This window comes from uncultured Actinomyces sp., from assembly GCF_963542285.1.
Taxonomy (GTDB): Bacteria; Actinomycetota; Actinomycetes; order Actinomycetales; family Actinomycetaceae; genus Pauljensenia.
The window spans coordinates 1-57524 of the sequence record NZ_CAUTWQ010000001.1 but is presented as its reverse complement, the minus strand read 5'-3'; the positions used below and the strand labels follow the sequence as shown (position 1 = coordinate 57524).

The 57524-nt window shown below is 55.7% G+C and carries 52 protein-coding genes, 6 tRNA genes and 1 pseudogene; 12 read left to right on the top strand and 47 right to left on the bottom strand.

Annotated features, from left to right (window positions below):
* Positions 1-162: 162 nt before the first annotated feature.
* The 6 genes from RW023_RS00295 to glyA all read right to left on the bottom strand — a co-directional run bounded on the left by RW023_RS00295 (position 163) and on the right by glyA (position 7243).
* Entirely contained in the window at positions 163-1290 is a 1128-nt protein-coding gene (locus RW023_RS00295; protein WP_315579343.1) for a serine/threonine protein kinase, read from the bottom strand.
* Between the two features lie 245 nt (positions 1291-1535).
* Positions 1536-2459, bottom strand: coding sequence for a carbamate kinase (gene arcC / locus RW023_RS00290; protein ID WP_034502712.1), 924 nt, complete (start codon positions 2457-2459; stop codon positions 1536-1538).
* Position 2460: 1 nt separating this feature from the next.
* Positions 2461-3471, bottom strand: coding sequence for an ornithine carbamoyltransferase (gene argF / locus RW023_RS00285; protein ID WP_315579342.1), 1011 nt, complete (start codon positions 3469-3471; stop codon positions 2461-2463).
* Positions 3472-3525: 54 nt separating this feature from the next.
* A complete protein-coding gene (locus tag RW023_RS00280) occupies positions 3526-4749 on the bottom strand; it encodes an arginine deiminase (protein ID WP_315579341.1) in 1224 nt (407 codons plus the stop codon).
* 305 nt (positions 4750-5054) lie between these two features.
* Entirely contained in the window at positions 5055-5957 is a 903-nt protein-coding gene (locus tag RW023_RS00275; RefSeq protein WP_315579340.1) for a bifunctional methylenetetrahydrofolate dehydrogenase/methenyltetrahydrofolate cyclohydrolase, read from the bottom strand.
* Positions 5954-7243, bottom strand: coding sequence for a serine hydroxymethyltransferase (glyA, locus tag RW023_RS00270; protein ID WP_315579339.1), 1290 nt, complete (start codon positions 7241-7243; stop codon positions 5954-5956). The genes RW023_RS00275 and glyA overlap by 4 nt, the downstream gene beginning before the upstream one ends.
* A 224-nt stretch (positions 7244-7467) precedes the next feature.
* Between glyA and RW023_RS00265 the strand changes: the two genes are divergently transcribed.
* The 4 genes from RW023_RS00265 to RW023_RS00250 are packed head-to-tail and all read left to right on the top strand — an operon-like array spanning position 7468 to position 11079.
* Positions 7468-8637, top strand: coding sequence for a metal ABC transporter substrate-binding protein (locus RW023_RS00265; protein WP_315579338.1), 1170 nt, complete (start codon positions 7468-7470; stop codon positions 8635-8637).
* Between the two features lie 9 nt (positions 8638-8646).
* Positions 8647-9396, top strand: coding sequence for a metal ABC transporter ATP-binding protein (locus RW023_RS00260; RefSeq protein WP_315579337.1), 750 nt, complete (start codon positions 8647-8649; stop codon positions 9394-9396).
* A complete protein-coding gene (locus tag RW023_RS00255; RefSeq protein WP_315579336.1) occupies positions 9389-10237 on the top strand; it encodes a metal ABC transporter permease in 849 nt (282 codons plus the stop codon). Before RW023_RS00260 ends, RW023_RS00255 begins: the two co-directional genes overlap by 8 nt.
* Positions 10231-11079: a metal ABC transporter permease gene (locus tag RW023_RS00250; RefSeq protein WP_315579335.1), complete on the top strand. Its 849-nt coding sequence runs from the start codon at positions 10231-10233 to the stop codon at positions 11077-11079. Before RW023_RS00255 ends, RW023_RS00250 begins: the two co-directional genes overlap by 7 nt.
* Positions 11080-11234: 155 nt before the next feature.
* Here RW023_RS00250 and RW023_RS00245 read toward each other — a convergent pair whose 3' ends face one another.
* Complete coding sequence (locus RW023_RS00245) at positions 11235-12224, bottom strand: malate dehydrogenase (protein WP_315579334.1); 990 nt, start codon at positions 12222-12224, stop codon at positions 11235-11237.
* Positions 12225-12453: 229 nt separating this feature from the next.
* Here RW023_RS00245 and RW023_RS00240 point away from each other — a divergent pair, with 229 nt between their 5' ends.
* Together RW023_RS00240 and RW023_RS00235 are read left to right on the top strand one after the other, a co-directional pair.
* Positions 12454-14328: a chloride channel protein gene (locus RW023_RS00240; protein ID WP_315579333.1), complete on the top strand. Its 1875-nt coding sequence runs from the start codon at positions 12454-12456 to the stop codon at positions 14326-14328.
* A 4-nt stretch (positions 14329-14332) separates the two neighbouring features.
* Positions 14333-16258, top strand: a complete 1926-nt coding sequence (locus tag RW023_RS00235) for an AMP-dependent synthetase/ligase (protein ID WP_315579332.1) — start codon at positions 14333-14335, stop codon at positions 16256-16258.
* A 106-nt stretch (positions 16259-16364) separates the two neighbouring features.
* On the opposite strand, the gene RW023_RS00230 is transcribed toward RW023_RS00235, so the two are convergent.
* The 10 genes from RW023_RS00230 to RW023_RS00185 form a co-directional block, all read right to left on the bottom strand.
* Entirely contained in the window at positions 16365-17480 is a 1116-nt protein-coding gene (locus RW023_RS00230; RefSeq protein ID WP_315579500.1) for an ABC transporter permease, read from the bottom strand.
* An 89-nt stretch (positions 17481-17569) separates the two neighbouring features.
* A complete protein-coding gene (locus RW023_RS00225; protein ID WP_291457851.1) occupies positions 17570-18259 on the bottom strand; it encodes an ABC transporter ATP-binding protein in 690 nt (229 codons plus the stop codon).
* Positions 18256-19269 (bottom strand): peptidoglycan-binding protein, encoded by a 1014-nt coding sequence (locus RW023_RS00220; RefSeq protein WP_315579499.1) that lies wholly within the window; start codon positions 19267-19269, stop codon positions 18256-18258. The genes RW023_RS00225 and RW023_RS00220 overlap by 4 nt, the downstream gene beginning before the upstream one ends.
* A gap of 71 nt (positions 19270-19340) precedes the next feature.
* Positions 19341-19832 carry a hypothetical protein gene (locus RW023_RS00215; RefSeq protein ID WP_315579331.1) on the bottom strand — a complete coding sequence of 164 codons (492 nt, stop codon included), beginning with the start codon at positions 19830-19832 and terminating at the stop codon, positions 19341-19343.
* A gap of 103 nt (positions 19833-19935) precedes the next feature.
* Positions 19936-20247 carry a chorismate mutase gene (locus RW023_RS00210; protein WP_315579330.1) on the bottom strand — a complete coding sequence of 104 codons (312 nt, stop codon included), beginning with the start codon at positions 20245-20247 and terminating at the stop codon, positions 19936-19938.
* 16 nt (positions 20248-20263) lie between these two features.
* Positions 20264-21517: an ATP-dependent Clp protease ATP-binding subunit ClpX gene (clpX, locus tag RW023_RS00205; RefSeq protein ID WP_315579329.1), complete on the bottom strand. Its 1254-nt coding sequence runs from the start codon at positions 21515-21517 to the stop codon at positions 20264-20266.
* 195 nt (positions 21518-21712) lie between these two features.
* Entirely contained in the window at positions 21713-22360 is a 648-nt protein-coding gene (locus RW023_RS00200) for an ATP-dependent Clp protease proteolytic subunit (protein ID WP_009409081.1), read from the bottom strand.
* Positions 22360-22968: an ATP-dependent Clp protease proteolytic subunit gene (locus tag RW023_RS00195; RefSeq protein ID WP_315579328.1), complete on the bottom strand. Its 609-nt coding sequence runs from the start codon at positions 22966-22968 to the stop codon at positions 22360-22362. Before RW023_RS00195 ends, RW023_RS00200 begins: the two co-directional genes overlap by 1 nt.
* A 249-nt stretch (positions 22969-23217) precedes the next feature.
* Positions 23218-24564, bottom strand: a complete 1347-nt coding sequence (gene tig / locus RW023_RS00190) for a trigger factor (RefSeq protein ID WP_315579327.1) — start codon at positions 24562-24564, stop codon at positions 23218-23220.
* Between the two features lie 248 nt (positions 24565-24812).
* Positions 24813-24886: transfer RNA gene (locus tag RW023_RS00185), tRNA-Pro, on the bottom strand.
* Positions 24887-24973: 87 nt separating this feature from the next.
* Here RW023_RS00185 and RW023_RS00180 point away from each other — a divergent pair.
* Positions 24974-25044 (top strand) — tRNA-Gly (locus RW023_RS00180).
* Between the two features lie 83 nt (positions 25045-25127).
* On the opposite strand, the gene RW023_RS00175 is transcribed toward RW023_RS00180, so the two are convergent.
* The 5 genes from RW023_RS00175 to RW023_RS00155 all read right to left on the bottom strand — a co-directional run bounded on the left by RW023_RS00175 (position 25128) and on the right by RW023_RS00155 (position 29741).
* On the bottom strand, positions 25128-26081 hold the full coding sequence (locus RW023_RS00175; RefSeq protein WP_315579326.1) for an Abi family protein: 954 nt from the start codon (positions 26079-26081) through the stop codon (positions 25128-25130).
* A gap of 176 nt (positions 26082-26257) precedes the next feature.
* Entirely contained in the window at positions 26258-27301 is a 1044-nt protein-coding gene (locus RW023_RS00170) for an NAD(P)-dependent alcohol dehydrogenase (protein WP_315579325.1), read from the bottom strand.
* 151 nt (positions 27302-27452) lie between these two features.
* Positions 27453-27525 (bottom strand) — tRNA-His (locus tag RW023_RS00165).
* Between the two features lie 152 nt (positions 27526-27677).
* Positions 27678-28595, bottom strand: a complete 918-nt coding sequence (locus tag RW023_RS00160; RefSeq protein WP_315579324.1) for a glutathione synthetase — start codon at positions 28593-28595, stop codon at positions 27678-27680.
* Between the two features lie 9 nt (positions 28596-28604).
* Positions 28605-29741: a D-alanine--D-alanine ligase family protein gene (locus tag RW023_RS00155; protein ID WP_315579323.1), complete on the bottom strand. Its 1137-nt coding sequence runs from the start codon at positions 29739-29741 to the stop codon at positions 28605-28607.
* 189 nt (positions 29742-29930) lie between these two features.
* On the opposite strand from RW023_RS00155, the gene RW023_RS00150 reads away from it, so the two are divergent.
* Entirely contained in the window at positions 29931-30551 is a 621-nt protein-coding gene (locus RW023_RS00150; RefSeq protein ID WP_315579322.1) for a hypothetical protein, read from the top strand.
* 12 nt (positions 30552-30563) lie between these two features.
* On the opposite strand, the gene RW023_RS00145 is transcribed toward RW023_RS00150, so the two are convergent.
* From RW023_RS00145 to leuC, 5 genes are all read right to left on the bottom strand, one after another.
* The gene (locus tag RW023_RS00145; RefSeq protein WP_315579321.1) at positions 30564-31286 is read right to left on the bottom strand and encodes a lysophospholipid acyltransferase family protein; all 723 of its coding nucleotides are present in this window, start codon (positions 31284-31286) and stop codon (positions 30564-30566) included.
* 88 nt (positions 31287-31374) lie between these two features.
* Entirely contained in the window at positions 31375-32379 is a 1005-nt protein-coding gene (locus RW023_RS00140; protein ID WP_315579320.1) for a diacylglycerol kinase family protein, read from the bottom strand.
* Positions 32380-32402: 23 nt separating this feature from the next.
* Positions 32403-33725 carry a UDP-N-acetylglucosamine 1-carboxyvinyltransferase gene (gene murA / locus RW023_RS00135; RefSeq protein ID WP_315579319.1) on the bottom strand — a complete coding sequence of 441 codons (1323 nt, stop codon included), beginning with the start codon at positions 33723-33725 and terminating at the stop codon, positions 32403-32405.
* Positions 33726-33818: 93 nt separating this feature from the next.
* On the bottom strand, positions 33819-34463 hold the full coding sequence (gene leuD, locus RW023_RS00130; protein ID WP_315579318.1) for a 3-isopropylmalate dehydratase small subunit: 645 nt from the start codon (positions 34461-34463) through the stop codon (positions 33819-33821).
* A gap of 32 nt (positions 34464-34495) precedes the next feature.
* Positions 34496-35902: a 3-isopropylmalate dehydratase large subunit gene (leuC, locus tag RW023_RS00125; RefSeq protein ID WP_315579317.1), complete on the bottom strand. Its 1407-nt coding sequence runs from the start codon at positions 35900-35902 to the stop codon at positions 34496-34498.
* A 95-nt stretch (positions 35903-35997) separates the two neighbouring features.
* Here leuC and RW023_RS00120 point away from each other — a divergent pair, with 95 nt between their 5' ends.
* Positions 35998-36738, top strand: coding sequence for an IclR family transcriptional regulator (locus RW023_RS00120; RefSeq protein WP_009409067.1), 741 nt, complete (start codon positions 35998-36000; stop codon positions 36736-36738).
* Here the strand turns inward: RW023_RS00120 and RW023_RS00115 are convergent.
* From RW023_RS00115 to gltX, 5 genes are all read right to left on the bottom strand, one after another.
* Positions 36735-37874: a glycosyltransferase family 4 protein gene (locus RW023_RS00115; RefSeq protein ID WP_315579316.1), complete on the bottom strand. Its 1140-nt coding sequence runs from the start codon at positions 37872-37874 to the stop codon at positions 36735-36737. The genes RW023_RS00120 and RW023_RS00115 overlap by 4 nt on opposite strands.
* An 87-nt stretch (positions 37875-37961) precedes the next feature.
* A tRNA-Glu gene (locus RW023_RS00110) sits at positions 37962-38034 on the bottom strand.
* A gap of 53 nt (positions 38035-38087) precedes the next feature.
* A tRNA-Glu gene (locus tag RW023_RS00105) sits at positions 38088-38160 on the bottom strand.
* Between the two features lie 26 nt (positions 38161-38186).
* Positions 38187-38261: transfer RNA gene (locus RW023_RS00100), tRNA-Gln, on the bottom strand.
* Between the two features lie 142 nt (positions 38262-38403).
* Positions 38404-39912 (bottom strand): glutamate--tRNA ligase, encoded by a 1509-nt coding sequence (gltX, locus tag RW023_RS00095; RefSeq protein WP_315579315.1) that lies wholly within the window; start codon positions 39910-39912, stop codon positions 38404-38406.
* Between the two features lie 212 nt (positions 39913-40124).
* Here gltX and RW023_RS00090 point away from each other — a divergent pair, with 212 nt between their 5' ends.
* Entirely contained in the window at positions 40125-41288 is a 1164-nt protein-coding gene (locus tag RW023_RS00090) for an aminotransferase class I/II-fold pyridoxal phosphate-dependent enzyme (protein ID WP_315579314.1), read from the top strand.
* A gap of 4 nt (positions 41289-41292) precedes the next feature.
* On the opposite strand, the gene RW023_RS00085 is transcribed toward RW023_RS00090, so the two are convergent.
* The 10 genes from RW023_RS00085 to RW023_RS00040 form a co-directional block, all read right to left on the bottom strand.
* Entirely contained in the window at positions 41293-42096 is an 804-nt protein-coding gene (locus RW023_RS00085; protein WP_315579313.1) for a purine-nucleoside phosphorylase, read from the bottom strand.
* Positions 42097-42115: 19 nt separating this feature from the next.
* Positions 42116-43579 (bottom strand): cytosine permease, encoded by a 1464-nt coding sequence (locus tag RW023_RS00080; RefSeq protein WP_315579312.1) that lies wholly within the window; start codon positions 43577-43579, stop codon positions 42116-42118.
* Positions 43580-45521: 1942 nt separating this feature from the next.
* Positions 45522-47090, bottom strand: coding sequence for a TNT domain-containing protein (locus RW023_RS00075; RefSeq protein WP_315579311.1), 1569 nt, complete (start codon positions 47088-47090; stop codon positions 45522-45524).
* A gap of 17 nt (positions 47091-47107) precedes the next feature.
* The gene (locus tag RW023_RS00070) at positions 47108-47569 is read right to left on the bottom strand and encodes a YbaB/EbfC family nucleoid-associated protein (RefSeq protein WP_315579310.1); all 462 of its coding nucleotides are present in this window, start codon (positions 47567-47569) and stop codon (positions 47108-47110) included.
* A gap of 133 nt (positions 47570-47702) precedes the next feature.
* Complete coding sequence (locus RW023_RS00065) at positions 47703-48227, bottom strand: hypothetical protein (protein ID WP_315579309.1); 525 nt, start codon at positions 48225-48227, stop codon at positions 47703-47705.
* Positions 48224-48664, bottom strand: coding sequence for a glycohydrolase toxin TNT-related protein (locus RW023_RS00060; protein ID WP_315579308.1), 441 nt, complete (start codon positions 48662-48664; stop codon positions 48224-48226). Before RW023_RS00060 ends, RW023_RS00065 begins: the two co-directional genes overlap by 4 nt.
* 242 nt (positions 48665-48906) lie before the next feature.
* Positions 48907-49236 (bottom strand): hypothetical protein, encoded by a 330-nt coding sequence (locus RW023_RS00055; protein ID WP_315579307.1) that lies wholly within the window; start codon positions 49234-49236, stop codon positions 48907-48909.
* A gap of 20 nt (positions 49237-49256) precedes the next feature.
* Complete coding sequence (locus RW023_RS00050; protein WP_315579306.1) at positions 49257-49739, bottom strand: hypothetical protein; 483 nt, start codon at positions 49737-49739, stop codon at positions 49257-49259.
* 78 nt (positions 49740-49817) lie between these two features.
* The gene (locus RW023_RS00045; protein WP_315579305.1) at positions 49818-50585 is read right to left on the bottom strand and encodes a fumarylacetoacetate hydrolase family protein; all 768 of its coding nucleotides are present in this window, start codon (positions 50583-50585) and stop codon (positions 49818-49820) included.
* 27 nt (positions 50586-50612) lie between these two features.
* Positions 50613-52091 carry an alanine/glycine:cation symporter family protein gene (locus tag RW023_RS00040; protein WP_315579304.1) on the bottom strand — a complete coding sequence of 493 codons (1479 nt, stop codon included), beginning with the start codon at positions 52089-52091 and terminating at the stop codon, positions 50613-50615.
* 137 nt (positions 52092-52228) lie between these two features.
* Between RW023_RS00040 and RW023_RS00035 the strand changes: the two genes are divergently transcribed.
* The gene (locus RW023_RS00035) at positions 52229-54991 is read left to right on the top strand and encodes a DUF3516 domain-containing protein (protein ID WP_315579303.1); all 2763 of its coding nucleotides are present in this window, start codon (positions 52229-52231) and stop codon (positions 54989-54991) included.
* A gap of 76 nt (positions 54992-55067) precedes the next feature.
* Here the strand turns inward: RW023_RS00035 and RW023_RS00030 are convergent, their stop codons facing one another.
* From RW023_RS00030 to RW023_RS00010, 5 genes are all read right to left on the bottom strand, one after another.
* Positions 55068-55499: a VOC family protein gene (locus RW023_RS00030; protein WP_315579302.1), complete on the bottom strand. Its 432-nt coding sequence runs from the start codon at positions 55497-55499 to the stop codon at positions 55068-55070.
* Positions 55500-55587: 88 nt separating this feature from the next.
* Entirely contained in the window at positions 55588-55887 is a 300-nt protein-coding gene (locus tag RW023_RS00025) for a type II toxin-antitoxin system YafQ family toxin (protein WP_315579301.1), read from the bottom strand.
* Complete coding sequence (locus tag RW023_RS00020; protein ID WP_315579300.1) at positions 55808-56155, bottom strand: type II toxin-antitoxin system RelB/DinJ family antitoxin; 348 nt, start codon at positions 56153-56155, stop codon at positions 55808-55810. The genes RW023_RS00025 and RW023_RS00020 overlap by 80 nt, the downstream gene beginning before the upstream one ends.
* 152 nt (positions 56156-56307) lie before the next feature.
* Complete coding sequence (gene ybaK, locus RW023_RS00015; protein WP_315579299.1) at positions 56308-56817, bottom strand: Cys-tRNA(Pro) deacylase; 510 nt, start codon at positions 56815-56817, stop codon at positions 56308-56310.
* Positions 56818-56840: 23 nt separating this feature from the next.
* Positions 56841-57227: a YccF domain-containing protein gene (locus RW023_RS00010; RefSeq protein ID WP_315579298.1), complete on the bottom strand. Its 387-nt coding sequence runs from the start codon at positions 57225-57227 to the stop codon at positions 56841-56843.
* Between the two features lie 131 nt (positions 57228-57358).
* Here RW023_RS00010 and RW023_RS00005 point away from each other — a divergent pair.
* Positions 57359-57524 (top strand): annotated as a pseudogene (locus RW023_RS00005) (YggS family pyridoxal phosphate-dependent enzyme); the annotation flags it as partial.

The following is a 57524-nucleotide window of genomic DNA, read 5'->3' as shown; positions in this document are numbered from 1 at the left end:
GGGAACAACAAGCTCGATTAGCGTTCCCGATTGGGCAACCACGTCCCCGTTACTCCCCCGGATAGTCACGACATTTCACCACCGGGGAATTCTTGTGCAGATAGGGGTTAGGCCCCCCCGATACAGAAATGGAGGAATCGGGGGGGCCTAGCCGTTAGATCGTCAGACCAGCGTGGGATCGTCGACCTGGTTGGGGAAGTAATCCTCGCAGCCGCCTTCACGGTAAACGTCAGCGGTCGCGCAGTGCAGGCCGCCGCCGAATGCGTAAGCATCGCGGAAGGGAACGGGGATGACGTTCATGCCCAGCTTGTCCATCTGCTCCATCTGGTGGACCTCAGAGGCCTCAACACAGACGGTCTTGTGGTCGATGACCAAGCAGTTCATGGACAACCACACCGAGGAGTAGCACAGCGGCGGCGGGGTGGTGTGTGCCGGATCTGCGGCGTCAACGATCTGCCAATCGTTGGCTTCGAAGATCTTGCGCTGCTCTTCGGGCAGACGACGGTGGGGGTTGTTGATGATCAGGCCCGGACGCAGCGGCACGAAGGTCGCGTCGATGTGAATCGGGTAGGGATCACCGGGGAAGTTCACAGCGTGAACGCGGAAATCGGGGTAGTAGCGCTTGAACCACTCCATGGCCTTACGGTTGGTGGTGAGGCCGTGCTGGATGAAGAGGTCCTTGCCGACGCGCATGACGTCAGCTGCGTCCCACATGGGCTCAACTTCAGTGGTCACGAAGTCCTTGTTAGCGGTACGAACGAGGCGCTCCTCGAGGGTGATGCGCTCATCGTAGTAGTTGTGCTTGTAGGACTTGTCGGTCAGACGAGGACGAGGAGCCTGGGTCCAGAGGAACTCGGGGTCCTCCTCGAAGTACTCGTTCATGAGCGGCCAGTAGGCCAGGTACTCGAAGTAGCGGCAGCGGAAGGAGTTTGCTGAGGAGAGGATCTCGTTGCCCATCGTGAGCAGGATGTCACGAGGAGGCATCTGGGTCATGCCGGACTCGGTGCGGAAGTCGGGAGTCTTGATCTCCTGGTTCCACTGCAGAGGAGTCGGGCGGTCAACCTTGACGCCGAGGCCCTCGAGGATCTTGACGTAGTTGTCAAGCTGCTCGTTAGCTGCCTCAACGGTGGCAGTGGGACGGGGTCCCCACATGCCGCGCATCTCGGAGTCGATCGGCACCTTTTCGGAGGTGGCGGGCTCTTCGGGCGGAATTACGGAGAAGTCCGCGCGACCAACGATAACATGCTTCAGCGGATCGAAATCGTTCCACGAATTGACGATCTTCGTCATTGTGTTCACTCCCTTGTGAGTGTATTAGTAATTTTTCCTCAAATTTCTTTGAGGGATGGCGGAGGAAACCGCTCTCGAAACAGTTGCCAACCGAAGTTGACGATCTCCAAGTGGGCGGGTTTTCCCGCCCTTCTTCGGTTCCCCGAAGAAGCTTGGTTCCCTTGGGCACTGTGGCCCTTGGGTCCGCTTCCCCCTCGGGAGGTGTGTGGAGCGTGAGGGGGAAGCGGAAGTGCTATTGAACCTTATCAGGCGTTGTAGGTTCCGTCGGGTGTCACGATCGTGCCGGCCTCACCGGCGATGATCTTCGTGGCATCCTCGAGGCGACCGATTGCAGCGACACCGCCGGTCAGCTCGACGAAACGGCACACGGCCTCGACCTTCGGACCCATTGAGCCAGCGGGGAATCCGTATCCACGCATCTCGGCCGGGGTTGCGCGATCAATGCGACGGGCGTTGGGGGTGCCGTAGTCAAGCTGTGCCCCGTCAACGTCAGTCAGAATGATCAGCATGTCCGCTTCGAGGGAGTCTGCCATGACAGCTGCCGTCAGGTCCTTGTCGATAACAGCCTCGACGCCTTCGAGCTTGCCTTCACCATTGCGGACGACCGGAACGCCGCCGCCACCGCCACAGATCACCGTGGCGCCGGCATCAAGGAGGACCTTGATGAGCGGAGTTTCAATCACGCGCTGCGGCTTGGGCGAACCCACGACGCGGCGGAAGTATTCGCCGTCTGCCTTGACAACCCAACCGCGCTCTGCGGCAAGCTTCTCAGCTTCTTCCTTCGAGTAAACCTCGCCAATGAACTTGGTGGGGTTTGCGAAGGCGGGATCGTCGGCCAGAACCAGAGTCTGGTTGATCAAAGCCATGACGTTGGCGCTGGGGAGAGCATTCTTAACACCCTGCTGGAGCCAGTAGCCGATCATGCCCTGGGTTTCTGCACCCAGCGTATCGAAGGGGTAGGGCTCGGACAGGCGAGCATCTGATGCGGATTCCAGTGCCAGAACACCAACCTGCGGACCATTGCCGTGGGTGATGACCAGTTCGTGGTCCTTTGCGAGCTTGGCGAGCTGCTCTGCTGCCAGGTTGACGTTTTCAATCTGGTTGCGAGCATCCGGCTTTTCGCCGCGCTTGAGGAGAGCGTTACCGCCCAGTGCAACTACGATGCGCATGTTACTTTTCTTCTCCGAGGGTGGCGACCATGACGGCCTTGATGGTGTGCATGCGGTTCTCAGCCTGATCAAAGACGATCGAAGCGGGAGACTCGAACACGTCGTTGGTCACTTCCAAGCCGTTGCCCATGCCGGTCTTCTCGAAGATGTCCTGGCCAACGGTGGTGTTGATGTCGTGGAAGGAAGGCAGGCAGTGCAGGAACTTGACATCCGGGTTTCCGGTTGCTGCCATGAGCTCTGCGTTGACCTGGAAGGGACGGAGCAGTGCGATGCGCTCATCCCACTTTTCCTTGCTCTCACCCATCGACAACCAGATGTCGGTGTAGATGAAGTCAGCGCCCTTGACACCCTCTTCAATGTTGTCGGTGACGAGGACCTTGCCACCGGACTTTGCTGCGAGTTCTTCAGCAGCCGCAACAACCTCGGGAGCGTTGAAGAGTTCCCTGGGGGCAACCATACGGACATCCATGCCGATCATGGCGCAGGAGATGAGGATGGAGTTGCCGACGTTGTTACGGGCGTCGCCCACGTAAGCAATGCTGATTTCGTTCGGCTTCTTGCCGGAGGCCTCGAGCATGGTCAGCTGGTCGGCGAGCATCTGGGTGGGGTGCCAGTCATCGGTCAGACCATTCCACACCGGAACACCCGACAGAGCGGCGAGCTCGTCAACGTGTGCCTGCTTGGAGCCACGGAACTCAATCCCGTCGTAGAAGCGGCCAAGAACGCGAGCGGTGTCGGCGACGGATTCCTTGTGGCCCATCTGGGAGCCGGAGGGATCCAAGTAGGTGACGTGCGCGCCCTGGTCGTATGCCGCAACCTCGAAGGAGCAGCGGGTACGGGTCGATGTCTTTTCGAAGATCAACGCGATGTTCTTGTCGACGAGGTACTTAACCTCGCGGCCGGCCTTCTTTGCGGCCTTCAGTTCGGCTGCCAGATCGAGAAGGTAAAGCCACTCTTCAACGGTGAAGTCGGTTTCCTTCAAGAAGTGACGTCCGTGCAGGGGGAACTCCATTGTTGTTTCCTTTCAGAGAGTTTTGTTGTTTCTTCCGCGTGGAGGGCAGGCCGCTCAGACCGCTTCACGCACGACCGGGCATGACATACAGCGAGGGCCCCCACGGCCTCGGCCAAGCTCATCGCCGGGGACAGTGATCACTGTAATGCCGTTTTCGGTCAAGAAGTCATTGGTGATGATGTTGCGCTCGTAGGCGTAGACAACGCCGGGGGCGCCAGCGAGGACGTTGGAACCGTCGTTCCACTGTTCGCGTTCTGCTGCGAGTGCATCCATCGGAGGAGTTAGGACCTTGATATCGTCCAAGCCGAGGGCGTGTGCGATGACCTTGTGCATGTCCTGAGGATCGTGGGCTGCGACGTTAACACCGCCTTCACCGTCGGAGGTCAGGGTCATGGATTCAACCATTCCCATACCTGCGTACTTGGTGAAGACTCCGAAGTCAGCCTGGGTCATGACGGTATCGAGGTGCATCTGCGCACGTTCCTTCGCCATATCCAAGGCGATAACCTGCTTGACCTCGCTGTTATCAAAGAGACGGCGAGCCATGCGCTCAACACCGGCGGGGGTGGTGCGTTCGCTCATGCCGACCAACACAGCGCCATTTCCGATAACCAGAACGTCTCCACCTTCAACAGTGGCCGGGCCTGCCTCGTTGCCATTGCACCACTTCTTGATCGAGGGGTCCTGGAAACGCGGGAGGTAGTTGTAGATCGCTTCGTAGTTAATGGTCTCGCGGCGACGCGCTTCCTTGCGCATCGAGTTGATTGCAACGCCGTCGTAAACCCAACAGGAGGTGTCGCGAGTGAAGAGGTGATTCGGCAGAGGTGCGACGACGAAGGAAGTCGGGCCCATTGCCTCGTAGATCACGGAAGAGATGGGGCCGAGGTTGAGTTCGGCGAATTCTTCCTTGGTTAGGCCTGCGACCATGAGTTCTGCCAGCTGAGCTCCCGTAAGGGACTCTCCGTAGGCACGCATCGCTTCAGCGATCGCAACGCCGTGGCTCTCTTCAGTGAAGACGGAGGTCAGAACGTGCTGGCGAGCTTCAGGAATATCCATTGCTTCGGCTAGCAGGTCCTGGAAGTAGAGGACCTCTGTTCCCTGAACACGCAGGGAGTTCGCGAAGTCGTCATGCTCGGCTTGAGCGTGTTCAAGCCAAAGCATGTCATCGAAAAGGAGATGTTCCATATTCGATGGGGTCAGGCGCAGCATTTCGCGTCCGGGGCGATGAATGATCACCTGGCGGAGGCGCCCGATCTCGGAAGTAACACTTGGTTGCATTTCTTGTGGTCCTCTTCTGCTGCTTCGCATCATGAGTTAGATCACTTGGAGATGGTACAAACGTACCACTTAATTTCAGAAAAATCACTTATTCAAAGCTGTGAAAATGCTCAGACTGTATAACTATGTGGACAAGAAGCCCTTATTCTTGCGGAATCCATCGACAAGACTAGGCCAACTGAATTTGTCTGATAAGTAAACAAAAGAATATATTCCTGAAATATTCGTTACATGTGACGAATGACACACTAAAAGCCTGGGGGTAACCCAGGCTTTTAGTGTAGAGAGATCAACGAAGCGAATACTCAGCCTTCCACGCAGCGCTCCGCGGCCTCGACAACATTCATCAGAAGGAGCGCGCGCGTCATCGGCCCAACTCCCCCAGGATTAGGGGACAGCCAAGAAGCAACGCGATCAACGCCATCAGCAACATCTCCCATCAAACGCGCTTTCCCAGTGTTTGGGTCCACCACGCGAGAGACGCCAACGTCAAGAACAACAGCTCCAGGACGGACCATATCCGCAGTAATTAAACCCGCATAACCCGTCGCAGCGACAACGATATCCGCCGCCCGCGTGTGCGCTGCCAGATCCCGCGTTCCGGTATGACAGATTGTCACCGTCGCATTGATGTCTTTACGCGTGAGCAACAGCCCAATTGAGCGACCGACAGTCACTCCGCGGCCTACAACACACACATCCGCGCCATTAAGGTCGATCCCATTGCGCTGAATTAATTCAATGACAGCACGCGGCGTACATGGCAGAGGAGAGGTAATAGCTTCACTCCCACGCAACACGAGTCGCCCAAGATTCGTCGGGTGTAGGCCATCGGCATCCTTGTCAGGATCGATCGCCTCGAGAATCCGATTGGTGTCAACGCCGCGAGGAAGTGGCAGCTGAACAATGAAACCTGTGCAAGCAGGTTCAGAGTTCAGCCTTTCAACTGCCGCAAGGATTTCCTCCTGCGAAGCCTCGGCAGGTAAATCGACGCGAATTGATTCAATACCCACTTCCGCGCAGTCACGATGTTTACCGGCCACGTAAGCGACCGAACCGGGATCTTCCCCTACCAAGACGGTACCAAGGCCGGGGACTACTCCCCGCTCCCGCAAGGCCTGGACTCGGCCTCGAAGCTCATCCTTGATCTGAGCCGCGCACGCTGTGCCGTCCAGAACGCGAGCATCGCCTTCCCACGGAGCTCTCACTGATTCAGCCCCGCATAGAGAGGATGAGCATCGGTCAGAGCACGCACCCGCGAACGCAAAGCCTCAACTTCCACCTGTCCACTGGCCCCTTGAATCAGAGCGGTAGCGATAATGTCACCGACCTCTTCAAAATCAGCAACACTAAAACCACGCGTTGCAAGCGCAGGAGTTCCAATGCGAAGGCCGGAAGTCACCCTTGGGGGTCGCGGGTCGAAAGGCACCGCATTGCGATTGACCGTAATGCCAACCTCGTGGAGCAGATCTTCTGCCTGCTGCCCATCCAGCGAAGAGTTCACAAGATCGACCAGAACGAGGTGCACATCGGTACCACCCGTCACAAGGCGGATTCCCGCAGCTTGCGCATCGGGGGCCAAGAGGCGCTGGGCAATTGCCTGTGCACCGTCAAGGGTTCGCTGCTGACGATCCTTGAATTCCTCGGTCTGAGCAACCTTCATGGAAATCGCCTTCGCTGCAACGACGTGCATTAGTGGACCGCCCTGTTGACCGGGGAAGACTGCGCTATCAAGCTTCTTGCCCCACTGCTCCCCCCGCGAAGAGAGGATCATTCCCGAGCGCGGGCCACCCAAAGTCTTATGGACAGTCGTGGTCACAATATCTGCGTGAGGAACCGGTGAGGGATGTAAACCAGCGGCAACCAAGCCCGCGAAGTGGGCCATATCAACCCACAACACAGCCCCGACCTCGTCGGCAATTTCGCGGAACGCTGCAAAGTCCAGGTGGCGCGGGTAAGCCGACCATCCCGCGATCAGCACGCGGGGACGCTCACGAAGCGCGGCCTCGCGAACCTGTTCAGGCTCAACGCGCATGGTTTGCGGATCAACCTCGTAACCAACTGCGTGGTAGTTCTTACCCGAGAAGTTGATGCGCATGCCGTGAGTGAGGTGTCCTCCGTGCGCCAAGGACAGACCCAGCAGAGTATCGCCAACATTTGCCATTGCCATGAGGGCTGCAGCATTTGCCTGGGCACCTGAGTGAGGCTGAACGTTGACGTAGTCCGCACCTTGGAAGACTTCCTTCGCACGTGAAATAGCCAGAGATTCCGCAACATCAACGAACTCACATCCACCGTAGTAGCGACGGCCCGGGTAGCCCTCCGCGTACTTGTTTGTGAGGACGGAGCCTTGCGCTTCAAGCACCGCTCGCGGAACAAAGTTTTCCGAGGCGATCATTTCCAGCGTGTGCTGCTGGCGTTCCAATTCGCTATCCAAAACCGCCTGGATTTCGGGATCGAGCTGGCGCAGTGGGAGGTCATTGAGCGTATCCATTGCGAGTCCTTGCAAAGTCGTGAGCCGGGTAGTCCCCGAATTTTGCCTTTACTTTACCCCACGACGAGGCCACTTCCGAGGCTTAGTCCAAAATCGTCCGTTTTGTGGGAACTAAGGCCTAGCTAAATTCACTTAGTTACGATAACCTTTCTCAATGTTCGGTTATACGAACTTTTGCTAAAGAAAGCCATAATCAGATATCACCCCGATGAAGAGGAACTTCAATGTCCGCCGTTCACTCGCGTTCATTCCTTGCCGCCACAGCTGCCTGCCTACTGGGCGCAACTTCGATCGCCTCGTGCTCAACTGCATCTTCACAGTCAGGCTCCACCTCACTTTCTCTAGTTGCAAGCACCACCCAGATCTGCGACTACGTCACCCAAATTGCAGAGCAGCCCTCGGCGCAAAACTCCATATCGCTCGAGAAAACTGATGCCTCGGGCACGCAATCTCATATCGGGGCCCCCGCCGAGCAAGCCAGCGCAAAAGTGCAACTCACGTGCCTACTTGCCCCCAATGCCTCGGCACACGAGCACGAAATGACTCCCCAGCAACTGCAAGCACTTGCTTCGGCGAATGTCCTGCTTGTCTCGGGCGTCGACCTTGAGCATTTCCTTGATCAGGCCGTGAGCGCCTCTGGTTTCAAAGGAACGATGGGAGTGACCTCGGGAGTTCTCACTGCCTCTGACCTCAAGGATCCCCAGGGCCAGGGGCAGCGTGACGCGCAGCTCCCCTATTCTGTTTCCCGCGGCACGCACACTGTCGAGGCCGCACCTTGGCCTTTCCCCCCAGAAGAAGGAGAGAGCGAGCCTGAGTTCGCCTACGATCCTCACGTGTGGACCTCTCCGGCGAATGCAGCCCTTCAGGTCCGCAACATTGGAGAATTCCTCTCAGCGGCGGACCCGGATCACGCCGAGGCATACAGCGCGGCAACCGAAGAATACGCGAAGCGTATCGATTCCCTCGATGCGTGGGCAAAGGCCAGCTTTGACAGCGTTCCCACCGATAAACGCGTTCTCTTTAGTTCCCACGACGCCTTCGGATATTTGTCGAAACGCTACGGCATCCGTTTTATCGGGGCGGCGCTGTCTGATTTCAACGAACAGCAGGATGCAACTGCTGAGCACATCGCACAGGCAAGCGAGGAAGTGAAGAAATCTGGAGCGAGCGCAATTTTCGCCGAGAATTCCAATAACTCGAAGTCAATTGAAACGATTGCACGCGCAGCGGGAGTCAAGGCCATCATCGGTGACGACGCACTCTACGGAGATTCCCTTGGCCCCATGGGCAGTGAAGGCGAAACTTACATCGGCTCGATCATTCATAACGTCACAACCATGACACAGGCATGGGACGGAACGCTTGCTCCCCTGCCTTCGGAGCTCACGCGTTAGGCGATCATCATGGACGCAGACGCTCATATGTTTTCGGAGCCTGACGAGGGCCGCGATACTGGCTCCGCTGTCTTCTCGGCCAAAAATGCCAGCATCGGCTACTCCCAGACACCGGTCCTGACGGGAATCACCCTCTCGCTCAGCCCCGGACATGCCCTCGCCTTGATCGGCCCAAACGGATCGGGAAAGACAACGCTCATGCGAGCGCTCCTGGGAAGCGCCCAACTCATCTCCGGAAAGCTGAGCTGCCCGCTGGATTTCCTCGGCTACGTCCCACAAAACAGCGATATCGACCTGAGTTTCCCAATCACTGTTCACCAGGTCGTCGAGATGGGAATGTATCCCCAGGCAAAGCTTCTCCGTCCGCTCAGTCGTGAACAGAAAGAAGCGGTCAGCGCAGCATTAGAACAGATTGGTTTAGCCGAGCGTGCCCGCGAGCGCTTTGGGACACTTTCAGGCGGCCAACGCCAGCGCGTTCTGGTCGCACGAGCCTTGGTTGCCAAGCCTGGCCTGGTGTTGCTTGATGAACCTTTCAACGGTTTGGATGAACCCAACCGCGAGGCCCTTCTGTCGCTCATCAGCCAAGCAAAAGCTCAGGGAACAGCCTTCATGATTTCAACCCATGACTATCGGGTCGCAACTCAAGTGTGCGATGAGAGCCTGATCGTCGCTGGGCGCCAAGTCGCCTACGGGCCAACCTCGCAAGTTTTCCGTCCAGAGATCATCAATGAAGCTTTCGGCGGGATCCACAATGTTTAACGCGATCGCAAGCGCTCCGCCCCTGTGGCAATCTCCATTTTTCCTCCGCCCCCTACTCTTCCTTGTGCTCTTTGGGATTGCAGCCGGCGCGGTTGGGACCCTGGTCAATCTACGCAACTGGCAATTCGGTGCCGAGGCTTCGGTCCATTCGATCTTTCCCGGGATCGTCGTTGGTGCGGTTTTTGGCGGTATCGATTGGATCCCTGCAGGCGGAGGAATCTGCGCGATATTCGTTGCTGCCGCACTAACCTGGTCGATGCGTCACCGTGCGCACGAGGCCGCTGCGGCAGTCGTCCTGACTTCCTTCTTCGCGCTCGGCGTCATCATTTCCCTCAAAAAGGGCGATATGTCGGGCCAAATGGAAGCCTTGATGTTTGGCCGCCTTCTGGAAGTTACTCCCCAGCGCATGGCAATTTCCCTCGTCTTTTGCCTTTTTGCCTGCGTCCTAGTCGTTCTTTCGTGGCGCGCTCAGCTCATGTGCGCCTTTGACAGTGCGGGAGCACTCGCCGCGCGAGTACCCACGACGCTGTGCGATGTCTGCCTCAACGCCGCGATGTGCGCAATCGTCGTCGCGGGAGCCTCGGCAATCGGTGTTCTTTTGGTCGTCGGGTACCTCATTGTCCCCGCACTCGCCGCGCGTCTCCTCTCCTCATCGCCGAGGCAGATGCTGGCCTATTCGGTACTTCTTTCCTGCGCGGGTGGGGCACTGGGGATGGTAACTCTCCTAGTTCCCCTTTCCAGGCCTACGTCACCTCAAGCCTCGGTTGCTCTTACCCAGGTGGCTCTGTGCGCACTCATCGTCGGTATACACGGCGCGCGAAAGAGAGTTCGGACATGTTAGCGATCCTTCTCCTTCCTCTGTTAGAACTGGCGCTGCTAGGAATTCTCTCCGGAATCGTTGGGACGATGACCGTCCTGCGCGGGCGCGTATTCTTCGCAGAGTCAATCACGCACGGAGCCTTTCCAGGCGCGGTAATCGGTGTCGTGTGCGCATCCGTTTTCACCAGGGATCACAGTATTCTTGCGCTCTGCGTATTCTTGGGCGCATTGGGATTATGCTTGCCTCTTTCTGCATTGATGAGCGCACTGACACGAATCCCCGGAGTCTCGGGCGGAGCTGCTGCCGGAGTCGTCTTGACCTTCAGTTTTGCCTTGGGCTATTTCCTCTCGAAGTGGTTTGCTCCCCTGCCCTTGCAGATTTCGAGTTTCCTCACGGGGTCAATCATGACCGTTACTCCAATGGATATTGCATTGGCCGGTGCAGCAACGCTTGGCGCGCTCTGTCTTCTCGGGCTACGCGGACGCCACATTCTCCTCTTGTCTTTCGACGCACAGGGATACCGAGCAGCCTTTCGTTCCTCTCCCAGCGCCTTTGCGCTAACCGACGCGCTTATCTCTGCTGTTATCACAGTTTGTGTCATCGTGATGATTCCCGCGGTGGGCACCCTTCTCCCCTTGGCTTTGCTAATTGCGCCAAGTGCCGGTTTGATGCGTTTTATCGCCCGGCCCGGAGTCTTAATGGTCGCTTCAGTGCTCGCAGCTCTTGCAATTTCTGCCTGCGGTTTCGCCATTTCCCTTATTCTCGAGCTATCAACGGGCGGATGCATTGCTTTAGCGGCAGGAATTTTCTTCTGTGGGTGCGTGACCTGGGAGGCTCTGTCATCGAGGCCGAAAGCCTACTAACACCCCGCGCAGCAGTGCGTGATACAACCACAATGAGGCATGAAAACATGCCTCTTACTCAGCAAAAGGGGCGCCGCACTGCGGCGCCCCTTCAGCCAGTGGATCAAGAAATCAGATAAACAACCCCTTGATCACACTAGAAATCTCAGTGAACTTCACTTAATGAAGCCAAGCTGCTTCACGGTGTCGTATTCGTCTTGGAGAGCAGCAATGTTGTGCTCGATACCTGCACGAGTTGAATCGGAGACCTCGAGGCCCTCGACAACCTTCCACTCGCCACCATCGGAGGTGACGGGGAAGCCGAAGCACAGGCCTGCGGGAACACCGTAGTGCTGGCCATCGGACATGATTGCAGCGGTGGTGAACTCTCCGGCGGGGGTTCCCAGTACCCAATCGTGCATGTGATCGATTGCGGCATTTGCGGCAGATGCAGCAGAGGATGCACCGCGTGCCTCAATGATCGCTGCGCCGCGCTTGGCAACGGTCGGACGGAAGTAATCTGCAAGCCAGGCCTCGTCAACAAGCTCGCTTGCTGCCTTGCCTGCAACAGTTGCGTAGGAGACGTCGGGGTACTGATCTGCGGAGTGGTTGCCCCACACGACCAGGTTCTTCACGTCGGCAACAGCAGCACCGGTCTTGTGTGCCAGCTGCGAGATTGCACGGTTGTGGTCCAGACGCATCATGGCGGTGAAGCGCGATGCGGGAACGTCGCCTGCTGCGTGAGCAGCGATGGTGGCGTTGGTGTTGGCCGGGTTGCCAACGACCAGAACGCGCACATCTTCAGCAGCGCCGTCGTTGATGGCCTTGCCCTGAGGACCGAAGATGCCGGCGTTGGCCTCGAGGAGGTCAGCACGCTCCATGCCTGCACGACGAGGCATTGCGCCAACCAGGAAGGCAGCGTTGGTGCCCTGGAATGCGGCCTTGGGATCATCGTAGATATCCACGCCTGCGAGCAGCGGGAATGCACAGTCATCAAGCTCCATTGCGGTGCCCTCAGCGGCCTTCACGCCCTGGGGGATCTCCAGCAGGTTGAGCTTAACGGGAGTATCCGGACCGAACACGGCTCCCGAAGCGATGCGGAAAAGAAGGGCGTAACCGATGTTTCCGGCTGCACCGGTGACGGTGACAATACGAGGTTCTGCCATTGTGGGCACTCCTTCAGTTATTTCGTGCGGCTATCCTTCGCCGCAACGACCTGATGATCGTTACTCCTCAAGCCTATTGCCTCGAAGGAGTAATTCGCGGTGTCAGCAGTCCCAAGTAGGACAGGAATCCACCATTTCTCCCTATGATCTCCATCACAGAAAATCTTTTAGTGATTCACAAACACCCAAGTCCCACTCAGCTGCAGGTCAGTGGACCTACTATGTCTAAGTGAGCGATCCTCAGACTTCAGCCCCTAACACCTTCGCTTCGCGCATCGGCCGCATGTGCACCGCGCATAGAAGCGCGCTTGCTATTGCCGCAGCAATCGTCGGCACAATTGCTGGATCCGCAGCAGTCCTCTTCAATCTCATGATTGGCGCGTGGACCTGGGTCAGTACCGGGTACTGGGACTACACGCAGCACATCGGCCAGGCACACGGACGCCTCGGCATTCCGGCCTGGATATTCCTCCTCATCGCTCCCGTAATCTCGGCTTTCATTTACGGCCCGCTCATCTCACGTTTTGCCCCTTCTGCAAAGGGACACGGGATTCCCGAGGTCATGCTGGCCGTCCAGAAAAAAGGGGGATATATCCCCGCAAAAGTCGCAGTCGTCAAACTACTCGCTTCTGCCCTCACCATCGGAGGAGGCGGTTCTGCAGGCCGAGAGGGCCCAATCGTCCAGATTGGCGCATCTTTAGGTTCCTCTTTTGCTTCACTCCTGCGTCTTCCCAAGGAACGAGTGATCCTTCTAGCAGCCTGCGGTAGTGGCGCGGGAATCGCAGCGACTTTCCATGCTCCCCTAGCCGGTGCTTTCTTTGCTTTGGAGGTAATCCTCACCCAATTCACTGCCGAGGCCTTTGGCTACGTTGTCGTTTCCTCTGTCCTTGCCTCATTGGTCACGCGGGCCGCCGTTGGCGATCACCCCCTCATTGATTTAGGTGGGACTTTCCCCCTGCAGTCACTTCCTGATATCACTTGGGTCGCCATCCTCGGTGTCATCGCGGGACTCGTCGGACTCGCTTTCTCAAAGTTCCTTTATCTCAGCGAGGACTGGATTGATGCTCTCTGGTCGCATATTCCCCTCCCTAACTGGTGCCGCGCAGGGGTCTTGAGCATCGCTCTGGGAGCCGCACTCATCGCTTTTCCCTACATGTACGGTTCGGGCTACCCCATCGAAATTTCCGCGATTTTTGGCTCTTATTCGATACCTTTCCTTGCTCTTCTATTAGTCGGAAGAATTCTCTATACCTCCTACACCATTGGTATCGGCGGATCAGGAGGCGTTTTTGCCCCAACACTCTTTATGGGAGCAATGACGGGGATGATCTTCGGCCAGCTCGTTTCCCCTTGGGCAGTTTCTCAAAGCGCGATCTTTGGGGTCATCGGAATGGGAGCAGCTTTTGCTGGAGCAGCACGCGCACCAATGACCGCGGTTCTCATCATCGTCGAGATGACCGGTCAATATTCTTTGGTTTTGCCAATGATGCTCGCTGTCATCATTGCGACCTTCACTTCGCGGCTTTTTACCCGTTCAACGATCTACACAGAGAAGCTTCGTCGCCGAGGTGACGTCCTCCACGAACCCGTCGACGACACCCTGCTTGGCCGCCGAAGCGCGCGTCAACTCATGACAAAGCCAAGCCGAGTATTAACTGATGACATGACGCTTCTACAGGCGCAGGAGTATTTCCAAGCAGCCTCTGCCCCGTCTCTTCCTGTCATCGCCGCGACAGACCGCTATCGCGATCAGCCCCGGTACTTGGGGATGCTCACTGCACATGAATTGAGTTCTTTCCTTTCACGCGGACTCCCCCTACACACACGAATCTCCTCTCTTGCTCTAGATACGTCTTGTTCACTCCCGCTGTCAGCGCCTCCCTCCCTCATCCTTTCTCGTATGAGTGAAGACGATAACCCCTGGGCGCTCGCAGTCGTGGATGAGGATCCCACCACTCCTCATCTTTTGGGATGGATTACCCAACAGAGCCTTGTGAAGAAGATTGCTGCGCAACAGAAGCGTGCAATCGCAGCAGGACATCAAACATCATGGGGATCTCGTTGGAAAGAACACCATTCTCACGCTTCTGGACAGGTAGACTGAAGGCATGTCTGAAACACCCGCACACCCGGAACTTCCAGCCGAGAATACCGGCGTTTTGCCCACAGAACCCGCCTCAGGTAACGAAGACGTTATCGACGGTGAAACCCATGCCTTAGAGTGGCACGCGCCCGTCCTGGTTCGTATTGACGAGCACACAACAATCCCCCATCTTTTAGCCAAGCGCGTCCAGCATGCACCCCGACGCCCGCTGATTGCACGCAAGCTCGAAATGGGTTCAACGTGGCAGAACATGACTGCTGCAGAGTTCTACGAAGATGTCCAGACCACCGCAGCCGGACTCATTGGTCTGGGCCTTAACTATGGTGATGCAATCGCGATCATGTCACGAACGCGCTACGAGTGGACGCTCCTAGACTTTGCCGCATGGACCGCGGGGTTACTCCCTGTTCCGATTTATGAAACATCCTCGGGCGAGCAGATTGAGTACATCATCAAAGATGCAGATGTCCGTGCCGTAGTAACGGAAACAGTCACCCAGCGCGAATTGGCACTAGATGCATGTCACCGTCTTGGTAAAGATGACATCACCGTGCTCTCCCTTGACGCGGAAGCAATGCAGACTATCCAAGATGCGGGTATCACAGTGCCCCGCGCGTCTGTTGCAGCCCGAACTCAAGCACTGACTACCGAGACCCTGGCGACGATTGTTTACACATCGGGGACAACGGGACGCCCGAAGGGCACTGAAATCACCCACGGCAATTTCACTGAGCTCGCGCTCAACTCCCACGCATGGATGCCTGAAATTGCCATGGGGCAAGATTCACGTTTGCTCCTTTTCCTTCCCCTCGCCCATGTTTTCGCGCGCTTCCTCCAGGTATTCCAGCTCAGTGGCGAAGGAGTCCTTGGCCACACCCCTGATATCAAGAATCTGCTCTCGGACCTGGCAACTTTCAAACCTTCTTATCTGCTTGTTGTTCCTCGTGTCCTTGAAAAGATTTACAACTCTGCCGATGCGAAAGCTGGTCGCGGCGGAAAGCAAAAGATTTTCCGCTGGGCTGCGAACGTGGCTGTCGAATACTCCCAGGCACTTGAAACTCCCGAAGGCCCCTCACGCCGCCTGAAGATGCAGCACGCTGCCGCTACTCGCTTGGTTTATTCAAAGATTCTGCAGCTTGTCGGCGGCAACGCTCACTACATCATCTCCGGTGGTGCTCCCCTAACGCAAAGACTTGCCCATTTCTATACCGGACTTGGACTTCCCGTTTTGGAAGGCTACGGACTTACAGAAACTGTGGGTCCTCTTTCCGTAAACACACCCCGCTTGTCAAAGATCGGTACCGTTGGGCCAGCGCTTCCTCCCCTTTCGGTACGTATCTCCGAAGAAGGAGAAATCCTCATTAAGGGGCCATCGGTTTTCCGCGGCTACCACAACAATCCCGAGGCCACTGCCGAGGCCTTTACCGAGGACGGTTGGTTTAAGAGCGGTGATTTAGGTTCGCTTGACCGCGATGGCTACGTCCGAATTACGGGTCGCGCAAAAGACATTATCGTCACTGCCGGTGGGAAGAACGTCGCACCAGCATCACTGGAAGACCCCTTGCGTGGGCATCCTTTGATCTCACAGGTGATTGTTGTGGGCGATAAGCGTCCCTTCATTTCGGCACTCATCACTCTCGACCCGGAAATGCTTCAATTGTGGCTCAAAAACCACGGATTGCCTCCCATGTCAATCAGCGAGGCTGCCACGAACATCGAGGTCCTTTCAGCTCTGGAACGTGCCGTTGAGCGTGCGAATGAACATGTTTCACGCGCAGAATCGATTCGAAAGATCCACGTCCTCACAAGCGATTTCACCGAGGCAAATGGACTCCTCACCCCCTCGCTCAAGGTCAAACGCAAGGCAGTTCTTCAGCGCTATGCAGAGGTGATTGACAGCATCTACGGGGGTCCTGTCCAAAGCGTATAAGGAGCTGGGCAAGCGCGTCATACACATGCCCAGCCCCCAGATCACCAACGAATTCACAGCTCTACCCGGTGCATCGCTTGAGGAGAAGCGATGCACCGGGTTCTTCTTATTGCGAGGCCAGAGCAGCGGTTGGCGGCGTGTGAGCCGCACGCAGGGCAGGATAAAGTCCCGCGACTGCTCCAATCGCCAAGGGAGCACCCAAACCTGCGGCTATGACATACCAGGCGATGGTGACGGGCCAGCCGTATGCGATGCACATCCCCCAGGTGACAAGTGCTCCAATGACGCACCCAACGCAGCCACCGAGGAAGGAGAGGATCAAGGCCTCGGCAAGGAATTGGATGCAGATGTGCCCACGACGCGCCCCCAGTGAGCGCCTCAGTCCAATCTCTCGGCGCCTTTCTAGCACCGAGATAATCATGGTGTTCGCAACCCCGATTCCACCCACAAGCAGCGCGATCGATCCAACCCCCGCAAGCAGAGTTGTCAGAGTCTGATCCGCAGCATTTTGCGCGGCAAGGGCATCTGAAGGACGTGAAACTTTCAGCCCAGTTGCGCCCTGTGGGGCAAGGGTTGGGCCAAGCAATTCTCTGACCTGCTCGACCTGAGAATCCTCAGAGCGCTCATAGAGCGTCGTTGGCGTTTGGCCTGCGCCAAACAGCTTCTGGGCAATAGGTATACCAATGAGGGCTGCATGATCGAGTTCTTCTGCCAAAGGTGCCGGTTCAAGAATCCCCAGCACCGTAAAGGAAGTATTCCCAAGCCAGACCTGACCGCCCGGACTGTTCACGCCCAAGAGGCTGGCAGTCTGGGCTCCCAAAACCACTCCCGGATACTGCGATGTCGCTTCATTCAACCAAGCTCCGCGAGCGATTTTTCCCGACACAACGTCAAGGAGGTTAGTCGGAGCAGCCATCGTCAGGATTCCGCCCGTTGCATTCGGGTCAATCAGGCGTGAGCGATACACCGAAACACCCGAGAGCGTAGAGGTTGAAGAGGCGTCCTTCACGCCTGGAATCATCCGAATTCGACCGACTGAGTCTTCAGGGAGGACAAGATTGGCTCCCGATAGATCTGCGCCAGAACGAGCTGTCAGCATGTTGGTCCCAAGAGCCTGAAGCTGCTCATGAAGCTGAGCTTGAGAGGAAGCAGAAACCCCAACAACGCCGACCATCGCAGCGATACCGATGGCAATCCCCAAAGCGGACAAAACGGCACGCATTGGCCGCGCTCGCAAACCACTGACCCCAAGGCGCGCAACATCGCTGCCTCGTAGACGCGAGGAATGGACAACCTGAGTTTTGTCGCCGCTCACAAGATCACCTCACTACCGGAGTCTGAGACAACCCGACCATCACGGATCATGATTTGTCTGGGCAGTGAAGCAGCAAGATCATTGTCGTGAGTAATAACGATGATGGTCGTCCCCGCATCGTTCAACTCGCGAAGAAGCGAAACGATTGCATCCCCCGAACGCGAATCAAGATTTCCTGTGGGTTCATCGGCCAAGAGAAGAGCCGGCTCCCCGACAAGAGCTCGTGCGATCGCAACGCGTTGGCGCTCGCCTCCAGACATTTGATGGGGACGATGCTCAATACGGTGACCGAGCCCAACTTTTTCTAGGGCTTCACGCGCTTTTTCACGGCGCTGCGCCCGTGGAATCCCACGATAAAGAAGACCGTCGGCAACGTTGTCCAAGGCGCTCACTCCCGGAGAGAGGTGAAATTGCTGGAAAACAAACCCAATGAGAGAAGCACGAACACCCGATAGTTCAGCATCATTGAGGGAAGAAACATCCATACCATCGATCATTACCGAACCGGAATCGGGCCGATCGAGGGTACCAATCAGGTTCAACAGGGTTGATTTCCCAGACCCCGACGGGCCGACGATTGCGACGAATTCTCCCCTGCTGACGCTGAGACTCACTCCGTCGCACGCGTTAACCGGCGGCGATCCATATGAGCGACGAACTTCGCGCACTTCTAGCAGTGAATTCATCGGTTCGGCACCACCACGCGTTGTCCCTCGTGCAGATCATCAGAGGTGACTTCAACGCGATCCCCAGCGAATAAACCTGTCTGCACAGGAACGCGAACCGTCTTTCCATCGTCACCGATAACCTCGACTCCGAATTGATCAGGCGTAATGGCCACCAGAGCACCCAGCGGCACAGAAAGGACGTCCTTCTTCGTTTGCGAGGTAATACCCAGCGACACCGAGGCCTCTTGGAGCTTCTCTGTCGCTGAAGGATCATCGGGGGTCACAGTGATCGGGATAATGCGATCCTTTGTGGCTCCCTGCTGATCCGTACCCTCTGAGCTGGTTTTTTCTTTTGGCGGCTCGACAGAGGAAATTGAGCCCTTCGTTGTTTGCGCTCCCGGAAGACGAATCGTCACCGCGCTCCCAACGACACCGAGTGCCTGATCAGAAAGTTTGAGATTTGCCGAAATAATCTGCCTGGAAGACGAGGCCGCAAAGAGTTCCGTTCCATTTGCGGCACTATCTCCAACCCGCGCTTTGAGTGCGCCGATTCGAAGGTCTTCCGAAGCGAAGAGAACCTGCCCCAGCGGAAGGACTCCATCGCGTGTAACACCCAAGGACTTCTGCCATTGGCTGATCGCCGCTTGAGTGCGCCAATCGAAGTGAGAGTCGGCTTCTGCCGAGAAATATCCCAACTGTGCAAGAGACTCTTCTAATTGTTTGACGTCTTCACCGTCGCTCATTCCACTTTCAAAAGTACGCCACGCAGGCGTGTTTCCACGCAGCAGATAGGAGCTCTGTCCTCCAACTGTGTAGATGCGTTCGCCGAGTTTGATCGTCGAACCCGGAGTGGGAAGAGCCGTGATCACACCATCGAAGGCAGATTTCTGTATGTAGGAGTCCGCGTAGTGAAGGGTTCCCTGGACTGTTGTTTCGCCGATCAGATCACCGCGGGTAATCTCGGCGCTTGCTCCCGAGTATCCAGCTACATCAGAGGATGCTCCAGAGTTATGTGCGCAACCGCTCATACATGTGAGTGCAATCGCGGCAGCTAGGACACGTGCACCACCGCGACGCGATGAGGCGCAAGGAAGGATTTTCACTGTCCACCCCTGGGGTTCCCGAAGCACTTATTGACGGCATCAGTGGGGATATTTTCGATACTGACACCTTCGCCGGGCTTGGGGTCTTTGACGTCATAGCCAAGATCCCTGAGGCACTGTGCCCCCTTCACCAGCGCCTGGCGTGTAGCAGCATCATTGGTGAGGTCATCTTGCTCTCCGACCAGAGAAGAAACCTCTTGCATACACTTGTTGATCGCACCGTTAAATGCATCGGAAGTGTCGTTGAACTGATCGGGAGTAAGGCCGGTATCGGGGACATCGTAACCCTGTGCCCGCATACATTGTCCGAATGCAATATTTGCGTCTTTTGGAGAGGACGAGGCCGCGCTGGCTGTGCTTGCCGAGCCTTTACCGTGCGCCTGTGTTGTTTGGGATGAGGTTGTTCCTCCTTGACTGCAGGATGCGAGGAAGAAGGTCAGGGCGAGCGCACACAGCGCAAGCCGACGGGAGGGACGAGGATTCTGCATCGAATCTCCTGTTGTTTATAACGTTTTCGCATCGTTTGATAACGAATTGATAACATCCTACATCAGGAGCTTGTGAGAATCAATCCCATTAAGGATGAAAAGATCACAATTCTGACTGCGAGTACGCGGCCTTAATATCCTCGTGGTGACGAATAACTTCTTTAACCATAAAGTTCAAAAACTTTTCGGCAAAATCTGGATCCAGACCAGATTCTGCAGCGAGCGCCCGAAGACGTGCAATCTGGACCTGTTCTCGGGCGGGATCAGCGGGTGGAAGCTCATGAACCGCTTTAATAACACCCACTTTTTGAGTGCAACGGAAGCGCTCCGCAAGGATGTGAATCAGAGCAGCATCGATGTTATCGATCGTTTTACGCGCTTCGATCAGTTCGCTCGGTAGCCGATTCTCTGCCACTACTCCCCCAACCTACTTAGGCGCTCTGTACGGAAGCGGGTTCGGCCTCGTACAATTCAGCACTTCCCTGTCCAAGCACAGCCTCGCGAGTGACAAGGACACGGGAGACGTCATCACGCGAGGGAAGGTCAAACATCAAATCCGATAAAGTTGCTTCCATAACGGAAGAAAGGCCTCGCGCCCCCGTCTTACGCTTGTTCGCCAGCTCCGCGATGGCCAGCAAAGCCTCGTGAGTGAACTCCAAGGAAATGCCATCGAGCTCGAAGAGGTGCTGATACTGCGAGACCAAGCAATTCTTGGGCTCAGTCAATACTCGAACCAGATCTTCCTCAGAAAGTTCCTTAGTCGAGGTCAGCACGGGAAGACGACCAATAAATTCCGGAATCATGCCGAATTTGTGAAGGTCTTCGGCGGTGACAGATTCGTAAAGGTCACCCATTTCAGCAGAAGACTTCAATTCCGAACCGAAACCGGTGGAACGCTGGCCCAGACGAGCTTTGACGATTTCTTCAATTCCTGCGAATGCGCCGGCAGCAATGAAGAGGATTCCCGAGGTATCGATCTCAAGGAATTGCTGATGCGGGTGCTTGCGGCCACCCTGCGGAGGCACCGAGGCCACCGTTCCTTCGATAATCTTCAGAAGAGCCTGCTGCACGCCTTCACCTGAAACATCGCGAGTAATCGACGCGTTTTCACCCTTGCGGCCAATCTTGTCGATTTCATCAACGTAGATGATTCCGCGCTCGGCCTTCTTGATATCTCCGCCGGCTTCTTGGATCAAGCGGAGCAAGATGTTCTCAACGTCTTCACCCACGTAGCCGGCCTCGGTCAGAGCTGTCGCATCCACGATGGCGAAGGGAACATCCAAAAGTCGAGCCAAGCAGCGCGCCAAGTGAGTCTTACCAGTACCCGTAGGACCGAGAAGCAAGATATTTGACTTCGTGCCATACATATCTTCTTCATTGCCGGCCTCGCGCGAACGGACGCGCTTGTAATGGTTGTACACGGCCACTGAAAGCGCACGCTTCGCTCGATCCTGGCCGATTACCCAGGAGTCAAGGAAGTTATAGATTTCGCGAGGCTTGGGTAGAGGGAGAGATGAAGGCTGGTTTGTCGGCTCAGAGTCCTCGGCGATGATTTCATTACAAAGGTCGACGCACTCATTGCAGATGTAGACACCGGATCCACCAATGAGCTTGCGGACCTGTTTCTGGCTCTTTCCACAGAACGAGCACTTCAGGGCCTCTGCTCCGTCGGTTAAACGACTCACCTGCGCCTCCTGAAAACTATCCCAAAAAGTGGGCTTTTACTGGAATCTAGCCTAATTCACACGGTCCCTAACAGCGAATTGACGCGCGGAATCCGTAGTGTAAGACCGGTCATTGAATAGGGACGGGAGAGAGTGCCGAAACGCTCTCCCCCGCCTACCGTAAACAGCGACTGTTTACAATCGCACAGTTGTCAACTAGTTCTGCGCTTTACGAGAAGCCAAAACTTGGTCGATCAAACCGTATTCCTCAGCCTGAGCGGCGGTCAGGATCTTATCGCGCTCAATATCGCGGCGAACTTCCTCGACCGGCTTACCCGAGTGAGCAGAGAGCGTCTCTTCGAGCCACAGACGCATACGGTCAATTTCATCCGCAATAATCTGGATATCCGAGGCCTGTCCCTGCATGCCTTCCATTGCGGGCTGGTGGATCAGCACGCGAGCGTTGGGAAGAGCAAGGCGCTTACCGGGAGAACCAGCGGCCAAGAGGACTGCAGCGGCAGATGCTGCTTGGCCCAAGCAGACGGTCTGGACCTGCGGCTTGATGTACTGCATCGTGTCGTAGATCGCGGTCATTGCGGTGAATGAGCCACCGGGCGAATTGATGTACATCGTGATCAGCGAATCGGGATCTTGAGATTCAAGAACCAACAGCTGAGCCATGATGTCATCCGCACTGGCATCATCAACCTGCACACCCAAGAAGACAATACGGTCTTCAAAAAGCTTTGCGTAAGGGTCCTGGCGCTTGAAACCATATGCAGTGCGCTCTTCAAAGTTCGGAAGAACGTATCGTGCCTGAGGCATTTGGCGGGCAACTGCGTCGAAATAGGGCTGAGTGCTCATCAGTTTTCTCCTCCACGGTTGCCAATTTCCTGCGGGCTGTCGATAACCTGATCGACAAAGCCGTATTCCAGTGCTTCTTGAGCGGTAAACCAGTGGTCACGATCGCCATCGGCCTCAACCTGCTCGACAGACTTGCCGGTGCGCGCAGCGGTGATCTGAGCCAGTTCCTTCTTCATGCCCAAGATCAGATCCGCGTTAATGCGAATATCCGTTGCGCTACCGCCCGCGCCTCCCAAAGGCTGGTGGAGCAAAACACGAGTGTGCGGGGTGATGTAGCGCTTTCCGGGAGCGCCAGCAGTCAGCAGGAACTGCCCCATCGATGCAGCAAGGCCCATGCCGACAGTGACAACATCAGGCTTCACATACTGCATGGTGTCGTAAATAGCCATACCGGCGGTCACGGAACCACCAGGAGAGTTAATGTACAGGTAGATATCGCGTTCGGGATCTTCTGCAGCCAGCAACAGGAGCTGCGCACAGATCGCGTTTGCGTTGTCGTCTCGCACTTCGCCACCGAGCCAGATGATGCGCTCTTTCAGCAGGCGCTGGTAGACCGAATCTCCCAGTCCCATGGGCGTTTCATTTCCGCCCGAGGCTTGAATAGCCATTCACGCTCTCCTTACACATTGAGGGTCCGGTTCCACTCATGAAACCTCACTGGGTCCAAACTTATCGGTTCATCGAAGACTTGGCGCTCTAAAAGCACTCTTTTCGCTCAGGGCGCATGGAAAAGGTCAGAACACCAGGGGTGATAACACCAAGGCGGGTATGTAGTGTGGGCCGAAACTAAAAGGTTTCGGCCCACACCTCAGTCATGAATTCCGCGAGGCGGAAATCTCAGCGACGCTCGAGCTCACTCACTTCTCGTCGGCGATCTCGGCAGCGGCTTCCTCGACCTCTGCAACGGTCTCAGCTGCAGCCTCGGCAGCGGCTTCCTCATCGCCCTTACCGAGGAACTCGGAGAGGTCGACATCGTTGCCTGCGGTGTCCTTAACGGTAACCTCGCTGAGGACCTCGATCAGGGCCTTTGCACGTCCAAGATCGGCGACAACAGCGGAGATCTGCTGGGGATCAGAGAACAGGCGGTTGATGTCCATGCCGTAGTTCTGAGACATCTGGATCGCGTAATCGAAGAGCTCCTGCTGTCCGACCTGAACCTCGTTCTTCTTGGCGAGTTCTTCAGCCAGGATCTCGGTGCGGTATTCCTTCTCGATAGCCTCGCGAGCTTCCTTCTTTGCCTTTGCGGAAGCATCTTCTGCAACGCGGTGGCTGAGCTCGTGCTCGATAACCGACTCGGGAAGAAGAATTTCGGTGCGGGACAGAAGGTTCTCGACCAGACGATCGCGTGCCTGCAGTGCCTGCTGGGACTGCTTGGTCTGTGCGGCCTGCTTCTTAAGGTCTTCCTTCAGCTCGTCGATGGTGTCGAACTCGGAAACCATCTGAGCGAAATCATCGTCGGCCTCGGGAAGCTCGCGCTCCTTGACGGACTTAACGGTCAGGGTAACCTCTGCCTCTTCACCTTCGTGCTCGCCACCCTTGAGGGTCGAGGTGAAGGTCACGACATCGCCTGCGTGGGTCTTACGCAGTGCGGTGTCCTGACCATCGAGCATGGTGCCCGAGCCAATTTCGTAGGAAACGTCAGAAACGGAGTCAACCTCTTCACCATTGATGGTGGCAACCAGATCGATGGTCGCGAAGTCGCCGGTCTTAGCCTGACGCTTAATGGTCTTCAGGGATGCAAAACGTCCACGCAGCGCGTCAAGCTCTTCCTGAACGTCTTCGTCGGTAACCTCAACGGGATCAACCTCGATGACGGTGTCCTTGCCGTATTCGGGGAGATCGAATGCGGGAACGACGTCAACCTCAGCGGTGAAAACCAGCTGGCCGGTCAGTTCACCGGTGGTCGAGGGGATCTCGGTGACCTCAACCTCAGGCTGGGACATGGGGCGCAGTTCGTTCTCGGAAACAGCAGCGGAGTACTGACCGGGAAGAACCTCATTGACAACCTGCTCGATAACGGCTGCACGGCCGAAACGCTGGTCGATGATGCGAGCGGGAACGTGACCCTTACGGAAGCCGGGAATGGACACCTGATTGGCGATGCTCTTGTACGCCTTGTCCATCTCTGACTTCAGTTCCTCAACGGGGATTTCAACAGTCAGACGAACCTTTGTGGGCTCGAGGGTCTCAACAGTGCTCTTCACGTGGATTCTCCAGGTCTTTTCTTGGGCGCAAAATGCGCGTATTTCAACTGAACTAGCCTACAACAGCTCACGCCAAAGCTGCTAGCTGGCTGTCCGCTTTCACACTTTCCGCCGGCTACCGTCGCCAGCACAGTGTTCTTTCACTGACCGCACAAGTTCTTCATCTACGAGGCCACAACGACGTTGGCAATAAAACGACGTTGGCAATAAAACGACGCTGGCAATAAAACGACGTTGGCAATAAAAAGTCGGGGTGACAGGATTTGAACCTGCGACCCTCTGCTCCCAAAGCAGATGCGCTACCAAGCTGCGCTACACCCCGTGAGACGAATGTCTGCGCGTCCAATAATACGGGACTTCACCCTAAATTTCGCAATCGCAGAAATAATCAGGTAATATCAATCCGCACGCGGGTGTAGTTCAATGGCAGAACCTCAGCCTTCCAAGCTGATGGTGCGGGTTCGATTCCCGTCACCCGCTCAGAATAAAGGAGCCCCGGTTTTCCGGGGCTCCTTTCATCATTCACCAGAAAGCTCTCGCCTATTCTCGGTTCGCGTGCGCGTTCACTCGTCACCCAAAAGAACCTCACGCGGCACCTCGCCGTATCTCTTTGGAGTGCTAATCCCATACGCGAGTAGCGGTTGGTTTTCAAGCAAGGGCTCGATGTATAACCCAAGCAAGTCTTCACAGATTCCAGCTCGCTTCCCAAGATCATGCAGCGCAACGAGAATCTCATACACTGACTGTTCATCGAAAGGCCTGTAATCCCGCCGTATTTGCCACTTTGTCTTCTTCTGCAACGCGGGACTGTCTCGGACAGAGATGTTCCACAATCGACCATAGTGGGCAGTTCGATTACGCAGATAAACGAAAGAGCGGACTTGCGAAGGCAAAACTCTTCGAGTAGTTCCCAAAGAGCTTGCCATTGCATCCAGAACTCCAGATTCACCGGACGCTTCGATCATTCGCGAAAGCGTTCCAAAACTCAGTGCCTCAACTGCAACCCAAATTGGCGTCCTGTCATACGCCTGAGGTGCAAAATGTGAACCTTGTTTAATCTCATCCCGATAATGAGCAATAAATAAATCTTTACTCCTATCCAGATCAGACAATATTCGTTCTTGAATCAGAATTTCATCGACCGATGGAGGTTGCGTAAAGCCTTTTCCGTAGACAAAGGATTTTGACGGCGCAACGGATTCGCCATAGTGATGAGCAAAGCGAGTCCTCAGGAGGATCTCACACTTCGCGAGCAACTCCTTGCAAACGCTAGAGAGCTTTCTCTCGGCCTCATAGAGGCCATAAATCCTCTCAAAACTTGTTCCATCAATAAAGGAGTCATCACCGTAGCTTGGGTCTTTCTGCCAGTACCGAAAGTAACCCGAAAGACGGTAGTAGCTCACATAAGAAAGTAATTTTTCTGCGCGACTCGGATCCTCAACTTGCATGCCACGCCGAACGAGCAACTCAAGCTGATCACCGTAGCTGAGCCACGTTTTACCTAACGAGGTATCCATCAAACAGCGCCTTTGCTGGTAAAAATGGCCCCGGTCATTTGTGCATTACCCAAAGGGAAAGAGGCCTGACCGGGGCTCTGTTAAGACCAGTTTACAGTACACACAGCCTTCGAAGATGCAGTTTTTCTACGAGCAACGCATGCTGTACATCACGAAATCACAGCAGTAACCAGTTCCTAGAACGTCGATGTATCAATCACGAAGCGGTAGCGCACTTTCGAGGCCACAACTTTGTCATAGGCCTCGGTAATGGAATCACCGTCAATGATTTCAATGACGGGATGTACGTCGTGCTCAGCGCAGAAGTCCAGCATCTCCTGAGTTTCGGCAATACCACCGATCTGCGACCCTGCAACGACCTTGTTTCCATTGACCACAGCTCGCATGGGGATGACCATCGGGTTCTCGGGCAAACCAACGTCAACGAAGACACCGAAAGGCTTGAGCGCACGAATCAGTCCCGGGTAGTCCAGATCGTCCGCACTCACCGTGCAGATAATGAGGTCAAAAGACGAGGCCAGTGATTCGATAGTGCCTTCTTCTGCAGTTGCATAGAAAGCGGTGGCACCAAACTGACGCGCATCGGCTTCCTTTGAGCGACCATGCGAGATCACCGAAACTTCTGCCCCCATTGCGGCGGCAAGCTGAACGCCCATGTGCCCCAAGCCGCCCATACCGACAATGGCAACTTTCTTTCCCGGACCCGCACCCCAACGCCGCAGCGGTGAATACATGGTGATCCCGGCGCACATCAGTGGTGCAGCATGCTCTAAGGCCACAGCATCTGGCACGTGACAGGCGAAGTCTTCGCGAACCGTCATTGCCTGGGCATAACCACCAAAAGTCGGCTTCCCATCTGGGCCCGCTCGAAAAGTCCAATAGGCATGGGGATTGTCACAGAACTGCTCGTGACCATCGGTGCAGTACTCGCATTCTTTGCATGACCCCTGCAAACAACCAACACCAATGCGGTCCCCTACCTTGAATTTAGTGACGCCTTCGCCGAGCTTGGTCACCACGCCGGCAATCTCATGCCCGCCAACGAAAGGGTACGGGATAGGCCCCCATTCACTGCGTGCAGTGTGGATATCAGAGTGGCAGATTCCGGCATATTTAATGTCGAAAAGCACTTCACCCGGTCCGGGTTCACGAATATCAATCATCATGGGATGATATTGCGATCGCGCATCATCACAGGCATAGGCACGGACTTGAGGCATCCTAGACTCCTTTGTTTGTCCTCCCAGCGCTAAGCACCCCCGCCACACGGCACCTGCGGGAAGCCCTCTTACGCACGCATATTGCTCACATGTTAACACTCAAAACATATGAAAAAACCCTCAGAACCTTATGGTTCTGAGGGTTATACCGGGTGGCTGACGGGACTCGAACCCGCGACGTCCTGGACCACAACCAGGTGCTCTACCAACTGAACTACAGCCACCATTGAGCGCTGCGAAAAACGCAACGGGGAAACTCTAACATCTGGGCACGCCAAGTGAGAAATCGAAAAGCGAAGCGTGGTGATTGCCACGAATAGACATCCTCCCCCGCTTCGCAAGGAAACGAGGGAGGACCAAGGACAAGATCTACATCTCACCAGAAGGCGCGGGTAGAGATCGCATCAGCGAAGTTACCCAGCGCATCGGGTGTTGCCTCCAGGTAGAGGTCCGCGTCCACCAAGGACACCTCCATCACTCGGAAGGAGCCTTCACCATCGGGAACCAAGTCCACACGGTTGTAAAGAAGCAGCTCATCACGTCCCAAACGCGAACGCATGTACTCATGCAGCACCTGACGAATCTGCTCACCCCACTGCCATGTGGCGGTATCTGCGGGACGAGCGGTCACCACGGCCTCGTGCATGGAAGGGTCTGTGACCGAAGAGGGGTGCAATACCGCACGCTTCTCAACTGTGTGAGAAAGCAAACCGTTGAAGAAGACCATAGAGACCTCACCGTGGATGTCGATATCTTCTAGGTAGCGTTGGAGCATCACAGAACGGCCTTCATCAAGCAGTTCCATGGTTTGAGCCAAAGCCGCTTGACGCTGTGAGGTATCGATGGCGGTGTAACGACCGATATCGCGCACACCCGAAGAAACCGCTGGCTTCACAACGAAGTCGCCCAGAGCCGGGAAGCGCGAGTGAACTTGATGCTTCGAAAAACCATGCGAGGGCTCAAGCCAGGTCGTAGGAATAACAGGAAGCCCCAGCGCCTCCAAATCCTTCATGTAGTGTTTGTCGGTGTTCCACTCCATGACATCCGCATGGTTGAGCAAACGCGGCACTGAATTTGCCCAGTTAATAAATTCCTGACGTTGCGTTGCGTAATCCGAAACAGATCGGATCACACAGATCCCTGCTGCTTCCCAATCAACCGTGGGATCATTCCAAATAGCAATCTGGGGGTCCATTCCGCGCTCTGCAAGAGCGTCGGGAAGTCCACTTTCATTGGAGAAAAGTTCGGGCATATTCTCCGAGGTGACAAGGGTAACCTTGGGTTTTTTCGTCATAAAAATATCTTACCTTAGTCCCAAGGGGCGACTCATGGCTTCCTCCAACAGGGAGGTCACCAATTCGGTGTAGCTCAGTCCCGCTTCGCTCCACACACGCGGATACAACGACAAACGAGTAAAGCCAGGCATGGTGTTCACTTCATTCACGATGATCTCGTGGGTTGCATCGTTGTAGAAGAAATCGACACGGGCTAGGCCCTCGCATTCCAAGGCCTCGAAAGCCTTGAGTGCTGTTTCTTGAATACGAGCCGCATCTTCTTGCGGAACATCCGCCGGGCACATCAAGGAAATAGCATCCGTATCGACGTACTTCAGGGCGTAGTCGTAGAACTCGCCTTCAGGAACACCGATTTCACCCAAAGGTGCAGCCATCGAATCGCCGCCCGCAGGAACGCGCACACCGCACTCGACCTCACGACCATAGGCCATCGCCTCGACGATGATTCGCGGGTCGTTTGCGGCTGCTTCCTTGATGGCAAGGTCCAGCTGATCAGGGGAATCCACGCGCGAAATCCCAACCGAGGAACCACCTCGAGTGGGTTTGACGAAGACCGGGAAGCCCAAAGCTTCAATCCGCGAACGTACCTCCTGGGGATCGCGGGACCACTCCTTCTCGGTCACCAGTTCCCACCGGCCAACTGCAATCCCCGCCTCGGCAAGGACAGTCTTCGTTAAGTGCTTATCCATTGAAACCGCGCTGGAGGTAACACCACAACCGACGTAACGTACATTTGCCATCTCGAAAAGACCCTGGATCGTTCCGTCTTCGCCATAAGGACCGTGCAGAAGCGGAAGCACAACATCGATAACACCCAGATCTTCAACACTGACAATCCGAGCATCATCGTCTTCGGGAGTGCGGTCGTAGGTAGTTTCAACCAAACGAGCAAGTCCGGGAAGCAGGCTCACGCGACTGAGTCCCGGCTGAATAGTCGTATTCGAGGCCGTGCGCAGATCGACAAGCTCAGGCTTGCTATCGACGTGCACCCATTGGCCGTCTCGGGTGATTCCAACCGCAAGCACATCGAAGCGTTCGCGATCGATCGCACGAAGAACACCGGCAGCGGTCGCACAGGACACCAGGTGCTCACTAGAGCGTCCGCCGAAAACAACGAGGACGCGAGGACGTTTGACTTCACTCATGGCCTTAACCCTACCGCGTGGCCAGCCCATACCGTCATTCTTCTCATGCCCGCGTCATTCGATGTTGAACACACTCAGGGTTTCAATCCGGTATCGACTTTGCCAAAGGCCAAGGTTCCACTCCCCGACGCAGTCCGCCCACATTAGGATGGGGGAAGTCAAACTCGTAGATCGCTCAAGGAGGAGATCGTGAAGGCGCGTCATTTTTCATCTCTATGCGCACTAGTCCTTCTAGCCACGCTCAGCGGATGCTCCCCAACTCCCACCCCCTCGACAAACAGCTCAGCTACGGCCTCGGCAAGCGAAAGTGCGTCTTCCTCCCCCACTCCCGAGGCCACGCCCTCTTCCACCCCTACTCTTGAGAATCGGGAAGAAATTCCCTCGCGGAAGGCATCCCTCACGCAGGGTAAAGAGGACGCAAATCACGCACCGGTCTTTCACGACCTGCGCGTCGGCGAACACGATACTTTCTACAGGGTCGTCGTTGAGTTCACGGGAAGCGACGATGTGGGATGGCAAGGAAGGTGGACGACTTCCCCAGCAACCCAGGGTAAAGGCGATCCAATTGATCTAGGGACGCCAATTTACCTTGAGTTGTCCTTGGAAGGCGGAGCCATGCCCGTCAGCGAAGAACTCCAAAAAGACTACTACAAGGGCGAAAGAACCAAGGAAATCGGGCCGATTCGCGTACGCGAAGATGGAACCTTTGAGGCGAATACGCATATCGTGATCGGAATGGATCACAAGCGCGAGGTGACTTTGAGCGCGCTCAGCAACCCCTCGCGCGTGGTGATTGATATTGCGAAGTAAGAAGTAAGGGGTTTAGATCTCCACCCGCTTCTTCAGTTTGCGATCCCACACGCCCTGCGGGGCATCTTCGCCGCGAAGAGCAGCGACCTGATCAATCATCGCGCGCTGAATGCGTGCGGTTGCTTCATCAACAGCGTGATGATCAGCAGAACCGGTGTCATGGCGAAGGTCATCCAGCTCGATTGGCTGGCCAATGCGCACGCTCACTTTACGTTGGGGACGAAAATCGATCAGCGCCGATCCCGAACGCATAATTTTTTGCTCTCCCCAGTGGATGAAGGGAATAACATCAACCCCCGTGTCCAGAGCAAGACGCGCAGCACCGGTCTTAATGCGCATCGGCCACTCATCAGGGTCAGTGGTCAAGGTGCCTTCGGGGTAAATTGCCACGCATTCGCCATCGCGAAGCGCCTTCGCTGCCGAGGCCAAAATCGCCCCCGGTTCCTTCGACTTTCGATCGACCGGAAGCAGTTGCATCCGACGCATAGCCCCGCCCAAAAGCGGGACCTTGAATAGCTCTGACTTGGCCATAATGCGCACGGGAACGTCCGCTTTCATCATGACCCACAGCAAGCAGACCGCATCAATGTTTGACAGGTGATTACATACCAGCAGGTATCCGCGGTCCTTGGGAAGATTTTCAAGACCTTGGACGTCAATCTTCATCCACGGAACCATGAAGCTGCGGAAAACGCCTCGCGCGAAACGGTAGAAACCTGTGAGTCGGTGAGTCATGTGTGTAGTTTATCCAAGCAAGGTGCTGGGGCCAAAGATCAACAAGGCAGCTGGAACAAGCAACAAGTTCGCGCTAACTCCCGCTGCTTTAAACAAAGACGCGGAAAACCTCAGGGCTGACCGAGATTTCAAGTGGACCTTCTCCCACTTGGTCGCCGTCTCCCATTGCAACTAACCCGGCACTATCCCAGATCTTGACGCTGGTGACCTGTTCGACGTGAAGGATCGGATCATCGACTTTTCGCATTGCAAGGACCCGTGCAAGGACACGAATCGCGTGGCGCTTCGGTACCGGGTCCACGGTGAGAAGTTCCAGACGACCATCACTGGGATTGGAACTAGGAACGATATTGATCCCACCTCCAAACCATCCGGAATTAGAGACTGAAACAAGCCACCCCCGGATTCGCCTTCGCGTCCCATCTACTTCTATTTCCATGGTTTTGGGGTGGAACTGCTGAAGGGCACGCAAGGCACCCCAAGCGTAAGCGAAAGTACCTGAGGCAATAGATGTGTCATTTGCGATCTGGTTCGCCACAGCATCCAAGCCGAAAGAAACAATTCCCAGCACCTGAGCCGGTTTTTCTTCGAGGTCCTCGCCTTCGAGGTCCTTGCTAGGAGACGGCGGCCGTTGCCCGCCGGCAACTTGCCCGTCATTTGCCCTATTGAGCGCGCGTACCTGCATTGCGTCGACACCTCTGATCCGAGGATGCTCCCCCGCGTCCTCAGCACAGATTTCCGAGGCCATTGGCAGGCTCCGCACATGCGCGACCGCGTCAGTCCCAATTCCAAGGCAACGGCACAGATCATTTCCTCTTCCTCCGGGAAGAGCAATCACCACTCCCCCGCGCGCCCCCACCTGAGTAGCAATGCGAGCGATGTAGCCATCACCGCCTAATACTGCAACCCAGTGATTGGTGCATGCTGCCGCCAAAGCTGCCGGATCATCCGAGCGGTGAGTAACTCGAACGTCAACGTTCCACCCTTGGGAGCGTAAAAGTGCTGCTACCTGGGGAGCTCGACGTAGCGCGCGGCCTCTCCCGGAAAGGGCGGAGACAAATAGCTTCAGTTTGGGTTGGGATGACTGATCCACGACTGCGACCTTCGACAGGTGTGTCAGTCTTCGTATTCCACGCGAGCATTGAGCTCACGAAGCTTGCGAATAAAGTGCTCGTAACCGCGGGAAATGACATCAATTCCTGACACAGTCGATGTACCGGTCGCGGTCAATGCTGCAATCAGGTGTGAGAATCCGCCGCGCAGATCCGGAACGACAATATCAGCGGCATGCAGCGGAGTCGGTCCCGAAATTACTGCTGAGTGGTAGTAGTTCTTCTGACCAAAACGACAGGGTGTTCCACCCAAGCACTCGCGATACACCTGGATATTTGCGCCCATCTGACGCAGTGCAGAGGTAAACCCAAAACGGTTTTCGTACACCGTTTCGTGGACGATCGATAGTCCTTCTGCTTGAGTGAGGGCGACAACCAGCGGTTGCTGCCAGTCGGTCATGAAGCCGGGGTGAACCGCAGTTTCCAGGGCGATGGAGTGGAGTTCGCCGCCGGGGTGGTAGAAACGAATACCTTCTGAATCGATATCAAATGCGCCGCCGACCTTTCGGAAAGTATTGAGGAAGGTCGTCATATCTGGCTGATGCGCGCCGCGAACGTAAATATCACCGCGGGTCGCAAGAGCTGCGGCGCCCCAAGAGGCGGCCTCGATACGATCAGGCAGAGCGGTGTGGCGGTACCCGCTCAGGGACTCCACACCCTCGATACGGATAGTGCGGTCAGTGTCGACAGAAATAATGGCGCCCATCTTCTGCAAAACATTGATGAGGTCCATGATTTCCGGCTCGATGGCAGCGCCCTTCAGCGTGGTAATTCCATCGTTGCGAACCGCAGTCAGCAGAGTCTGCTCGGTTGCACCAACGGAGGGGAAGGGCAGCTCAATAATCGCACCGTGGAGACCGGAAGTAGGACGCTTGATATGGACCCCTTCGGGCTGCTTATCAACGATTGCACCGAACTTACGCAGAGTTTCCAGGTGGAAGTCGATGGGACGGCCACCAATTGCGCAGCCACCCAGTTCAGGAATGAAGGCTTCACCCAACTGATGAAGAAGCGGGCCACAGAACAAGATCGGGATGCGCGAGGCCCCGGCGAGAGTGTCGATATCAGAACGTGAAGCAACACGTACCTGCGAAGGATCCATCCGCAGCGAACCGCGTTCTTGATCGTAATCAACCTTGACACCGTGAAGGGAAAGGAGGTCAGATACGACGTCGACGTCACGAATCAAGGGAACGTTGTACAGCTCGGAGGGAGTATCTGCGAGCAGCGACGCAACCATTGCTTTGGGGACAAAGTTCTTCGCCCCGCGGACGGTAATGGTCCCCTCAAGGGGGTGGCCACCTTCAACTCGAAGTTTCGAGGACATAGTAATGCTCTCCTAGCTGTCGACTTCTGTGACCACTTTAGAGCAGCACGCCATCATCTGCGTGCGCTTAGCGCATCTTGCGCGCGTGGCGAATTACTCACCTTCTGCGGGACGCGCGGAAACAACCGGCTCCGAAGGCAAGGTCTTGGCCGGCAGAGTCTTCGGTTTAAAGGAGGGACGACGCTCTTCATAAGCGGTGATCTCGGCCTCGTGACGAAGGGTCAGGGCAATATCATCCAGACCTTCCATGAGCGTCCAGCGCACATAGTCATCAATATCGAAAGTGCAGGTGAAGTCGCCAAGGGTCGCGGTCTTGTCCTCAAGCGAAACGGTGATTTGCGCACCGGGATTCGCATCGAGCAGATCCCAGAGCTTTTCACAGTCTGCTTCGCTAATGATTCCTGTCACCAAGCCCTGCTTGCCTGCATTTCCTCGGAAAATATCAGCAAACTTCGGTGCGAGAACGACCTTGAAACCATAGTCACGCAGTGCCCAGACCGCGTGTTCACGCGAGGAACCAGTGCCAAAATCAGGTCCGGCAATCAGAACGCTGCCTTGGTTGTAGGGTTCACGGTTCAAGATGAACTCTGGGTCGCGACGCCATGCATAGAACAGAGCGTCATCAAATCCAGTCTTGGTCACGCGCTTCAAGAAAACCGCAGGGATGATCTGGTCGGTGTCAACATTTGAACGGCGCAGCGGAACGCCAATACCCGTGTGCGAAATGAACTTTTCCATGAGTTTTCCTTCGAATGTGTATCAGCGAATTCTTAGTCGTCCAGGTCGGCCGGAGAGGATAGAGTGCCGCGAATAGCGGTGGCTGCCGCGACCAGAGGAGAGACCAAGTGGGTCCGCGAAAGCTTTCCTTGGCGGCCCTCAAAGTTTCGGTTTGATGTCGAGGCCGAACGCTCCTGAGGAGCAAGCTGGTCGGGGTTCATTCCCAGACACATCGAGCAGCCGGCATTACGCCATTCCGCACCGAACTCAGTGAAGATCTTGTCCAGGCCTTCAGCTTCCGCTTGCAGGCGCACCCGAGCAGAACCGGGGACAACCAGCATCCTGAGCCCCGGAGCCTTGGTGTGTCCCTCAATGACCTTTGCAGCGGCACGCAGGTCTTCAATACGCCCATTGGTGCACGATCCCAAGAAAACTGTATCGATCTTGATATCGCGCATGGGAGTACCAGCTTCAAGCCCCATGTAATCCAAAGCCTTCTGCGCTGCGGCTCGCTTGATTTCGTCCTCAAAGTCATCCGGGTTGGGAACGCTGCCCGAGAGCGGGACACCCTGTCCGGGGTTTGTCCCCCAGGTAACAAAGGGCTCCAAGTCCTCAGCATTCAGGACCACCTCGGCGTCAAAGACCGCATCTTCATCTGAGTGCAAGGTCTTCCAGTACTCCAGGGCACGATCCCATTCTTCGCCTTCGGGTGCGTGCGGACGTCCCTTCAGGTATTCGAAGGTTGTTTCATCGGGAGCAACCATTCCCGCTCGCGCACCCGCTTCGATGGACATATTGCAGATCGTCATGCGACCTTCCATCGAGAGTTCGCGGATTGCCTGGCCACGGTACTCAAGGACGTATCCCTGTCCCCCACCTGTTCCAATCTTCGCGATCACGGCAAGGATGATGTCCTTCGCAGTAGCCCCCTTTGGCAGTGAGCCATTGACGGAAATAGCCATGGTCTTAAAAGGAGCCATCGGCAGTGTTTGAGTCGCCAGGACGTGTTCGACCTGGCTGGTGCCAATACCCATTGCCAGTGCACCGAATGCTCCGTGGGTTGATGTATGCGAGTCACCGCAAACAATGGTCATACCCGGTTGGGTGAGTCCCAACTGGGGACCGACAACGTGAACGATTCCTTGGTCGGCATCGCCCAGCGAATGCAGGCGGATACCGAATTCCTTGGCATTCTTGCGCAGGGTGTCGATTTGCGTACGACTGGTGATATCAGCGATCGGCAGGTCGATATTGACCGTAGGAGTGTTGTGGTCCTCGGTTGCAATCGTGAGGTCAGGGCGACGGACCTGGCGTCCGGCCATGCGCAGACCATCAAATGCCTGCGGACTGGTCACCTCGTGGACCAAGTGCAGGTCGATGTACAGAAGATCGGGCGCACCGTTTTCACCGTGCACTACGACGTGATCAGCCCAAACCTTTTCGGCCAGCGTTCCGCTCATTTCCCGCTCCTTCATCGACTTCTTTCTTCCCATGATTGACACTTCCAGGAGAGTTGGACTTGATATCTCATTTAATGAGATGTGAAAATGTGTTCATGGAGGACTCAGAAGCCTTTGGAAGTGGTGTCGGCGTTCTGGATAAAGCCGCACTGGTTTTGAGCGCACTTGAAGCAGGCCCGGCCCCCCTGGCCCAATTGGTTGCAACGACAGGTTTGGCGCGACCCACTGCGCATCGCCTCGCAGTTGCACTGGAATATCACCGTTTCGTTGCGCGCGACATGCAGGGACGTTTCGTCTTAGGGCCACGCCTTCAAGAACTTGCTTCCTCTGCGGGTGAAGATCGCCTTCTTGCAGCTGCAATGCCAGTCCTCGTTGCGCTTCGCAACCACACGAAGGAATCCACTCAGCTTTTCCGCCGCCAAGGCGACTTCCGAGTGTGCGTTGCAGCTTCCGAACGCGAGATGGGCCTTCGCGACTCCATCCCCGTTGGCGCGACATTGACCATGAAGGCAGGTTCCGCTGCCCAAGTCCTTCTTGCATGGGAAGAACCCGATCGTCTTCACCGAGGCCTCTACGGCGCCTCTTTCAATGCGACGATGCTTGCTCAAGTTCGTCGCCGAGGCTGGGCGCAGTCGGTTGCAGAACGTGAGCCCGGCGTCGCTTCAGTTTCCGCCCCCGTTCGAGGTCCTTCGGGTCGCGTGCTGGCCGCAGTGACCATTTCGGGTCCTGTTGAGCGCATGGGACGTCAGCCTGGCCGTCAGCATGGTCCTTCTGCCGTTGCTGCAGCTAACAGACTCTCCGATTTCTTGCGTTCCGCAGAAGGAATGGAAGACTAAACTCCCATCGAGGCCAGTTCCTGAGCTCGGCGGTAGTAGTTTTCCGTTGCCTCAATGACTTTCCCCCATGTAAAGGGGAAATCTTCACTGCGATTATGCTCGTGAATACGTTCAAGCTGTGCAGGAGACTCAAGCACAGATACGAGCGCTTCGATCATCTCGTCATCATTGTCGAGACACCAACCATTGAGGCCATTTTCAACGACTTCCGCAAGTCCAGACTGTGAACGTGTCATTACTGCAAGCCCCGAGGCCAAGGCCTCGCGTCCAGCGATAGAGGCAGATTCCTTCACCGAAGGCGCAAGGAAAATATCGGAACGCGCATACAGGTCCTGGAGCTGCATCGCACTCAGACGTCCCGGTAGAAGCAGCCAATCCCCCAGCCCACTGCGCTCAACGCGGCGCTGAATACCGTCGAAAAGCGGACCTTCACCCGCAACTACTGCGCGCAGGGGGAAATCACCGCGGTGGCCTCGGGAATAATAATCCCAGCGGCGCCGGGTTTCAGAAAGGATGTCAATCAGGGCATCCACGCGCTTACGCGGAGCAAAACGCGTGGCAGTGACCGCAACGATGCCTTGGTGGGCAACAGGCGGACGCTGCCAGGGCGCGACGTCTACGCCATTATGCAAGGTTGAAACACAGATGTCTGGCCCCAAGACCTGGCGAATTTGCTCATTGACCAGCTCAGAGACACCTGTCCACATAATCGGTGCCTTCGACAACCCTGTGCGCCTTGCGATGGCACGGAAGGCCGGGATTGTCACGCGAGGATCCCACAGAGAATGCACGGTGACGACCTGCGGAATCCTCGAATCCTTTAAGTTCAGAAGCACCGACTGAACAACCGGAGTCAGCTCACCCATGTGGTAGTGGACAACATCGGGATTAAAACGCCGAATGAAGTCGGTAAAGCGACGGGGAGCTTTGGGATCAATCGGCGCATTGAAAGGATTGCGCCACGAGGAACGCAGCACCGGATAGGGGGACGTGGACAGCGCGTCACCCTCGGGAGTACAGGTCAGAACGACAATATCGTGGCCTCGGGCATGAAGATGGTCGGCAAGTGCACCGACCTGAGTTTCAATTCCTCCCATAGTCGGGCGGAAGGTGTCAGAGACCAAAACAATGCGCATGGTGTCATTCTCGCATGCTTGACGCGCAGGACTTGGGTAGCAATCTGTGGATAACAAAAAACAGGGCCGAAGCCCTGCTGGTATCTGTACCCCCAACCGGATTTGAACCGGTGTTAACGCCGTGAGAGGGCGTCGTCCTAGGCCGCTAGACGATGGGGGCGGCGCGCCACTACGTGCGCTATTCCCGTTCTGCCGAAGCATGAACAGGATTTGTACCCCCAACCGGATTTGAACCGGTGTTAACGCCGTGAGAGGGCGTCGTCCTAGGCCGCTAGACGATGGGGGCCTTTCTTCTCGCAAAAAACTTTGCGATGGCTGGGGTACCAGGACTCGAACCTAGACTAAATGAACCAGAATCACTCGTGCTGCCAATTACACCATACCCCATGGCGCAATCCGCTCGGGCTTAAACCCAAGGCGGCGACAAGAGAAAAGAATACTCAAATGCGCTTCAGATGCCAAATCGCAGGCACGTGGCACTGATCATATTTGATCACCACGCACCTGCGATCAGGTATCAGTCAGATGCTCAGCCCAGCTGGTTACGCAAGGCGTGTAGACGGTTCAACACGCTCTCGCGGCCCAAAATCTCCATGGACTCAAACAACGGCGGGGAAACCTGACGACCGGTGACGGCCACACGAATCGGACCAAAGGCCACGCGAGGCTTGATATCCATACCTTCAACAATCAGCTCACGAAGGGCATGCTCAAGAGCCTCGGTTGTGAAGGGGCCGTCATAGTTCTCGACGTAATGGATCGTTGCATCCAAAACCTCAGGAGCATTCTCCTTGAGCTTTGATACGGACTTTTCGTCCAGCTCAAGCGCATCGTCTTCAGTGAAGAGGAAGCCCAGCATTCCGGGGGCCTCGCCCAGCAACTGGATGCGCGTCTGGATCAGCGGAGAAGCGTGCTGCATAATCTTCTGCTCATCCGAGGTCAGCTCCTCATAGGAGTCAGCCGACACCAATCCCTCACGGTGAAGGAAGGGGACGATACGGCCTCGGAAATCATCCGGAGCGAGCAAACGAATATGCTCAGCGTTAATCGCGATGCACTTCTTGTGGTCGAAGCGTGCCGGATTCGGGTTCACATCGGCGATATCAAAGGCCGCGGCCATCTCTTCCATGGAGAAGACGTCATTATCGGGACTGATCGACCAACCCAGCAAGGCCAGGTAGTTGTTCAAGCCCTCGGGAATCATTCCGGCTTCGCGATGCAGGAGCAGGTTCGATTCGGGGTCGCGCTTGGACAGCTTCTTATTTCCTTCACCCATCACATAGGGCAGGTGACCAAAGCGAGGCATGAACTTGGCGATGCCCAGCTCTTCCAGCGCACGGTAGAGGACGATCTGGCGAGGCGTCGAAGAGAGCAGATCTTCACCGCGCAGGACGTGCGTGATTTCCATGAGCGCGTCATCAACGGGGTTGACCAGCGTGTACAGCGGGTGACCATTGGCGCGAACGATCACATAGTCCGGAACCGATCCGGCCTTGAAGGTGATCTCGCCGCGAATCAGATCGGTGAAGGTAATGTCTTCATCGGGCATGCGCAGGCGCAGAACCGGCTTGCGTCCCTCGGCACGGTAGGCGGCAATCTGCTCTTCGGTCAGATCACGATCAAAGCCGTCGTAACCGAGCTTGGGGTCCTCACCCTTCGCGATGTGGCGAGCTTCGACCTCTTCTGGAGTCGAGTAGGACTCGTAGGCGTAACCGGCCTCAAGCAGCTTTGCGGCGACATCGCGGTAGATGTCCATGCGCTCGCTCTGGCGGTACGGCGGGTGCGGGCCTCCCTTGCCGACGCCTTCATCCCAATCCAGGCCCAGCCAACGCAGCGAATCAAGAATCTGATCGAAAGATTCCTGGGAATCGCGGGCAGCATCGGTGTCTTCAATACGGAAGACGAAGGTGCCTCCGGTATGGCGCGCGTATGCCCAGTTAAAGAGGCAGGTGCGGACCATTCCCACGTGAGGAGTTCCAGTTGGCGAAGGGCAGAATCGGACGCGAACATTGGCGCCACTTGCGGTAGTCACACTCATAATCCCCTAGTTTAGCCCCCTTCTTATGAGCCCTGCGTCAATTCAAAGGGTGCGCGAGAACTGAGCAAGGCCTCTCCCCCATTGAGGGATGCGCGCACTGTTACCTTCGCTCACACCATGAAGGCGAATTCCGAATTATCACCACTCCCCTTACACTGGGAGGTAGCTCACACACTTTGCCTTTGAGGGCACGTTTGGAAAGAAGTTTTCGCATGGATTTTTGCAGCACTGAGGAACTCCGTCGCGTTGGTTCACTGAAGTGGACGGGAGTTAAGCCCGCGGACGGCAGCGACGTCTTGGGTGCCTGGGTTGCAGAGATGGATTTCGGTACCGCTCCCTGTGTTGAGGAGCGAATGACCCACGCGATTCGCGAAGGTTTGCTGGGCTACAACCCCCGTTGGCTTGCACCGGAGGTTGCCCAAGCTACTGCGCATTTCCAGAAGAAGCGCTTCGGCTGGGATCTTGAAGTTGATTCAATTCGCTTGGCACCCGCTGTCCTTCCGGCATTGGAAGTGATGATCCAGTACATGGTGCGCCCCGGATCACCGGTGATCGTGCCGACTCCCGCATACATGCCATTCTTGACAATTCCTCCCGCACTGGACCACCCGGTCATCGACGTGCCCTCGTTGCACGATGAGGCATACCCGGGCGGCTGGACCCTTGACCTTGAGGGAATTAAGGCAGGTCTCGAGGCCGGGGCTGGCCTAGTGATTCTCTGCAACCCATGGAACCCCGTGGGGCGCGTGTTAACAGAATCCGAGATGCGAGCTTTGCAGATGCTGGTGTCCCAGTACGACGCTTTGATCTTTGCGGATGAAATCCACTCCCCCCTGGTTTTGGGTGGCCGAGGCTTTACCTCCTATGCACGACTGGGCGCAGAATTTGCAGCGCATACGATCACCGCAACTGCGGCAACGAAGGGCTGGAATATTGCGGGGCTGCCAAATGCCCAGGTCATCGTGCCCGATCAGGAATTACGAGCACGTTGGGATCGCATGTGCCAGGAAAAGCTTCCCCATTCGACCTCAACAATCGGCGCGCTTGGGACGATCGAGGCCTACACAAACGGTGATGACTGGCAAAACGAGGTCCTGTCCGTGATCGAGGGCAATATCCGCACCGTTACCGAGGCTCTGGCGCCCACCGAGATCGACTTCCGTCCCCCGCAGGCAACCTACCTGACGTGGTGGGGTTTCGAGGCCTATCCCGAATTGGGCCCGAACCCTTCTAAGACACTGCTCCAACGCGCGCACATCGCGACAAATGAAGGGGTCACCTTGGGTAAGCGTTACTCGAAGTGGGTGCGCGTGAACTTGGCGTGCTCACCGCAGGTCACTGAAGAATTGGTTTCTCGGGTTCTGGGCGTTCTTTAGCTCTTCAGTCCGCGCGCAGCGCGGCCTCGATACCGGCAACGACCGTTGTGGATGCCTTTCGCGCGGCATCCACAACGTCTTGCGGGTCGGTTTGCGCCTGAGCGAAAGACAAGTCTGAGACAACAGACATGCCGGCAACACGCACTCCCAGTGCGTGAGCGGTAATTGCCTCAAGAACGGTCGACATCCCAACGCAATCAACGCCCAATTGCACTAAGGCTCGACTTTCTGCACCTGTTTGATACTCAGGCCCACGAAGGAAGGCGTAAGTCCCCTCTCGACTGCAGTGTTCACGCATCCTCTTGCTCATCTCACTGTCCCAAACCTGTGAGATGTCGACAAACAGAGGGCCGTCAAATGGCGAGGAACCGCTGAGATTCATGTGATCCGTAATGACCATGACATCACCCAGGGACCAGTCGCGCAGGCATCCGTTCGCATTGGTCACAATTGCGCGTTGGATACCCGCGCACGCAGCTGCACGGATCAGTGCGGTGACAGCAAGAGGCCCGTGTCCCTCATACAGGTGAGTGCGTCCGCTTGCAACCAGAACGGGGCCACATTCGCGCATGTAGACACGAAGTTCATTGAGGTGTCCATCCGCAACCGGGGCACTCACACCAGGAAGTGAGCCCATAGGCTTCGAGGCCGATGGCACTCCCCACTGCTCATGAAGAGCATCCGCTAAGCCCGACCCCAAGACGACCAACGCGAAGGGCACTCCCCCGCAAAGGGAACGGATCTGCTCCGCGGAGGCAGTGGCCTCGGAGTCAAAAAGAACAGAAGAAAAACGGGGATCAACTGTCAAAGCGCACCTTCCTCAACTTTTAGCCGAGCGTGTGGGAAGGCGTGGATTCCTGCGCACGAACGCGGCGTGCACTGGTCAGCCAATATCCACAGAAACCTACGAGAAGGGCAAGAAGGATTCCGATGTTGGAACCAGCCCAATCACCCTCTCGACCACCCAGCGGGCCAAGGAGATAGCCCTGCCACGCAAGCCACGAGGCATTCGCATTGACAACAAAGCCCCAGCCAACGAAGGAACCCACAGCCAATGTGGCGATTGCTCCCCAGTTAACGGAACCGTAGCGTCCCGTTGATGTGAAGAGTGAGGGCTCGTCGTAGTCCTGGTGACGGAGCGCGATATCAGCGAGCATGACACCGCCCCAGGTAGCAATCACAACACCAAGGGTTGTCAGGAAGGCAGTGAACGGAGTGAGGAAGGAATCAGCAAAGAAGACAACGATGATCGTTCCAATGGTCATGATGGTGCCGTCAATTGCGGTGGCTACGGGGCGGGTAACCGGCACGCCAGTTGCCAAGAGCGAGAGGCCAGAGGAATAGATATCCATAACGATCCCACCAACAAGGCCAAGGATTGCAACGATTGCAAAGGGGATCAGGAACCAGGTCGGAAGAATTGTTGTCAGTGCGCCGATCGGATCGTTGCCGATGGCTTCAGAGAGAGTGTCATAGTTGGAGCCAACCAACAGCACACCGAAGATCACCAGGATAATGACAGGCAGCGCAGCACCTGCTGTCGTCCAGCCGACGACACCGGCGGTCGAGGCCTTGCGAGGAAGGTAGCGCGAATAGTCTGCAGCTGCGTTAATCCATCCAAAACCAAAACCAACCATGAGCATGCACATCGCGCCCAGGAGCATTGCGAAGGGAGCTGCGGGACGTGCGGAAAGGACCGCGAAATTGATTGTCGAGGCCGAGAGCAGAAGGTAGACGATCGTGAGGATTGCCGTCGCCCAGGTGATCCACGTCTGCACCTTCATGATCGCTTCAAATCCGAGGATGCCCGCTCCTGCCGCAAGGACGACCACGACAACCAAGGCAATGATCTGCGCAAGCAGGTGGTTACTAAAGCCAAGCGCTCCCATGACGGTCGCGGTCGCCTGAACCGCCATGATGGCAAGGAAGGTCTCCCACCCAACAGTGAGGATCCACGAGATTGCTGCAGAGATACGGTTTCCGTTATATCCGAATGCCGCGCGAGAGAGCACAAGGGTCGGTGCAGAGCCCCGCTTACCGGCGATAGCGATCAGTCCGCACAGAAGGAACGAGAGCGCAACGCCAACAACGCTGACAAGAATGGCCTGCGTGAGTGAAAGGCCAAAGCCCAGCACCCACGAACCCCAGGAAATGCCGAGGACAGAGATATTAGCGGCAAACCAAGGCATGAATAAGGACGATGGCGTGCCTTTTCGTTCGGATTCGGGGATCACATCAAGACCGGCCATCTCGATGTTTAGACCAGACGAAACCTGGGTGGCCTCACTCATGAACAATGCTCCTCTGCATTCGTCTTCCCGCAGTTCATGTGGCGTTCAATCCACACTATGAACTATAGGGAAAGCAAGCAGCCGAAGGGCAGATGCTCACGAAACTGATTCGAGGGATTGCCCACACCTTTTCAGGAAAAGATGCTGCGTTGGCGTGAGAGAACCGCTCGCTAAAGTTCAACAGGCACCTCCACGCTTAGAAAACTAGAACCCAACAATCAAAAGGTGCTACTCCTCCTCAGGTGTCCACTCACGATCAACCCACTGACTCAGGAGCGGACCAGCATCAGGCCGCAAATAACACTCCAACACATCCAAAGGCGAATACTCAACAACAAAAGACAGGCAAAAGAGCAACCGACTCCGATACGTTCTACACGAATAGAAAACTCCACTCTCAGAACGAATACCTAAATAACCAGGTTGCCTCCCATCCCCAACCGGCACAAGGGACCAACCAACGCGAGGCGTTGAGCATTCGTCCAGCGTAAGAAGATTGTAATCTGACCAGATCCGGAAGCGCTTCCCAAAATGCAAGGTCAAACAGTGCTCCATCACATGCAAACTACTCGATTTAAAAGAAGCTCCGCCACGTGACGCACGCTCATATTGGTAAAACGAATACACGCCGTCCCGATACTCAAGCTCCTCAGTACCAAACGTCACCGTCGAGGGGGAAAAACGCACAAGCCCCGGTTCGCCGAGCTGCCCATGCATTTCCATTCCTAACGTCGCTTGAAGCGCCTGAGAGAAACGCTCGCTATAGTCCAACAGGCACCTCCACACGTAGAAAACTAAGCCCTCAATAAAGAAGCCCTATTCATCCTCCTCAGGCGTCCACTCAAGATCAACCCACTGACTCAGGAGCGGACCAGCATCCGGTCGCAAATAACACTCCAACACATCCAAAGGTGAATACTCAACAACATACGACAACGCCGAAAGAAGATAATCTTTCCGCGTTTTACATGAGAAAAATACACCTTCACTATTTCGTATACCCACAAACCCATGCCAAGACTTTGAATCCACCGGAACCAACGACCATCCCGGACGCATAAGCAAACTACGAACAAGACGAAGAGGCTGAAACCCTAACCTTTTACGAAGAGGATTCCCATAGCACAGAGTTAAACAATGCTCCATCACATGCAAACTGCTCGACTGAAAAACAGGTCCCCTGATATTGCCGCGTTCATACTCGTAATAGGCGAACAAACCCTCCTTGCAGTGCACTACCTCCGGTTCAGAGACCGTGTCCGTGGGAAAGAACTCCAAGTAACCATCCTTCCCCAGATCACCCACCACGTCATATCCCCAGACCTCATGCATCATCTGACCAAGACGCTCACTAAAATCCAACAGGCACCTCCACACGCAGAAAACTATCCCCCCAAGAAAAAAGACCTATTCATCCTCCTCAGGTGTCCACTCACGATCGATCCACTGAGTTAGGAGCGGACCAGCATCCGGGCGTAGGTAGCACTCCAACACGTCTAGAGGCGAATACTCAACAACATACGACAACGCCGAAAGAAGATCATCATCCCGCGTCTTACATGAGAAAAATACACCTTCACTATTTCGTATACCCAAAAACCCATGCCAAGACTTTGAATCCACCGGAACCAAGGACCATTCCGGACGCATAAGCAAACTACGAACAAGACGAAGAGGCTGAAACCCTAACCTTTTACGAAGAGGATTCCCATAGCACAGAGTTAAACAATGCTCCATCACATGCAAACTGCTCGACTGAAAAACAGGTCCCCTGATATTGCCGCGTTCATACTCGTAATAGGCGAACAAACCCTCCTTGCAGTGCACTACCTCCGGTTCAGAGACCATGTCCGTGGGAAAGAACTCCAAATAACCATCCTTCCCCAGATCACCCACCACGTCACATCCCCAGACCTCATGCATCACCTGACCAAGACGCTCACTAAAACCCAACAGGCACCTCCACGCCTTTTAGAACACCCCTTTTAATCAAGTCCGAAATTTTTACCGGACTTTCAAACTCATCAAGAATTCTCAACTGACGTACCCCACCGCACTCGCTTTCCCATGGCGCAGCAATCCCGTGCTCAATTTTCCATCCCTCGGGCATATGGCCGGTAAAAACATACTGATAGTAGGGCTCATGTACTGAAGCAGGGGGAAGCCCACGTTCCTCAAACGAAGCAACACGCCCGCCTTCTACAGCACCCAAGAATTCTCCATTGGGTCCTCCAACCCGGTCCACGATCACACCGTGCTCGGACGAATACTGTGCAAACGAAGAGAGTTTCCGTTCCCCTGCATACCCGTCATTAGGTGGCCAATCATGCCCTTCTTTTATTTTTCCTTTCTCATCAACATACGTCGTTTTATGCTCATCGAGCCACGCTGAATAGGTCCGAGGCTTACCGCCGTTCCCGAAACCACAGACGTTGTCTGAATTATGTACAAGATCAACACCCTTAATGCCCTTGATCCGTCCAATATTCGCAATCGACTCGCCTCGGCCTCTATTCGTGGGCTGGTAAGGCACATCGTCAAGTAGATCCTGACGCGAACGCACAGAATTGGGGTCTTCCTTAATGCGCGACTGCGGTTGCCTACGCTTGGGGCCTTTCGCAGAGTGTCGGGGTTCATGCGGCGCGGGAGTATGCCCTGCACCAAAGCCTGCTTTCAGCCCATTCTTAATCTTCTTCACCATTGAAGCGATAAGATCGCCACCGCTCTTGAACAAAGTAACGAGCTTGCCGGCCGAGGACAGCAAACTATCGATATGCCCCCACAGCTTGGATACCCTAGCAGAAACCTTCACGCTGATCTCAGGTATTAATTTTGCCAAGGCCAAACCAGCCGTCAGCAGCGCCTGAATAACAGCGCTAATAAACGTACCTACAATCTGAGAGATCGCATCGCGCACCATCGAATACACAACCTCGACCACACCCGCAAGAATCTCCAAGCCCTGCGACAGCACGCGAGCTCCCTGTGCGGCCCCCACAATCAGCGCATTCACGCCGCCAGCAGATTCAGCAAAAGAATTGGCAGCTTGTCCCCTGGAATACTGCGTAAATGACGCAACATTAGCATCCATCCGTTTAGCGTTTTCTTCCAAGGCACACGCAACATTGCGCCATGTATTAGCCTTGGCCGATACGTCGTCCTGATTTCCTGCAAGCTTCTGCAACCAGCTGCGTAGAGGGTCACAGTGATCCAAAATCATCGCTACGCCCCACGACAGGGCTGTACCCAAGGGATCGAAAAACATCGACGCGGTATCGGCAACCAACGACAAGCCCGACAAACCACCGTCAAGCCAGCTCTTCGACTCAACCGCGCCTGCAATACCTGCGATATCTTCCAAGGCACCGCCGCCCGTGTACCACGGATGTTCAGACGAATATCCGCTTTCCTGATTCGCGGTAGTCGGACTATCCGGAACAACAGTAAGCTTCGGATCCGGATGTTTCCCCGTCGATAATTCGGGAGCTTCAGCTTCTTCCGCAACGCTCACCGCACACCCCTCCTAGATCAGCCACCGGATCGATCTGCAGCAGCTCGACGCACCCCTTCAGGACGCAAACAGCCAAAACGGTCAAACCCACCGCGCACTGCCACCTCAAGTTCTGCGCTAATTTCACGCCTACTGCCAAAAGCGTGCAGAAATTCCTGCGATTCCACACGCGATGCTCCATAGGAGTCCGCCGCTCGGTCAGCAATGCCTGCGCCCAAGTCCTGCACAGCCCGCCTAAACGCCTCGATAAATGCATCACCAAGCTTTGGAAAGCCGTCGACAACGACGCTAATGGGCATTCCCGAAGAGTCGACAGTCACGCGAACTACACCGCCTTTCGACGCTCCCTCGCCCCGAACGTCCTCAAGCAGTTCAAGAAATGACTGCGCCCTACTGCCTCGCTGAAGCGCAGCCTCAACTTCCTCGCGCAGCTCAGCCCGAGCCGCCTCAACGCGGTCCAAACCAAAGCTTTTATCCATGCTCTTACGCTACAACCACGCCCCCACAATCTCAAAATTCAAAAGAAGGTCCAGAAAACCTTCACAGGACGAAAAAGCAGCCGGATGAACTCAACATGTCCACCCGGCTGCCTCGGCCTCGAAAATCAAGCAGCTAACTGCGGCGAACCCAGTTCCGCAGAATCCCACCATCTTCAGACATATATGCATCCAGTAATTTTTGGGAATCAACAGGCGCAATATGCGCAAACTCAGTGAGTTCTCGGTGGGTGGGGAACATTGTGCGGACGGTCAAAGGCAGGACTTTTCCATCCACCTCAAGCCCTCCAACCCACGGAAAGAACTGCGAATACACGTAAGGATGAGCAACGGGATCAGAATCAACCTGCGGAATGACGATCGGATCCCAACCTAGATAGCTACGTGCGAACTCGCCCACGTGGATAATCGCGCCCTTCGCCGTCCAATCCTCGAAGGGGGAAGCAACGAAAGTCGAGCGATCCTCCCAACGCTCACTGGGACCATACTTGTACAGCAAAGTGCCCCGATCATCGTGTTCGGTCCACAAGTTATGCCAGTAGATCCCGCTATCCCACGTCAGCGCAGTACCAGTGCCGCGATTCATCCAGAAAGCGCCAGAGGATTTAGCGAATTCGATCAGTTGACTGGTAGTACTCATGACAGAGACCGTCCCTTCAAGATACCCAGTTCAACGCACTCGGCGACCGTCAAAAGTTCGCCACCGTAGATGAAACGTACTTCCCGCGCGCCACCTTTCACACCGAAGTTCGGCGCGGTAATTCCGGTTGAAATCAACGCATATACGGGAAGCTTCGCAATCGTGTACGCGTAGTAGGGCGAGTGGACATCGGTGATTGCCAGGCAGCGCTGTTCGAAGGAATAGGGCTTGCCATTGGGATTAACCTGCCACACGCGCGAAAGATAGGGGTAGCCGATCATATCGACCATGTCGCCGTACTTAGAGGTGTAGGCCTCCAAGCTGGTGAACTGCTCAATGCTGGAACGCACCAGTGAAGAACTGACTTCTTCACTGTCCATCAACCAACGCCAAGGCCCCTGCGGTTCCTTAGACTCTGGAGTCATCACTGAATCCATGTATTTCACCTTTCCGTGAGCTCTTCCCCATCATATGCCACGAAACATGTCATTCTGCAAAATACCCAAACCTAGAAGATCCGCAACGCTCTTAGGGTTGCCTTCTGCATCGAGGATACGAAGCTGACGCGCACCGCCTCCGGTGTACCGGAGATCTTCTCCTCCCTGTGCCGAGGCCGACACCCCAGCTTGCCCTCCCGCGGGCTATGTCGCGGTGGACCCTGGAGTGTGAGGAGCAGCCATCAGCGAGCGCCCCCGTCAGCCATTTCTCCACTAGTTTGAACAGCGGAGATGTTGCCGGATTCCATCTCCTGGAAGTCCGCATTGACCTTCTTCAATGCGGATGACAGATCAGAGCAGCTTGCCCCGGCTGAAGAGATCGCAGTTCCCATGACGTCCAAGAAGAGTTCAGCGATCGGGGTTACTAAGGGGGAAATCATCAGGCCAAAAGAATTAGAACCGACACTTGCATCGCGGGCTGTAGTGACCAAAGAGTTCACTTCCCCCGCTTGAGATGCGATGCGTCCTGCAAGAAGTGCAGCGTCACCCGGCTGCCAAGCTACTTCATTCATCTTTTCTCCTTAAATGACCTTCACTTGTCTCCGCCATGGCGAAGTGCTCGTGCATCTAGACGACCAAAATGATCGAATGCGGCATGCGCTCCAGCGTTCTCATCGGCGTGCTCTCGATGCAAACCATAGGTTTTTACGAGCACTTGAGCTTCAATAGAGGAATCTCCATAAGCATCGACAGCAGCATCCGCTACGCAAGCACCGACATCTTGACGAGCATGTTTAAACGCCTCAAGGAAGGCGTGACCAAGAGCCGGATGATCAGGAACCTGAACCTCAATGGGAGTGCCCGAGGAATCAACAACGACACGAACCGCATGATCTTTTGATTCACCTTCGCCGCGGATATCCCTCATGCGCTCAACAAATTCGAAGGCGCCTGCTGCAGCTTTATTAGACTCCTCGACTTGTGCGTCAATTGCCGCTAGCAGTTCATCAACTCCGCCAAAGGTACTACTGCTGTGGTGTTTACCAAATCCACCTAAACCTGACATATCCGCCATGTTTTTACGCTACATCCACCATCTCCGGAGACGCAAAATTCGTGGAGAAAAGGGTCACTATGCGATCAGTAATAAGGTTCACATCGCCAGGTTTGTAAGCGTCCCAATTCCCGCGACTTCAACTTCGACGCGCTCACCGTGCTTCAGTGGCCCGCCAGCCGGCGTACCCGTCAAGATGACATCACCGGGCAGAAGCGTGCAGATACCTGACACATAAGAAACAATCCGTGCAACGGAATATCCCATTTGAGAGGTACTTCCGCTCCCCCGTTCTTCCCCATTCACGCGGACCGAGATTTCGGCATTATCGGGATCAAAATCCCCGCCAACAGTGATCCAAGGGCCCAGCGGGCACGCGGTATCCCAACTCTTCGCGCGACCAAGTGCTCCCCCGTCATCGCGAGCTGCATCCGCAGCGGTCAAGTCATTCGCGCAGGTGTAACCCAAGATCACAGAAGAAGCGTCTTCAACACTCACATCCTTTGCCAGCGTCTTAATAACCACGGCAAGCTCGGCCTCGTAAAAGACTTCCTGTCCCCAGGAAGGAAAGACGATCGGGTCATCCGGGCCAATGACGGCGGTATTCGGTTTGAAGAAGACGGAGGGACGCGCGGGGTCCTCACTGCGCTGCTCACCGGGCGCCGGGTAGTTTCCGCCCAGACCGATAACTTTCGATCGAGGGATCACCGGAGAAAGCAAGCGAACTTCATCCAGTTCAAAGATCTGGCCTGAAGGTTCGACCGGCGAGAACAAAGGATCACCCTTCAAACCAACAATCCGGGGCGATTCATCTTCCAAAGCTCCGTAGTGAATAGAGCTTCCTTGCGAGAAACGAGCAATGCGCATCGCGACCTCCTAAGTCCTGCCAGTAGCCTAACGCGAAGCGGGTTCTGCAGCCCAAATATCACCGGGAAGGTCGCCCGGAAGAAGGTCATTCCCCTGCGCAACGAAGACAGGATCTGCGATGCCGCGACGACGCTGGGCCTCGTAGTCGCGAAGAGCACCCAGGCCCCACGGGGCAAGGACAATCAACGCAACCAAGTTCGTCAAGGTCATAATGGCCATCGCGATATCGACGGAATTCCATACAAGATCCAGAGTTGTCAACGAACCGATCACAACCGAGGCAACGGAGATCACTCGAACAGTCCAAGTCGCAGCCTTCGACTTCACGACAAAGGACAGATTGATTTCGGAATAGACGTAGGCCGCAATGATCGACGAGTATGCAAGCACGAAGATCAGAATCGACATCGGCATGATCGTCCACTGCCCCAGTTGGTCGGCCACAGCAAGTGTCGTAAGGTTCGCGGGGTTAGCCTCGGGGTTCGACCAGACCTTTTCGCCGGCGATCAAGATGACGAAAGCGGTTGCGGTACACACGATGATCGTGTCAACGAAAACGCCCAGCGACTGGATGAGGCCTTGACGAACAGGGTGAGCGACGGTGGCGGTTGCAGCGGCATTGGGGGCAGTACCCTGACCGGCCTCGTTCGAGAAGAGGCCGCGCTTCGTGCCGTTGATGACCGCAGCGATAATTCCGCCGCCGAGGCCTGCGAGCGTCGGTTGCGGGGCAAATGCACTTGCGAAGATCTCTCCCAGAACAGAACCGAACTTGGGCAGGTTCATCACGCAGATGACAGCGACCATCACAACATAAACAGTCGCCATAATCGGTGCCATCCATTCGGTCACGCGAGCCACGGTCTTAATTCCACCGAAAATCACCATTGCCGAGAAGACAAAGAGCAGTGCTGCAATGACCAGATGTGCGCTGGAAAGGCCACCAAGTCCCGGAAGAGGCTCGCGGCTCGAGGGGCTGAGCGCACCCAGAAGAGTTGTGGCGATCGCGTTGGACTGCACGGAGGTGATGACGAATGCGCAGGTCACAACCGTGATGACAGCAAAAATGCTTGCCAAAACCTTATTCTTCATGCCTCGCGCAATGTAGTAGGCAGGGCCTCCGCGGAAAGTTCCGTCAGCCGAACGAACCTTGAAGATCTGCGCAAGCGTGGCCTCGAAAAATGCGGTTGACATACCGACCAAGGCAACAACCCACATCCAGAAGATCGCACCGGGACCGCCCATGAGCAGCGCAACTGCCACACCAAAGACGTTGCCAACGCCCACGCGTGCGGCCAGAGAGATCGTGAACGCCTGGAAGGAAGAAATTCCACCCTTCGCCCCGCCGCGAGAACCCGAAATTGAGCGGATCATTTCGGGGAATTGACGGATCTGCATGAATCGTGATCGCACTGTGAGGTAAAGTCCCGTACCAATCAAGATCCACACGGTCAGGTGCAAGGTGATCCAGTCAGCGATGTTTTGGATGGACTGTGCCAGATCCGCCATTTGTTCCTCCGCTATCTACTATCTACTTTCAACAAGGCCTTGAGGCAGTGACTCGAAGTCTATCGCGATGGGACAATCTTCTTCGCATTCAGCCGCAAACTGGACGCAAATGAGGGGACGTCTGGGAAGATAGAAGCATGAGCGCTCCGTTAAATGAACTCCTCGATGATCTGGAAGATCGCGGTGTATTGACCGACGATGACGCCCTGTATGAGGCATTTTCATCGTGGGCAACGTCAACCGGGCGTCCGCTCTACCGGCACCAAGATGAGTCTTTAATTGAGATTTTGTCGGGAAACCACGTCATTGCAGCAACGCCGACTGGCTCTGGCAAGTCAATGATTGCTTTGGCTGCGCATTTTGTGTCGATGGCACATGGTGGGCGCTCGTACTACACGGCGCCTCTGAAAGCGCTGGTCTCAGAAAAATTTTTCGACTTGGTGTCGCTGTTTGGCGCGGACAATGTCGGGATGGTGACAGGCGATGTCTCGTTGAACGCTGATGCGCCTATCATTTGCTGCACTGCAGAAATCCTGGCGAATCAGTCCCTGCGTGAAGGACCGACGCTCGACGCCGACATGATTGTTATGGATGAGTTCCATTTCTATGCTGATCCGCAACGAGGCTGGGCGTGGCAGGTTCCGCTCCTTGAACTCACGCGTCCACAGTTCATTGCAATGAGCGCGACGCTTGGAGATACGACTGTTTTCCGCAAGCAATGGACGGATCGCACGGGACGGCCGACGGTAGAAATTACCGATGCACAGCGCCCCGTTCCTTTGGAATACGACTATGTTGTCGACACTCTTCAGGACACGGTCGAACGTTTACTTTCAGAGGGGCGCCACCCGATCTACATCGTTCATTTCTCGCAAAAAGATGCGGTTGATACGGCCTCGTCATTGATGGACCGCAAGCTTGTTTCCCCCGAGGTCCGTAGCCAAATCGCGCGTGAGCTCTCGTCACTGAGTTTTACAAAGGGTTTTGGGCAGACTTTGCGCGGACTCCTCTCCCACGGCATCGGCGTTCACCACGCGGGCATGCTGCCCAGATATCGTCGACTCGTTGAGCGCCTCACCCAGCAGGGCCTGCTTCCGGTCATCTGCGGAACCGACACCCTTGGAGTCGGTATCAATGTCCCCATTCGCACGGTTTTGCTCACCTCCCTGGTGAAGTTTGACGGAAGCAAAATGCGTCACCTGCGTTCGCGTGAATTCCACCAGATTGCCGGGCGCGCGGGGCGCGCAGGTTTTGACACCGTTGGTTTTGTTCGCGTTCTGGCCCCCGAGCACGAAGTGGAGACAGCCCGCGAGCGCGCCCGTTTAACGGCTGCGCAGGAGGCGGCTCGTGATCAGCGCGAAGCAAAGAGAGCTAAGAAGAAGGCGTCCAAGAAGCGCAGCGGCCCAAAGGAAGGCCAGATCACTTGGTCTCGTTCGACTTTTGAGCGCCTGCGTGATGCTGCTCCCGAAGCCTTGCAGTCCCACTTCGAGATGACTCACTCCACTGTTCTCAACGTGTTGGGTGGAGCAGCGGATGCTGGGCGAGATCCTGCAGAGCACCTCGTCGACTTGGCATTACACAATGACGACCAGCCGCTTCCTGCAAATCCGCATATCCGTCATCTTGCAGATATTTATACTTCTCTTCTCCAAGCCGGGGTTGTTGAGCATCTCTCCAGTGCCAGGGCTCAGGAATTGGGTGTCTCTAGGTTGCAGTTGGTTGCGGACCTGCCGGATGATTTTGCGCTCAATCAGCCACTTTCTCCCTTTGCACTGGCTGCTTTCGAGCTTCTTGATCCGGATTCACCGACCTTCGCCCTTGACGTGATTTCCATTGTCGAGGCCGTGCTTGAGGACCCCCGGCCCCTGCTGTATGCGCAAGAAAACCAGGCGAAAGCTGCCGCCGTCGCCTCGATGAAGGCACAGGGGATGGAGTATGACGAGCGCATGGCTGCCTTGGAAGAGATTTCGTGGCCTAAGCCTTTGGAAGAACTCCTCTCCCCAGCTTTTAGTGTCTATGCGCGCTCAAACCCGTGGGTGGGAGATCTGGAGCTCTCACCCAAGTCGGTCATTCGCGAGATGATCGAAAACGCCATGACCTTTACCGAACTCATTTCCCGTTACGACGTGGGGCGCTCAGAGGGCGTGATTTTGCGCTATCTCAGTGATGCCTACCGAATGATGCGCCAAGTGATCCCAGAAGAAATCATGACCGAGGAACTTGAGTCCATGATTTCCTGGTTGGCCGATCTGATCCGAAGCGTTGATTCCTCGCTTCTGGATGAGTGGGAAGCAATGATGAACGGGGAAGAATTAGCCCCAGCCGAAGGGGAAGCTTCTGCCGTTGGGCTTGAGCGCGCCTTTGGTGCGGATGAGTCCGGCGTTGTTGCATTCACGGCAAATCTCCATGCTTTCCGTAATTCCGTTCGTCGGGCGCTCTTTAATTTTGTTGAGTTGATGAGCCGCGATGACGTTGATGGACTTGAGCGAGCAACTGCGCAGGCCGCAGATAGCGACGGGCTCTTTGCTCAGGTGGCGCCGTGGACCGGTGATGATTGGGATCATGCCTTGGAGCGCTACTGGGCTGAACATGATTGGATCGATATCAATCAAGGTGCCCGTTCTCAGGCGCTATGCGCATTGGAAGAAAAGATCAGCGCCGAGGACATCTTGGCCGTGATGCCCTTCTCCGCTCGGGATCACGCCAATCAGCGCAGTCGTTTCGAGGCCCTTGCGCGCACTGTCGATGATGCTCCCGCTGGTTCACTCTGGCTGGCGACTCAGACCATCACGGATCCGGAAGGCAATATGGACTGGCGCATTGCCGGCCTCGTGGACTTGAGCGCCTCTGACAAGGAAAAGCGGGTGGTTCTGACCGTACTCACGGTCGATGCGCGGTAGAGGCCTACTTTGAGGTTTGCAGGATCTTGCGCGGGAATAGTTCTTAATCGACAGCCTTGACAGCTTCGACGGTCGGCTACGAACTCTCCCCCGCAGGACGCTCACCGATCTCCTGCTGAAGGCGCAGAAGGTAGCCGTCAGGGTCCTGAACCAGGAACTGACGAACACCGATCTCAATATCGCCTGCTCGATACCACTTCTCTTCGGGCTCAAGGAAGATTGGCCATCCTGCGCTCGTGATGCGCTGCAACGCAGGATCTAGGTTCTCGACCTGCACCTCGAAATTGATCCCGCGACCAAGCGGTCGTTCAAGCGAGCCAGTCTCCCACGTCCTCCCTAGGCTGATCTGGTCGAGCATCAGGTGCGCATGCCCCAAGACGAGGTATCCAAACCCTTCCTCGGGCCTCTCATATCGGAGGGAAAACCCAACAAGATCGCACCAGAAATACCGGGAAGCCTTGTAATCGGTGACGGAAAGTTCGGGAACAAGCCCGGGTTCACAGGTCATTTCTGCACTCTATCAGACAGGTCGGATACAGAAGTTGAACTCGGCCATGTCTATTGGACAGTCTTGATTCCCGCCATTTACAAGGCGGTTACTGAAACAGGTCTGAGTGGGATCCCGTACGAATTGCTGTCACGACGCAGATCTCTGGCTCATCCAGATAAATCAACAGCCAATCTGGCCGAATATGACATTCACGAAAACCCGCATAGTTCCCCGTCAATAGATGATCTCGCTGTGAAGGAGGCAAAGCTTCACCCACGAGGATCACACCAATGACCGCTTCAAGCTCCTTGATAGGAAGCCCTCGTTTACGAGCCCGCTTCAGGTCCTTCTTGAATTGAGCGGTCATCACAAGGGCACGTTGCCCCCGCTGAGTCCCACTCATCATCGATGTCCGCGAACGCTTGCTCCGCGGACGTGTAACGGGTAGCGGCAACACGTCCTGCAGCAATGTCGCGCGCCTCGCGCATAGCTCGCTCGGTTTCGGCGTTGTAGCGAGGCTGGCGCAAGTCAAAGGGCAGGCCGCCCTCCATGATCGACTTGTGGAGGAATACGTTGACAGCATCCGTGAGGTTCATGCCGAACTGGGCATACACCCTCTCGGCTTCTTCCTTCACGCTTGGATCCACACGCATGTTCAGCGTCGCCGTTTTCATTTCGCCACACCTTTCAGACGAATGTACGACTTTGATTATACAACGCGCATCAGGTGTGTGACAGATGCATGAGTATGCACAGTTATCAACTGGAGTCTCGCAATTGAAGTCGGCATGCTCAAACAGCCGAGTCGGAGTTCAAATCCGGTCGGTCAGGCCTGGGCGAGGTCCGTGACCTCGGCGTCCGTCAGCTCAACGAGGTCAAGCGGGCTCAGCTCTACGCTCACTCCCCTGCGACCGCCCGACACCAGCATCGTTTCATGATCCAAACATGAAGAATCAATAAAGATTCGATGTTTTGTCGTTTGCCCCAAAGGGCTAATCCCGCCGACGACATAGCCGGTTCGACGCTGCGCAACAGCGGGGTCAGCCATCGCCGCATTCTTCGCTCCTGCAGCCTTTGCAATGAGCTTCATTGACAGGTGCGCAAGCGCGGGGACACACCCCACCACGAACTCCCCTGTTGGCTCGAGCTTGACCATCAAGGTTTTGAAAGCAATCGCGGGATCAATCCCTAATTTCTCAACAGTTTCCTCGCCGTAGGCACGCGCGGAAGGATCATGCTCGTACTCGTGAACAACGAAAGGGACCCCGGCCTCGTTCAATTCCTCAATCGCACGAGTGGGTCCTGAAGCGTGATCTTTAGAGTGTTTGCGAGCCATACTTCCAGTGTAGGGACCTGAGATCAGATCACAGCAGTAGGATCATCGATCACCATCTTGCCGAAGGGGAAGCAGGTGATCGGGATGAGCTTAAGATTGGCGATCGCCAAGGGAATACCGATGATCGTGATTGCCTGTGCAAAAGCAGTCAGAATATGTCCGATTGCCAGCCACACCCCGGCGATCAAGAACCAAACAATGTTCATCAGATCCGAACCAGATCCTGCCCCGGGCATCGGAACGACTCGCTTGCCAAAAGGCCACAATATGTATGCTGCAATTCGGAAACATGCGACGCCTGCGGGGATGGTGATGATGAAAATACAGGCAACAATTCCGGCAAGAATGTAGCCCAAGAAGAGCCAGAATCCACCAAAAACCAACCAAATCACATTCAGCAAGAAGCGCATGTACATCCTTTCGCTAATCCACTTCACTTTCTCGTTACATTAAGTCTGCCATGTGACTGCGGGATTCAGCTGCGTTTTTTGCCCTGATTTTCCCCTAATTTCCCCCTGAGTCATGTGGCTACACTGATGCCATGACTATTCCTTCAGCGATTGCCCAGGCCCTTGACCGTATCGACCGTGCACGCCAAGCCACCGGTCGCACCGATCACGTGGCCTTGGAACTCGCAGTAAAGACGCGTACTCCCGAGGAGTGCCACGAAGCCGCCCAGGCCTTGAGCGATCTGGGGCAGCCGATCC

Coding starts and splice junctions, on each gene's coding strand:
- arcC (WP_034502712.1), bottom strand. CDS start 2,459: ATGCGCATCGTAGTTGCACTGGGCGGTAACGCTCTCCTCAAGCGCGGC.
- leuD (WP_315579318.1), bottom strand. CDS start 34,463: ATGGAAAAGTTCATTTCGCACACGGGTATTGGCGTTCCGCTGCGCCGT.
- RW023_RS00260 (WP_315579337.1), top strand. CDS start 8,647: ATGGACGCAGACGCTCATATGTTTTCGGAGCCTGACGAGGGCCGCGAT.
- RW023_RS00195 (WP_315579328.1), bottom strand. CDS start 22,968: ATGGCTATTCAAGCCTCGGGCGGAAATGAAACGCCCATGGGACTGGGA.
- RW023_RS00280 (WP_315579341.1), bottom strand. CDS start 4,749: ATGCAACCAAGTGTTACTTCCGAGATCGGGCGCCTCCGCCAGGTGATC.
- RW023_RS00225 (WP_291457851.1), bottom strand. CDS start 18,259: ATGAATTCACTGCTAGAAGTGCGCGAAGTTCGTCGCTCATATGGATCG.
- RW023_RS00120 (WP_009409067.1), top strand. CDS start 35,998: ATGGAGGACTCAGAAGCCTTTGGAAGTGGTGTCGGCGTTCTGGATAAA.
- RW023_RS00035 (WP_315579303.1), top strand. CDS start 52,229: ATGAGCGCTCCGTTAAATGAACTCCTCGATGATCTGGAAGATCGCGGT.
- RW023_RS00155 (WP_315579323.1), bottom strand. CDS start 29,741: ATGAGTGAAGTCAAACGTCCTCGCGTCCTCGTTGTTTTCGGCGGACGC.
- RW023_RS00175 (WP_315579326.1), bottom strand. CDS start 26,081: ATGGATACCTCGTTAGGTAAAACGTGGCTCAGCTACGGTGATCAGCTT.
- RW023_RS00235 (WP_315579332.1), top strand. CDS start 14,333: ATGTCTGAAACACCCGCACACCCGGAACTTCCAGCCGAGAATACCGGC.
- RW023_RS00115 (WP_315579316.1), bottom strand. CDS start 37,874: ATGCGCATTGTTTTGGTCTCTGACACCTTCCGCCCGACTATGGGAGGA.
- leuC (WP_315579317.1), bottom strand. CDS start 35,902: ATGAGCGGAACGCTGGCCGAAAAGGTTTGGGCTGATCACGTCGTAGTG.
- RW023_RS00070 (WP_315579310.1), bottom strand. CDS start 47,569: ATGGATAAAAGCTTTGGTTTGGACCGCGTTGAGGCGGCTCGGGCTGAG.
- glyA (WP_315579339.1), bottom strand. CDS start 7,243: ATGGATACGCTCAATGACCTCCCACTGCGCCAGCTCGATCCCGAAATC.
- RW023_RS00170 (WP_315579325.1), bottom strand. CDS start 27,301: ATGCCTCAAGTCCGTGCCTATGCCTGTGATGATGCGCGATCGCAATAT.
- RW023_RS00215 (WP_315579331.1), bottom strand. CDS start 19,832: ATGCAGAATCCTCGTCCCTCCCGTCGGCTTGCGCTGTGTGCGCTCGCC.
- RW023_RS00295 (WP_315579343.1), bottom strand. CDS start 1,290: ATGACGAAGATCGTCAATTCGTGGAACGATTTCGATCCGCTGAAGCAT.
- RW023_RS00255 (WP_315579336.1), top strand. CDS start 9,389: ATGTTTAACGCGATCGCAAGCGCTCCGCCCCTGTGGCAATCTCCATTT.
- ybaK (WP_315579299.1), bottom strand. CDS start 56,817: ATGGCTCGCAAACACTCTAAAGATCACGCTTCAGGACCCACTCGTGCG.
- RW023_RS00250 (WP_315579335.1), top strand. CDS start 10,231: ATGTTAGCGATCCTTCTCCTTCCTCTGTTAGAACTGGCGCTGCTAGGA.
- RW023_RS00220 (WP_315579499.1), bottom strand. CDS start 19,269: ATGAGCGGTTGCGCACATAACTCTGGAGCATCCTCTGATGTAGCTGGA.
- RW023_RS00025 (WP_315579301.1), bottom strand. CDS start 55,887: ATGATGAGTGGGACTCAGCGGGGGCAACGTGCCCTTGTGATGACCGCT.
- RW023_RS00090 (WP_315579314.1), top strand. CDS start 40,125: ATGGATTTTTGCAGCACTGAGGAACTCCGTCGCGTTGGTTCACTGAAG.
- RW023_RS00030 (WP_315579302.1), bottom strand. CDS start 55,499: ATGACCTGTGAACCCGGGCTTGTTCCCGAACTTTCCGTCACCGATTAC.
- RW023_RS00055 (WP_315579307.1), bottom strand. CDS start 49,236: ATGAATGAAGTAGCTTGGCAGCCGGGTGACGCTGCACTTCTTGCAGGA.
- RW023_RS00060 (WP_315579308.1), bottom strand. CDS start 48,664: ATGGATTCAGTGATGACTCCAGAGTCTAAGGAACCGCAGGGGCCTTGG.
- RW023_RS00160 (WP_315579324.1), bottom strand. CDS start 28,595: ATGACGAAAAAACCCAAGGTTACCCTTGTCACCTCGGAGAATATGCCC.
- RW023_RS00065 (WP_315579309.1), bottom strand. CDS start 48,227: ATGAGTACTACCAGTCAACTGATCGAATTCGCTAAATCCTCTGGCGCT.
- RW023_RS00200 (WP_009409081.1), bottom strand. CDS start 22,360: ATGAGCACTCAGCCCTATTTCGACGCAGTTGCCCGCCAAATGCCTCAG.
- RW023_RS00010 (WP_315579298.1), bottom strand. CDS start 57,227: ATGCGCTTCTTGCTGAATGTGATTTGGTTGGTTTTTGGTGGATTCTGG.
- RW023_RS00040 (WP_315579304.1), bottom strand. CDS start 52,091: ATGGCGGATCTGGCACAGTCCATCCAAAACATCGCTGACTGGATCACC.
- RW023_RS00245 (WP_315579334.1), bottom strand. CDS start 12,224: ATGGCAGAACCTCGTATTGTCACCGTCACCGGTGCAGCCGGAAACATC.
- RW023_RS00020 (WP_315579300.1), bottom strand. CDS start 56,155: ATGAAAACGGCGACGCTGAACATGCGTGTGGATCCAAGCGTGAAGGAA.
- murA (WP_315579319.1), bottom strand. CDS start 33,725: ATGTCCTCGAAACTTCGAGTTGAAGGTGGCCACCCCCTTGAGGGGACC.
- RW023_RS00265 (WP_315579338.1), top strand. CDS start 7,468: ATGTCCGCCGTTCACTCGCGTTCATTCCTTGCCGCCACAGCTGCCTGC.
- RW023_RS00050 (WP_315579306.1), bottom strand. CDS start 49,739: ATGGCGGATATGTCAGGTTTAGGTGGATTTGGTAAACACCACAGCAGT.
- RW023_RS00145 (WP_315579321.1), bottom strand. CDS start 31,286: ATGACTCACCGACTCACAGGTTTCTACCGTTTCGCGCGAGGCGTTTTC.
- RW023_RS00230 (WP_315579500.1), bottom strand. CDS start 17,480: ATGCGTGCCGTTTTGTCCGCTTTGGGGATTGCCATCGGTATCGCTGCG.
- gltX (WP_315579315.1), bottom strand. CDS start 39,912: ATGAGTGTGACTACCGCAAGTGGCGCCAATGTTCGCGTCCGATTCTGC.
- RW023_RS00080 (WP_315579312.1), bottom strand. CDS start 43,579: ATGAGTGAGGCCACCCAGGTTTCGTCTGGTCTAAACATCGAGATGGCC.
- argF (WP_315579342.1), bottom strand. CDS start 3,471: ATGGAGTTCCCCCTGCACGGACGTCACTTCTTGAAGGAAACCGACTTC.
- RW023_RS00045 (WP_315579305.1), bottom strand. CDS start 50,585: ATGCGCATTGCTCGTTTCTCGCAAGGAAGCTCTATTCACTACGGAGCT.